Source organism: Citrobacter sp. Igbk 17 (assembly GCF_028069775.1).
In the GTDB taxonomy this organism is placed as follows: domain Bacteria; phylum Pseudomonadota; class Gammaproteobacteria; order Enterobacterales; family Enterobacteriaceae; genus Citrobacter.
In genome coordinates this window covers 57,672-115,342 of record NZ_JANEWI010000006.1, presented here as the reverse complement: position 1 = coordinate 115,342, position 57,671 = coordinate 57,672, and the positions used below count along the sequence as shown (strand labels likewise).

Annotated in this window: 52 protein-coding genes and 1 riboswitch (2 of these 53 cut by a window edge); of the genes, 19 read left to right on the top strand and 33 right to left on the bottom strand. The window is 52.5% G+C overall.

Annotation, left to right across the window (positions count from 1 at the left end; genetic code table 11):
* From NNO08_RS05725 to NNO08_RS05645, 17 genes are all read right to left on the bottom strand, one after another.
* Positions 1-692, bottom strand: partial view of a TonB-dependent receptor plug domain-containing protein gene (locus tag NNO08_RS05725; RefSeq protein ID WP_271456331.1) — the 5' portion only. It extends 1,279 nt beyond the left edge of the window; the window shows 692 of its 1,971 coding nt (coding positions 1-692); the start codon lies at positions 690-692; the stop codon falls past the left edge of the window.
* A gap of 23 nt (positions 693-715) precedes the next feature.
* Positions 716-1,573, bottom strand: coding sequence for a ModD protein (gene modD, locus NNO08_RS05720; RefSeq protein WP_271456330.1), 858 nt, complete (start codon positions 1,571-1,573; stop codon positions 716-718).
* On the bottom strand, positions 1,570-2,382 hold the full coding sequence (locus NNO08_RS05715; RefSeq protein WP_137381655.1) for a class I SAM-dependent methyltransferase: 813 nt from the start codon (positions 2,380-2,382) through the stop codon (positions 1,570-1,572). The genes modD and NNO08_RS05715 overlap by 4 nt, the downstream gene beginning before the upstream one ends.
* A 9-nt stretch (positions 2,383-2,391) precedes the next feature.
* On the bottom strand, positions 2,392-3,153 hold the full coding sequence (locus NNO08_RS05710; RefSeq protein WP_271456329.1) for an ABC transporter ATP-binding protein: 762 nt from the start codon (positions 3,151-3,153) through the stop codon (positions 2,392-2,394).
* Complete coding sequence (locus NNO08_RS05705) at positions 3,150-4,136, bottom strand: FecCD family ABC transporter permease (RefSeq protein WP_271456328.1); 987 nt, start codon at positions 4,134-4,136, stop codon at positions 3,150-3,152. The genes NNO08_RS05710 and NNO08_RS05705 overlap by 4 nt, the downstream gene beginning before the upstream one ends.
* Positions 4,136-5,158 (bottom strand): ABC transporter substrate-binding protein, encoded by a 1,023-nt coding sequence (locus tag NNO08_RS05700; RefSeq protein ID WP_271456327.1) that lies wholly within the window; start codon positions 5,156-5,158, stop codon positions 4,136-4,138. The genes NNO08_RS05705 and NNO08_RS05700 overlap by 1 nt, the downstream gene beginning before the upstream one ends.
* 207 nt (positions 5,159-5,365) lie before the next feature.
* Entirely contained in the window at positions 5,366-7,078 is a 1,713-nt protein-coding gene (locus NNO08_RS05695) for an alpha,alpha-trehalase (RefSeq protein ID WP_271449233.1), read from the bottom strand.
* 172 nt (positions 7,079-7,250) lie between these two features.
* Complete coding sequence (gene dhaM / locus NNO08_RS05690) at positions 7,251-8,681, bottom strand: dihydroxyacetone kinase phosphoryl donor subunit DhaM (RefSeq protein WP_271456326.1); 1,431 nt, start codon at positions 8,679-8,681, stop codon at positions 7,251-7,253.
* Positions 8,682-8,691: 10 nt separating this feature from the next.
* Positions 8,692-9,324 (bottom strand): dihydroxyacetone kinase subunit DhaL, encoded by a 633-nt coding sequence (dhaL, locus tag NNO08_RS05685; RefSeq protein WP_271449265.1) that lies wholly within the window; start codon positions 9,322-9,324, stop codon positions 8,692-8,694.
* A gap of 11 nt (positions 9,325-9,335) precedes the next feature.
* Positions 9,336-10,406, bottom strand: coding sequence for a dihydroxyacetone kinase subunit DhaK (gene dhaK, locus NNO08_RS05680; protein WP_137381659.1), 1,071 nt, complete (start codon positions 10,404-10,406; stop codon positions 9,336-9,338).
* Between the two features lie 276 nt (positions 10,407-10,682).
* Positions 10,683-12,794 carry a hypothetical protein gene (locus tag NNO08_RS05675; protein ID WP_271456325.1) on the bottom strand — a complete coding sequence of 704 codons (2,112 nt, stop codon included), beginning with the start codon at positions 12,792-12,794 and terminating at the stop codon, positions 10,683-10,685.
* A 38-nt stretch (positions 12,795-12,832) separates the two neighbouring features.
* Complete coding sequence (locus tag NNO08_RS05670; protein ID WP_271456324.1) at positions 12,833-14,695, bottom strand: STY4199 family HEPN domain-containing protein; 1,863 nt, start codon at positions 14,693-14,695, stop codon at positions 12,833-12,835.
* A 396-nt stretch (positions 14,696-15,091) separates the two neighbouring features.
* Positions 15,092-16,366, bottom strand: coding sequence for a Glu/Leu/Phe/Val family dehydrogenase (locus NNO08_RS05665; protein WP_005122303.1), 1,275 nt, complete (start codon positions 16,364-16,366; stop codon positions 15,092-15,094).
* Between the two features lie 322 nt (positions 16,367-16,688).
* Positions 16,689-17,657 carry a Csu type fimbrial protein gene (locus NNO08_RS05660; RefSeq protein WP_271456323.1) on the bottom strand — a complete coding sequence of 323 codons (969 nt, stop codon included), beginning with the start codon at positions 17,655-17,657 and terminating at the stop codon, positions 16,689-16,691.
* A 13-nt stretch (positions 17,658-17,670) separates the two neighbouring features.
* On the bottom strand, positions 17,671-19,956 hold the full coding sequence (locus NNO08_RS05655) for a fimbria/pilus outer membrane usher protein (RefSeq protein ID WP_271456322.1): 2,286 nt from the start codon (positions 19,954-19,956) through the stop codon (positions 17,671-17,673).
* 55 nt (positions 19,957-20,011) lie between these two features.
* Complete coding sequence (locus NNO08_RS05650; protein ID WP_271441494.1) at positions 20,012-20,734, bottom strand: fimbrial biogenesis chaperone; 723 nt, start codon at positions 20,732-20,734, stop codon at positions 20,012-20,014.
* A 14-nt stretch (positions 20,735-20,748) separates the two neighbouring features.
* Entirely contained in the window at positions 20,749-21,279 is a 531-nt protein-coding gene (locus tag NNO08_RS05645; RefSeq protein ID WP_271441493.1) for a Csu type fimbrial protein, read from the bottom strand.
* A 330-nt stretch (positions 21,280-21,609) separates the two neighbouring features.
* Between NNO08_RS05645 and hutC the strand changes: the two genes are divergently transcribed.
* The 9 genes from hutC to NNO08_RS05600 all read left to right on the top strand — a co-directional run bounded on the left by hutC (position 21,610) and on the right by NNO08_RS05600 (position 32,414).
* The gene (hutC, locus tag NNO08_RS05640; RefSeq protein ID WP_416348263.1) at positions 21,610-22,341 is read left to right on the top strand and encodes a histidine utilization repressor; all 732 of its coding nucleotides are present in this window, start codon (positions 21,610-21,612) and stop codon (positions 22,339-22,341) included.
* Positions 22,338-22,937, top strand: coding sequence for a HutD/Ves family protein (locus tag NNO08_RS05635; RefSeq protein WP_271456321.1), 600 nt, complete (start codon positions 22,338-22,340; stop codon positions 22,935-22,937). The genes hutC and NNO08_RS05635 overlap by 4 nt, the downstream gene beginning before the upstream one ends.
* A 358-nt stretch (positions 22,938-23,295) precedes the next feature.
* Entirely contained in the window at positions 23,296-24,966 is a 1,671-nt protein-coding gene (gene hutU / locus NNO08_RS05630; RefSeq protein WP_271456320.1) for a urocanate hydratase, read from the top strand.
* A 74-nt stretch (positions 24,967-25,040) separates the two neighbouring features.
* Positions 25,041-26,219, top strand: coding sequence for a CaiB/BaiF CoA transferase family protein (locus NNO08_RS05625; protein ID WP_271456319.1), 1,179 nt, complete (start codon positions 25,041-25,043; stop codon positions 26,217-26,219).
* On the top strand, positions 26,209-27,348 hold the full coding sequence (locus NNO08_RS05620) for an acyl-CoA dehydrogenase family protein (RefSeq protein WP_137381670.1): 1,140 nt from the start codon (positions 26,209-26,211) through the stop codon (positions 27,346-27,348). The genes NNO08_RS05625 and NNO08_RS05620 overlap by 11 nt, the downstream gene beginning before the upstream one ends.
* Before the next feature lie 124 nt (positions 27,349-27,472).
* Positions 27,473-28,909, top strand: coding sequence for a purine-cytosine permease family protein (locus NNO08_RS05615; protein WP_271455595.1), 1,437 nt, complete (start codon positions 27,473-27,475; stop codon positions 28,907-28,909).
* Positions 28,910-28,943: 34 nt separating this feature from the next.
* On the top strand, positions 28,944-29,702 hold the full coding sequence (locus NNO08_RS05610) for an electron transfer flavoprotein subunit beta/FixA family protein (RefSeq protein WP_271456318.1): 759 nt from the start codon (positions 28,944-28,946) through the stop codon (positions 29,700-29,702).
* 18 nt (positions 29,703-29,720) lie between these two features.
* Positions 29,721-30,674, top strand: coding sequence for an electron transfer flavoprotein subunit alpha/FixB family protein (locus NNO08_RS05605; RefSeq protein ID WP_271456317.1), 954 nt, complete (start codon positions 29,721-29,723; stop codon positions 30,672-30,674).
* A gap of 42 nt (positions 30,675-30,716) precedes the next feature.
* Complete coding sequence (locus tag NNO08_RS05600; RefSeq protein ID WP_271456316.1) at positions 30,717-32,414, top strand: electron transfer flavoprotein-ubiquinone oxidoreductase; 1,698 nt, start codon at positions 30,717-30,719, stop codon at positions 32,412-32,414.
* Positions 32,415-32,524: 110 nt separating this feature from the next.
* Here NNO08_RS05600 and ychF read toward each other — a convergent pair whose 3' ends face one another.
* Positions 32,525-33,619: a redox-regulated ATPase YchF gene (gene ychF / locus NNO08_RS05595; RefSeq protein WP_005122324.1), complete on the bottom strand. Its 1,095-nt coding sequence runs from the start codon at positions 33,617-33,619 to the stop codon at positions 32,525-32,527.
* 115 nt (positions 33,620-33,734) lie between these two features.
* Positions 33,735-34,319 (bottom strand): aminoacyl-tRNA hydrolase, encoded by a 585-nt coding sequence (gene pth, locus NNO08_RS05590; protein WP_137381674.1) that lies wholly within the window; start codon positions 34,317-34,319, stop codon positions 33,735-33,737.
* Between the two features lie 274 nt (positions 34,320-34,593).
* On the opposite strand from pth, the gene ychH reads away from it, so the two are divergent.
* Complete coding sequence (gene ychH, locus NNO08_RS05585; protein WP_048211449.1) at positions 34,594-34,872, top strand: stress-induced protein YchH; 279 nt, start codon at positions 34,594-34,596, stop codon at positions 34,870-34,872.
* Positions 34,873-34,918: 46 nt separating this feature from the next.
* Here the strand turns inward: ychH and NNO08_RS05580 are convergent, their stop codons facing one another.
* From NNO08_RS05580 to lolB, 12 genes are all read right to left on the bottom strand, one after another.
* Positions 34,919-35,728, bottom strand: a complete 810-nt coding sequence (locus tag NNO08_RS05580; RefSeq protein WP_271440905.1) for a cytochrome c1 — start codon at positions 35,726-35,728, stop codon at positions 34,919-34,921.
* Positions 35,729-35,732: 4 nt separating this feature from the next.
* The gene (locus tag NNO08_RS05575; RefSeq protein WP_271440906.1) at positions 35,733-36,905 is read right to left on the bottom strand and encodes a cytochrome b; all 1,173 of its coding nucleotides are present in this window, start codon (positions 36,903-36,905) and stop codon (positions 35,733-35,735) included.
* Between the two features lies 1 nt (position 36,906).
* Positions 36,907-37,458, bottom strand: coding sequence for a ubiquinol-cytochrome c reductase iron-sulfur subunit (gene petA, locus NNO08_RS05570; RefSeq protein ID WP_005122337.1), 552 nt, complete (start codon positions 37,456-37,458; stop codon positions 36,907-36,909).
* A gap of 24 nt (positions 37,459-37,482) precedes the next feature.
* Complete coding sequence (locus NNO08_RS05565) at positions 37,483-37,923, bottom strand: pseudoazurin (RefSeq protein ID WP_202038479.1); 441 nt, start codon at positions 37,921-37,923, stop codon at positions 37,483-37,485.
* Between the two features lie 18 nt (positions 37,924-37,941).
* Positions 37,942-38,721 carry an ABC transporter ATP-binding protein gene (locus NNO08_RS05560; protein ID WP_271440908.1) on the bottom strand — a complete coding sequence of 260 codons (780 nt, stop codon included), beginning with the start codon at positions 38,719-38,721 and terminating at the stop codon, positions 37,942-37,944.
* Positions 38,718-39,782 carry a FecCD family ABC transporter permease gene (locus NNO08_RS05555; RefSeq protein ID WP_271440909.1) on the bottom strand — a complete coding sequence of 355 codons (1,065 nt, stop codon included), beginning with the start codon at positions 39,780-39,782 and terminating at the stop codon, positions 38,718-38,720. Before NNO08_RS05555 ends, NNO08_RS05560 begins: the two co-directional genes overlap by 4 nt.
* Before the next feature lie 65 nt (positions 39,783-39,847).
* Complete coding sequence (locus NNO08_RS05550; protein ID WP_271456315.1) at positions 39,848-40,900, bottom strand: ABC transporter substrate-binding protein; 1,053 nt, start codon at positions 40,898-40,900, stop codon at positions 39,848-39,850.
* Positions 40,901-41,111: 211 nt separating this feature from the next.
* A riboswitch (cobalamin riboswitch) is annotated at positions 41,112-41,341 on the bottom strand.
* A gap of 242 nt (positions 41,342-41,583) precedes the next feature.
* Positions 41,584-42,099, bottom strand: coding sequence for a GNAT family N-acetyltransferase (locus NNO08_RS05545; protein WP_271440911.1), 516 nt, complete (start codon positions 42,097-42,099; stop codon positions 41,584-41,586).
* Between the two features lie 108 nt (positions 42,100-42,207).
* Positions 42,208-43,887 (bottom strand): C4-dicarboxylic acid transporter DauA, encoded by a 1,680-nt coding sequence (dauA, locus tag NNO08_RS05540; protein ID WP_137381682.1) that lies wholly within the window; start codon positions 43,885-43,887, stop codon positions 42,208-42,210.
* 124 nt (positions 43,888-44,011) lie between these two features.
* Positions 44,012-44,959, bottom strand: a complete 948-nt coding sequence (gene prs / locus NNO08_RS05535) for a ribose-phosphate diphosphokinase (RefSeq protein WP_001518537.1) — start codon at positions 44,957-44,959, stop codon at positions 44,012-44,014.
* Between the two features lie 266 nt (positions 44,960-45,225).
* Positions 45,226-46,077 (bottom strand): 4-(cytidine 5'-diphospho)-2-C-methyl-D-erythritol kinase, encoded by an 852-nt coding sequence (gene ispE, locus NNO08_RS05530; protein WP_271456314.1) that lies wholly within the window; start codon positions 46,075-46,077, stop codon positions 45,226-45,228.
* A complete protein-coding gene (lolB, locus tag NNO08_RS05525) occupies positions 46,074-46,697 on the bottom strand; it encodes a lipoprotein insertase outer membrane protein LolB (protein ID WP_271456313.1) in 624 nt (207 codons plus the stop codon). Before lolB ends, ispE begins: the two co-directional genes overlap by 4 nt.
* Positions 46,698-47,001: 304 nt before the next feature.
* Here lolB and hemA point away from each other — a divergent pair, with 304 nt between their 5' ends.
* Genes hemA through kdsA form a run of 6 tightly spaced genes read left to right on the top strand, consistent with a single transcriptional unit; the run spans position 47,002 to position 52,307 of the window.
* The gene (gene hemA / locus NNO08_RS05520; protein WP_040233235.1) at positions 47,002-48,258 is read left to right on the top strand and encodes a glutamyl-tRNA reductase; all 1,257 of its coding nucleotides are present in this window, start codon (positions 47,002-47,004) and stop codon (positions 48,256-48,258) included.
* A gap of 41 nt (positions 48,259-48,299) precedes the next feature.
* Positions 48,300-49,382, top strand: a complete 1,083-nt coding sequence (prfA, locus tag NNO08_RS05515) for a peptide chain release factor 1 (RefSeq protein ID WP_271440914.1) — start codon at positions 48,300-48,302, stop codon at positions 49,380-49,382.
* On the top strand, positions 49,382-50,215 hold the full coding sequence (gene prmC / locus NNO08_RS05510; RefSeq protein WP_271456312.1) for a peptide chain release factor N(5)-glutamine methyltransferase: 834 nt from the start codon (positions 49,382-49,384) through the stop codon (positions 50,213-50,215). Before prfA ends, prmC begins: the two co-directional genes overlap by 1 nt.
* Positions 50,212-50,604, top strand: coding sequence for an invasion regulator SirB2 (gene sirB2 / locus NNO08_RS05505; protein WP_271440916.1), 393 nt, complete (start codon positions 50,212-50,214; stop codon positions 50,602-50,604). Before prmC ends, sirB2 begins: the two co-directional genes overlap by 4 nt.
* A 3-nt stretch (positions 50,605-50,607) precedes the next feature.
* The gene (gene sirB1 / locus NNO08_RS05500) at positions 50,608-51,417 is read left to right on the top strand and encodes an invasion regulator SirB1 (protein ID WP_202038490.1); all 810 of its coding nucleotides are present in this window, start codon (positions 50,608-50,610) and stop codon (positions 51,415-51,417) included.
* 35 nt (positions 51,418-51,452) lie between these two features.
* Entirely contained in the window at positions 51,453-52,307 is an 855-nt protein-coding gene (gene kdsA, locus NNO08_RS05495; RefSeq protein ID WP_048211463.1) for a 3-deoxy-8-phosphooctulonate synthase, read from the top strand.
* A gap of 46 nt (positions 52,308-52,353) precedes the next feature.
* Here the strand turns inward: kdsA and bdcA are convergent, their stop codons facing one another.
* Complete coding sequence (gene bdcA / locus NNO08_RS05490) at positions 52,354-53,067, bottom strand: SDR family oxidoreductase (RefSeq protein WP_271456311.1); 714 nt, start codon at positions 53,065-53,067, stop codon at positions 52,354-52,356.
* A gap of 72 nt (positions 53,068-53,139) precedes the next feature.
* Here bdcA and NNO08_RS05485 point away from each other — a divergent pair, with 72 nt between their 5' ends.
* Together NNO08_RS05485 and NNO08_RS05480 are read left to right on the top strand one after the other, a co-directional pair.
* Complete coding sequence (locus NNO08_RS05485; RefSeq protein ID WP_271440917.1) at positions 53,140-53,733, top strand: TetR/AcrR family transcriptional regulator; 594 nt, start codon at positions 53,140-53,142, stop codon at positions 53,731-53,733.
* 25 nt (positions 53,734-53,758) lie between these two features.
* On the top strand, positions 53,759-55,450 hold the full coding sequence (locus NNO08_RS05480; protein ID WP_271456310.1) for an amidohydrolase: 1,692 nt from the start codon (positions 53,759-53,761) through the stop codon (positions 55,448-55,450).
* Between the two features lie 54 nt (positions 55,451-55,504).
* Here NNO08_RS05480 and chaA read toward each other — a convergent pair whose 3' ends face one another.
* A complete protein-coding gene (chaA, locus tag NNO08_RS05475) occupies positions 55,505-56,605 on the bottom strand; it encodes a sodium-potassium/proton antiporter ChaA (protein ID WP_271456309.1) in 1,101 nt (366 codons plus the stop codon).
* Positions 56,606-57,008: 403 nt separating this feature from the next.
* Between chaA and NNO08_RS05470 the strand changes: the two genes are divergently transcribed.
* Positions 57,009-57,671, top strand: the 5' portion of a protein-coding gene (locus NNO08_RS05470; protein ID WP_101743259.1) for a gamma-glutamylcyclotransferase. 33 nt of this gene lie beyond the right edge of the window; only the first 663 of its 696 coding nucleotides appear in the window; it begins with the start codon at positions 57,009-57,011; the stop codon falls past the right edge of the window.

The following is a 57,671-nucleotide window of genomic DNA, read 5'->3' as shown; positions in this document are numbered from 1 at the left end:
GGCGTGAAACCCAGTTTCACGATGCCGCGTTTATCATCGGCTGATGAGTTAATCATCTTGCCATTGCTGCCCGCTACCGGGTTATCAACACCATGAGGTAATCCGAGGAAATCCTGTTTTAGCTGGCTACCACTGAGCTGGATATAGCCGAGATCGTTGCTGGCACCGAACGACGCGTGCATATCATGGGCATTGTCTTTGCTCCGGCTCCAGCCCTGACGATACCCCAGAGAGCCCTCAATCGGCATGGTGGGCTTTTTGGTCGTGATGTTGATAGCGCCGCCCATCTGGTTCGGCCCCTGTAGCAAAGATGAGTAGCCTTTAGAGACTTCGACAGACGCGATATCGGATGTCAGAAAACGACCTAAATCAAGGTTGCCATCGTAGGGAATGTACACCGGAACACCGTCGAAAAAGACCGGGACCTGACGGCTGTCAAAACCGCGGACTTTCACTTGTTGCTCATTACGGTTACCGGATTTTTGTAGCATGACGCCGGGAACGACACTTAGCGCCTGCGCCACGTTTTGTTTATCCAGTTGCTGCATCGTCTCCTGGCCCAAAACCGTCGTGGTTGCGGCGGAGGCCGGACTAGACCAGACGGTCATGGTTTCGCTTTCCTGCCCAGCAAAAGCACCTTGCGCGAAAGCAAACGACAGGGCTGTGTAAAGACAACTTTTGTTGAAATTCATTATTTATAGTCCATTTATAAATGTTATATGCCACGTGCGTCCGGGCTCAGGCTGACTTTGATATCCGCCGGTGGGGCGTAGTAAGGCGCGGAGGTGATAAAGAGTCTGATGCCACAGTCGAGATAACTCGCCAGTGAGGCGAGGGTAATGCCGCCAGTCAGCGCCAGCGTGCAATGGGGGGCCAGAGAAGGAGCCAGGCGAGCGATGTCTGCTGCCTGCTCAGGGGTAAACTTATCGAGTTGCAGCACATCAGGCGCAGCATGTAGCGCGGCCAGTGCCTCATCGGGGGTATCGGCTTCGACCACAATCTTTTTTTCTGGCGCATGGGCGCGTAGTTGCGTGATTGCCGCAGTCCAGTCGTTCGGATCGGCAAGAAAGCGGCGATGATTCGCAAACAGCAGAACGGTTTCGGCGCACCCGCCCCGGTGGATAATGCCTCCGGCGGCAAGGATCGCCTGAGTCGCCAACAAACGCGTGCCGGGAATGGCTTTGCGGGTACAGGCAATCTGGCCATCAGGATAGCGTTGGCGTAGGATGCTCAGCATATTGTCGAGATAGCGTGAGACACCGCAACTCCACTCCAGCACGTTCTGTACCGCTTTCCAGCCCTGGTGTAGTGCCGCCGCGTTACCGTGCGCGCGCAGAAGTAACTGTCCGCTGTTCGCCCGTTCGCCATCTACCACAAGGTCGGTAACGGTCAAACCCAGTGATGTCAGCATTTGTCTGGCAACAGCGGTTCCGCCCACGCACCCGCCCTGGCGGTGATAAAAACTCATACTTCCTGGCTGTGCGCCGATACCCAACGCGCGGGTTGTTAAATCGCCGCCCTGAATATCCTCCAGCAGCAGCGCATCGACTTGTGCCTGTGAGAAGTAGATCATTGCAGCGCCTCCCGCGGTACGCTGTCCCACCAGATAAGCGCCCAGTCGCGACTGGCGGGAGCGATGGTGCGAGGGTCCTGCTGATGGTACCAGTGCTCCAGACGCTCAATTTCGTCTGTGCTCAGTTCCCCCATGCTCCAGCGCACGTTTTCCAGAAAACGTGTCCAGGTGCTGTTGTCCTGCTGGCAGTTGGGTCCACGGATAAAATCAACATGTGCGTGAATGCCCATCTGATACAAAACATTCAGTGCATAGATATAGTTGGGAAGCTCAATCACCTCGCGGCCCAACGCACGCTGAATCGTGGGTGATACAAATGAGGAACTGACGAGATGGGTGGTGTAAACCCGTAGCCGTGCCTGATTATTCAGTTTGGTCATGGCCTGGCGCATATCGGCAACCAGCGTCGAACGTGAGGCAACGGCAATATCACATTGGGGTAGGTCGTCCCAGTGCGCTTCCCATGCGCGCTGCACCCACTGTACGTGGCGCGCGCCCATCTGCCCGGCACGGCGAGCGGCAACGCTCAACATTCCCTGGCTGTAGTCTACGCCGTAAACGATCGGCATTTTTTTGGCCAGCGCCAGCGCAACCGTACCGGGTCCGCAACCCATATCAAACAGTGATTCAGCACCTTTCAGGTCAATCTTGCTCAATAACTGGAGCAGGTAGCTGTCGGTTAATGAGGCGCAATTCTCTGCCATTTTTTCCGCGCGTTTGTCCCAGTGCTCTGGTTTTTTCTCGGTTCGCTTCGCCAGAAGTAACTGTTTGCGGTACAGGTCGGCAAAATCAATGTCGTCAATGAGCATCGTGATTCCTTAATCGTGTGAGCCAAAGAGGTGATGGGCTATTTGTGAGGGGGTGACCCGATACAGGGTGGCCAGACGTTCAGCAGCCAGTTGGTGTTCAGGCCCCCCCTGTGACACCAGACCGTCTGGCTCGACGCGCACCACGCTGTCGGCAATGGCACGCGCATGCAACGGATGGTGGGTCGACATCAGCAGCGCCATGCCAGAATCTTTTAGCGTGACCAGTGTGTCGAGCAGTCGGATCTGGTGACCAAAATCGAGGCTGGAAGCGGGTTCATCCAGCAGTAAAAGACGTGGACGTTGTGCCAGCGCACGGGCAATCAACACCAGTTGACGTTCACCACCGCTGAGTGTGTTCCAGCGCCGGGGCGCGAGATGTGGGATTGCCAGCACGTCCAGTTGTTCAAGGGCGATATCGCGCTCTTTGATGCCGGGAACGGCAAATGCCGCCATTTGCGGGGCCAGTCCCATCATCACCATATCCAGAGCCGTGAAGGCAAACGCACCGTCATGTGCCTGAGGAACCCAGGCGATGGCGGCGGCGCGTTCACGGTCGCTGAGATGATTCACCGCGATACCATCAAGCGTAATGTGGCCAGCAAGCGGTTGAAGAACGCCAAGAATGGTACGCATCAGGGTGGTTTTCCCGCTGCCATTGGCGCCAATCAGGCAACAGATTGACCCTGGTGCGACGCTAAACGAGACATCGCGCAATACAGGGTGTCGGGAATGGTAGCCGAGAGACGCATGTTGTACGGTCAGCAGCGTCATTGTCGGCCTCCCCGGAGCAGAAGCAACAGGAAGAAGGGGGCACCAATAAACGCGGTCAGGATCCCCAGCGGGATTTCCGTGCTGGTCAGGGTACGGGCAAGGGTATCTGTCAGCAGCAGTAAAATAGCGCCGATCCCCATTGAAACGGGCAGTAGCCGTTGGTGGTTGTTCCCACAAAGCAGTCTGCCTATGTGTGGCACCACCAGCCCAATCCAGCCAATAATTCCGGCAATCGCCACAGTACAGGCGGTGATAAGCGTGGCGCAGATAATCAGCCAGAGCCGTAGCCGGGATACGTTGATACCCAGAGAACGGGCTTCATCATCCGAGAGGGTGAGCAAATTCATACGCCAGCGTAGCAGCAACAGCGGCACCAAACCGGCCACAATCAGCGGTGCGGACAACCACAGGTCATGGGCGGTGATGGTCGACAAACCACCGAGTAGCCAGAAGGTAATCGACGGTAGCTGGGTATACGGGTCAGCCAGCGTTTTGATGAGCGAAATCCCTGCACCGCACACCGTACCCAACGCAATGCCGACCAGTACAAGGGTGAGTACCGGATCGTGGCGTTTTACCCGCTGGGTAATGAGCCACACGCCCGCTACCACGAACAGGCCGCCGACAAACGCATACAGTTGAATAAACAGGATCGGTAAACCCAGCAGGATGGCGGTACAGGCCCCTAAACCCGCTCCGGCCGCCACGCCGAGAATATCCGGCGACACCAGTGGGTTACGGAACATACCCTGATAAGTGGTCCCTGCGCCCGCCAGTGCCGCGCCCAGCAGCAATGCAGCCAGAATGCGCGGCAATCGAATCTGCCAGAAGACGATTTTGTCCTGGGACGGCACGCCTGGATGGCCAGCAATGAGGTTCATCACCTGCTGGGCATCCAGGCGGTATGCACCTGAAACCGTTGCGACGATGACGCACGCGGCAATGGCTGCGATCATCAGGACACTCAGCGTTGTTATTCTCATCAGCGTGTCACCAGCCTCTGAAACTGTGCATCGCTTAATGAGGTGTGCCAGAACAACTCTGCGTAGCGCTGCATATCGGTCTTAAAGTGGATTTCAATTTTGGGGTCAAGCCAGGCGTGCAGGCGACGTAATCCGAGTAACCGGTTGATGCCCGGCGGGGCGTCCAGCCAGCCAAACGGCAGTCCGCTGAGAAACAGAATACGTTGCTCAGCAACGGCTTTGACCCCTTGCCAGACGGGATCTTCTCGCAGGTACTGTGCGGTAACTGCATCCTGAACCAGAATAATTTCGGGCTGCCAGCTCAACAGATTTTCCATGGATACCTGGGTCAATCCATGTCGTCCCGGGATTTGCGCGACATTGTGTAATCCCAGTAACTCTGGTGCCTCGGTATGTAGTGAACCCTGCAAACCGGTTTCCAGCCCTCTGGCACCGCGTGCGGCATAAAAGCGCAGTTTTGCTGCGGGGGAGTGCGAAAACGCATCTGCGTCATCAATAAACCGACGGGCCAGTGCGGCCTGTGCAGAGGCCCGTGTTGCCATACCCAGCGCGGCCCCTGCGGCTTGCAGTTGTGCCGGGGTTTGTCGGAGCTCGCCGTTAATCAGCAGCCACGGAACGCGCGTTTGCGCGTTGACCTGCCGGGCTTGAGAAAGCCAGGTTTCATCAGCATTGCCGCAGTCCACCACCAGATCGGGTTTCAGTGCTAACAAGGCCTCCAGTGACAGGGTGCTGGCGCGTCCTGCCAGTCTTCCCAACTTCGGTAACGCCAAAATGTCATGATGGAATGGCACTGCGGCCTGGTGAGAAAAATCAAAGGATGAAAATCCCACCAGTTTTTCCGGTGCGACGGCCAGCAATAGCATATCGGCAGGTGCTCCGGCACTGACGACGCGCTGGATTGCGTTGGGTGACGGCGGAGAACCGACCGCAACGGTAAGCGGTGTTTGGGCAAGGGCCGGAAAATGGCGTAACAGCAGCGCAGATGCCACGAGTTGGGCAAACATCCTTCTTGTCAGTGGCATTATGTTGATCCTGAACAGTGATAAAATCGCTATATATTTACATATACAGCGAATAAAAACATGTTCAGAATCAATTTCACACGGATGAAAACAGGGGCTACCCCATAAGGGCTAGATGCAATGGATACACCTGAAATGGAGATTTATGGCACCAAAAAATCCGCGACCAGGCGCGGATTTAGAGGACGCTTAAGACACCCGAGAAGATTAGGACGTCGGTTGAGTCTGCTTTTTGGCCTCGGAAGGCGTGTTACTGGCGGGGGCGGGGCGCGTTGCCGGTACGCTGTCGCAGGGTTTATCTTTCGCACATATCAGGTCGAGCATTTTTAACGTTACGCCGTTGGTCCAGCCGAAACCATCCTGTAGCGGGTATTCGCCACCACCGCCACCGGTTCCTGTGCTGCTCACGTCATACTTCTCAACCAGTTTTTTCTCACGATCGTAAGTGTGTTGCACATTGGTGAGGAATCGCCAGGTGACATCCATGGCGACATCATTTTGGCCATAGTTCTGTAATCCCGATGCGGCGACCCACTGTAATGGGGCCCAGCCGTTAGGGGCATCCCACTGCTGGCCGCTTTTCACCGACGTGGTGGCGAGTCCGCCAGGTTGCAACAGATGCGCCTGAGTTGCTGCTGCCACCTTGCTGGCGCGATCTTTCGCTGCCGCATTCACAAATAAGGGGAACAGCGCGGCGGCAGTTAACTGATTACGGACTTTGTGGCTCTTCAGATCATAGTCGGCATACCAGCCTTCTTTGTCATTCCACAACCAGGTTTCAATCCCTTTTTGGCGGGCATTGGCAAAGCCCTCGTACTGCGCTGCTTTGGCATCGTCACCTGCGGCTTTGCTGGCGAGAGCGATCATTTTCTCCATCTTGTATAACAATGCATTGAGATCGACAGGCACGATGCTGGTGGTGCGCAGGGTACTGAGCTGGTTGGGGTTATCCATCCAGCGCGAACTAAAGTCCCAGCCAGATGCGGCGGCTGAGCGCAGGTCGCGATAAATTTCAGTGGCAGGGCGGTTCGGGTTGCTCTTCGCGGTGGCAATATCTTCAACCCAGGATTCAGGTCTTGGCGTATCGCGGTCATCCCAGTAGCGGTTTAAAAGGGTGCCATCAGCCAGCTTGACCACACGTTTATGCTGTTGACCGGGCTGAAGTGCTTCGCTTCCTTCCATCCAGTAGCTGTATTCTTTTTGCATCTGCGGGAGATATTTTTTCAGCGCGTCGTTACCGTCATGCTGCGCCAGCAGTTCAACCATAAAGGCAAAGAACGGCGGCTGCGAACGACTCAGGTAGTAGCTTCGGTTGCCGTTAGGAATGTGCCCCCACGAATCAATCTCATAAGCGAAGTTGGCCACCATATCAGAGACCTTGTCCCAGCGATCGCTCTCGGCCAGCCCCAGCATGGTAAAATAGCTATCCCAGTAATAAATCTCACGAAAACGCCCACCCGGCACTACATAGGGTTCTGGTAGCGGCAGCAGAGAGTCCCATTTTTCGACATCGGTGGTTGAGCGAGTGAGTACCGGCCACAGTCCGTCAATGTGCTCGCGGAGTGATTGCCCGGCCGGGGGTACGTATTTCTCACCCTCTTTTGGCAACGTGAAATTCACTTCCACAAAATGGCGTAAATCAAAGCCGGACTGATTTTTCTGCATCCGATAATCGGCAAGGATCATCAGCGGATCGCTGTTGGGCACTGCGTCGGCAAAGGTTTTCTGATCGGGAAATAGCTTTGCTGTCTGTACATCATTGAACAACGGACCAAGCAGAATATCAGGAGGAGAAGGCGTAGCGGCAGGTGAATCCTCAGCGTGCGCAGTAAAAGAGGCCAGAGCAAAAAAGGTGCTTGCGAGCGTCAGTTTTATCGCCACTGACAGCAGGCCTGGATGGCGAATGGCGGGCGTTATCATTGGTTAATCTCCTTAGCGGCGTGCCGAAGCTGCGGCATTTACCATGAGAAAACCTTAGTTCAGGATCGACCGTTGCGCGTGATCCGCCCCCCATTTTGCGATTAAACAGACATTTCCTGACGGAGGAAGTGAAATAGCCCACCTTTTACAGATAACGGGTGGGCTGTGGGTATCAGACTGCGAGGATCACCCGATTTGCTGCACCGTCCAGAGTCAGAGCGTCACCCATCTTGATAGCATCGAGGGTTTCGCCTTGTTGGCATACCCAGCACAAGCCCATCTCGCGGGCGATAATCGCCGAGTGGGAGGCTTCACTACCGGCTCGCAGGCAGATCCCTTTAATCGTGAGCGGGTCGAGTTGCAGCACGGTAGACGGATAGATGACATCGGCGACCAGGATGGTCGGTCGAATAAACGCGGGGATATGTGCACTTTCGCCGGATAAATGTTGCAGCGTACGGGACAGCAAATCCTCAATATCAATGTATCGCGCCTGTAAATAAGGATCATCGAGTTGCAGATACTGCTGACTCAGATCGCTCAGTACGTTATGCCAGGCATAGGCTGCGCTACACTGTTCTTCGCGCATCAAATCACAGGCCATATCGAAAAGCTCAGGATCGTCGAGCAGCGTGTGATGACCAGAGAAAATGGCGGCGATATCAGCGGAATATTTCTCCTCTGCCAGCGCGGTTAAATCACTCAGGTCGTCGAGTGTGCGTTGAATGGCCGCTTTTAGCCGCTGCTGCTCGTCCTGCACATTCGTAGCGGGGCGATGAGTGACTTCCGGTGAGAACGGCGTATAGCAAAAGGCCGTGCCCGTTGCCAGCGCAGGCACCGGTACTGAGATACTTTCAGTGCATGCTTCTTCGACGGACTCGCCAAAATTCTCAGCCGCCAGTTTTTTAAACGCAGCCAGCGCCGCGTCTGCCTGTTCACCTTTGGCAATCAGGCGCAGCGTGTCATTACAACGCACCTGCAGCAGCGCTATCTGATTCAGGCTGTCAGGGACGACGCACTTGCCGTTTTTTTCCAGCCACATGTCGGCATTAAAGCCAGACAATGTGGAGACCAGCCGTGATGCCGGGCGAACATGTATACCGTTGGGGTTTTTTACGGTCACGGCAACCGAATGGGCATCAGCGTCGGGTGACAATTCAGCAGGTGCGGTCTTCGCGACAGGCGACGAAGGTAAACCCAGTTGCTCACGCTTGGCGTCGAGGGCATTCATGGCATCATTGATGACCCGATCGATATCAGCGCCCGCCGCAGCACTGACGGTTGCCGCCAGCGTACCTTCAACCAGCGGGGCTGCGCACAGACGCACCTTGGCGGCGATTGTCGGGTCGAGCAGATCCAACGCGGTTTCCGCACTCAGTAGCGCGCTGCCGATATCCATCATCACCAGCACGTGATCCGTGTCTGCCACTGACTCAATGGCCTCCATCACTTTGATGGGGTCGGTGCCAATGGGGTTCTCAGGATCGTCAATGCCTGCGGCAATAGCGAGTTTACAACCATCACCCATTAACATCTGTCGGGCTAACGCACCGACGCCTTCGCCCAGTTGGGCGCTGTGAGACACAATAACCAGGTTTACCATCGTTTTATCCTTACTCTCTGGAAGCCTGCGCCAACATTTGCATCATAAACATAACGGACGTTGCGCCGGGGTCCTGATGCCCAATGCTGCGCTCACCAAGGTAACTGGCGCGGCCTTTGCGCGCCTGCATCGTGATGGTACTTTGCGCCGCAGTTTCTGCCTGGGCGCTTGCCTCCTCCAGTGCGGCCTGTACGCTCAGCTTTTGTTCGCTGGACTGGCGCAAAGATTCGACGACGGGTACCCAAACGTCGCACATAGTTTTGTCACCCGGTTCGGCTTTACCACGACTAATGACACCTTCCGCGCCATCACGCATCATTTGATACAACTCGTCAACCGTCAGGCTTTGATGGGCCTGAGTGACCTGCGCCGCGCGGATGAAAAAGGTGCCGAACAGCGGGCCACTGGCACCACCGACGCTTGAGAGCAGCACCATCCCGGTATTTTTCAGAATAAAACCGATGTCTTTATCCGCAATAGACGGGAGCTTTTCGACCACTTTACTGAAGCCGCGGTGCATATTCAGACCGTGGTCGGCATCGCCGATTTCCCGGTCAAGGCCGGTAAGAAAATCGCTTTCGGTGGTGAATATTTCGCCGCAGCGATAGAGCCAGTTAACAATTTGTGTTCTGGTGAGGGACATCATGAATCTCCTTATTTACCCCAGTTGAGTGCAGGGGTGTGAACCGGTGCATCCCATAAGCTCAGCGTTTCGTCATCCACTTGTAGCAGGGTGATTGAGAAACCGGTCATATCCAGAGAGGTGCAGTAAGAGCCAATCAGGTTACGCTCGATGACAATACCGGCATCCTGACAACGGCTTTCAAGGCGGTTATACACGCCGAAGAGTTCAGACAGCGGTGTCGCACCGAGATTATTGACCAGCGCAATCACGCGATCGCCGCTCTGTAGCGCGCGTTTGCTTTCTTTCCCTTCCTGCCAGGCGCCCTGAAGGTGATCCCAGTGACGCAGCGTACGACTGTAGTGGCCGTTTTCCAGCAGGGTGTCAAACATTTCATCCACCGTTTGATCAAGCGAAGAGAATGGACGGCGGTCAATGCCGGGTTCGCCGTGGATACCGACGCCAAACTCCATTTCGTTGTCCTGCAGGGTGAATGACGGTTGACCGGCCGCCGGCACGGTACAGGCGCCAATGGCAATCCCGATGGAATGACCCTGGTTGTTTAACTGGCGTCCCAGCGCTGCGCAGGCATCCAGTGAGTCTCCACGTTCTGCGGCCGCACCGACCAGTTTTTCAATCAATACCGTATTTGCCACACCGCGACGACCGGCTGTGTACAGACTGTCTTTCACCGCCACGTCATCATCCACGACCATCGTGGTGACTTTGACGCCGCTTTCATGCAGCAACTCGGTTGCCGTTTCGAAGTTAAGAATGTCGCCGGTGTAATTTTTGATTATCAGCAGTACACCTTCGCCGCCGTCAATTTGCATGGCGCATTCAAACATTTTATCCGGCGTTGGCGAGGTGAAAATTTCACCTGGACAGGCGCCGGAGAGCATACCCTGGCCAATGTAGCCGCAGTGCATTGGTTCATGGCCGCTACCGCCACCGGAAAGCAGTGCCACTTTGCCCATCACTGGCGCATCCGCGCGAGTGACATACACCGGGTCCTGATGCAGTGCCAGAGAAGGGTAGGCTTTTGCCAGCCCGGCGAGTTGTTCGTTCAGTACGTCTTCAACACGGTTGATCAATTTTTTCATTGTTTATGCTCCGCAGACAGTCCTGAGATGGCTGCACATATCAGGCAGACATCTGATGTAGGGTATCGGTTTGTACAGCGCCACGGCGACCTCTCGCTGCCGATAAGGTAATTTTGCACACGGGTAGTCAAAAGAAAATTGATGTGATTGGCGTTTCAATACGGAACGTTAGCATCTGGTGATGTTCCGTATTGAAACGTATTGGTGCATAAAACAGCGGAAGTGAGAGATGCGGCAAGGTTTATGCTAACGGCATCGTGAATAAAACGTTATTCCTTACTCTTCTTTGCCATTAAAATCGAAAAACCAGAACAAGATAAAACCAATAAAACCAAAAATGAGCAGAATAGCCAGGGTATAGACTTCATATCGTGCGGCATCTGCAGCAATCGCCTGTAATTTATCCATTGCCGGGGCTGGCTGCTCTTTGAATAGCATGAGTTGCCATTCATAAAGGTTTGTTGTTTTTATCTCTTTAATCGGTTCCCAAATATGGTTAGCCGCCGCGCCGAGTGCTAAAGCGGAAAACAGGGCGCCGTAAATACGTTGACGTTTTTCCTGACGCTGACTAATCGCCTGGCGCATGAGCTGATCCAATTGCTCTATCTGCGCCATGAGCTCCTGGCGTTGCTCAGACAATCCCCACTGCCGCGAGAGATCGTCACTCAGCTGGTTATGTAGGGCATCGTTGCCGACTAAAGCACCTTTATTCATGGCTTTTAGCGCCCGGGCCTTGGTTTCCAGCATCATTTCGGACCAGTCAGATAGACGACGAATTTTTCCCTTTCGGTTGTGCATTTGCTGCGATTCGAGCAGATCCTTGAGCCACTGTTCAATCTGTTGGCCAGAGTTCGCCAGAAAATCTTCATACTCATGGCTGACATCCGCGACGGAACTGGCCGCTTTAATCAGTATCGCCAGATGTTTATCCTCTTCTTCGCGACAGAAGAACGTGACGCCATGACGGTGAGCGACGACCAGAATATTGCTGTACCACTGGCTGCTGTACTCACTGGTGGGGGGCAGATCCGCAGGACTCCGGACGACGCGCGTGCTATCGCTCTGTGCTGCCAGCCAGGCATGGAAGGTGGGGGTATCGATCATACGCATCAGCGGCACTATCGTAATATCACCGCCCTCCGGGATGCGATGTTGATAGACACGAATGCATTTACCCTTTGTGCGGCAATCCAGTTCGGGTAAAGCTATTGGCACAATGGCGTTATCAAGGTAACGGGTAAAATAATTTTCCCAGATTGCGGGCAAAACGTCTTGTTGCCAGGTCAGTTTCGAGCCGGGTTCTCCGGGCGCAAGCTGCTTCGGTGCCGCAATGAGCGTCATTCTGCCTTGATCGTCGTACCAGGGTTGGTTCGGTGCTCCTGGGATTAATTTATCGCTTCCGGCCAGGCGATAGCTTTCGAGAAAACGCGGCGTATCGTGCGGGCGTAACCCTTGCCATGCCGCCTCTTCACGTTGTTCCAGAGCGGACCACAGGACATCAAGGCGCGTCCCCTGAATGGGGTTGAGCGAAATAACGATATCATTGCCTGTGCCCACTTCTCGCGGGCGATAAATGGCCAGCAACCCAAATCCATTGTGCGTCCAACTGCGTTCTTTATCGCAGCGCGCGAGAATTTTCAGCATCCCGGAAGGGAGCGTTTCGGTGATAAACAGTGCATCAACCACCGTTTGCCGCCGGCCTGTGCCGAGGTCCAGCAGGAGCTGGCAGGTCACCGAACGCTTGAGAACGTGTTGGTAAATCTGTTGCTCATACGCCAGACTTGCGACCGCACTTGCATAACATTGCGTGTGCATGGGCATAATGCCTGCGGTGGGGTCGGGGTTGGCTATTATCATATAGCTCAACAGGCGCAGGCAGGCCAACATGTTGTGGCGAACAACGGCAGTATCATTCATGGGTTGTTCGCACAGGCTGCTATGCGCGAGTGCGGATAACAAGCACGCGGCAGAACGCGTCGTATCATCACCGTCCAGGTAAATACCGCTTTCCCATGCGGTGACGTATTCCAGCCACGGATGTGTTGATAGCGACAGCGAACCAGCGGCATCGAGATGGTTCAAAAACAGCAATAGCGTAAAACAGGTATCCAGAGAGAAATCTTCGATAACGATTCGTTGTATTCCCTGGACACTTGAGAGTTTGCTGCGCCATATAGTCCATTGACGATCGTCGGCATTTGCCACCAGTTCACTCACCGAATTGTAGTGACCTGCACGGTATCCTTTATTATTGAGCGCGACACCCTTATGGCTTTCCGTATCATTGCCGTCGCCCAATCCGATCAGCAGGCTGCCTGCCGGTGCATCACGCTGCGACGGATTGAGCTCGAAAGTAAACTGCGGCCATGCATTGTTGAATGCGAACATATAATTCTCTGTCGATGAATGTGTTGGTGTATCGCTCATTATTTGACTACGTTATAAATGACCCGTTGTGAGCGACTCCAGTTATCGTCAATCGCAATATTGGGTTCATGGTTTTCTTGTTTTACGCAGTAGTTCTTAACCAGGCTTTTTAACTCAGCCCCGTTGAGCGTGCCGAACATCAGACGCGTATTCAGTTCTTTCAATAACACATCGTGGAGTGAATAGGTGGTAGGTCTTTGCAGTGAAAACTGCGCCGCGTCAGCCAGTAAGTCACGCGCATTATCGGCCATCAAACGGCGTTCACAGCGACCCGCAGGTTCATTTTTGGCCATTTCTTCATCGTAAGCTTTCTTCTGGGCTTTCTCAAAATTAAGCGCGCTGTCCAGTTCTGCTTTAATACCCTGAACATCCCTGGCAGAAGAACAGAATGTTTTTAAATAACGAATCTGTATGGGGGTCAGCGTGCCATTGTTGTGGTTCGCATGCTGACGTAATTTACCGGCCATTCTGAGACAACCGTTTTTTTCATCCATCAACGATGCTGATTGTAATAGGGCATTCAACGTTTCCTGGCGATCTTCCTGTAATGCGGCTTCGGCATAATACAGTTTCCAGCGCATGCCTCCGGCAAGAAACAAATTGACAACCTGGGTATCACCGCGGTCGATAGCGGCGCGAAGATTTTTTTCATCCCAGGCAATGCCGATATTCGCCAGTTCTTTACGCGGATCGTTACTGGTTTCTTTTTTCGCACCGGCAACCGTTTTACCCACTTCCCCGAGATCGCTACGGATGGACTCCGTATTCACCAGCGTCTTGGTTGAAGTTCCAAAAGTCAGTACCGAGCCAACAATAAGGACAGCGATACCGCCCAGCACCCAGACTACATACTTGCGAATGATGTCCGTACGCGTTTTGATTACCTCAAGATCTTGAGCCTGAGCCACCAGATTATCTTTTATTTCCTGAACGTCACCGCCGAGATCTTCAATCTTTTGGCTGGTCCGTTCGAAATAGCGAGCAACCTCAGCATTGCTGTCATCAAAAAAGCGATCAGGGTTAACTTTTACGCGGCCTTCATCGAAGGCCTCCTGTACCGGCTCAGTAATTTCTCGGTAATAGTAATTCACCAATGTTGTTTGGACGGAGGTTACCCGCTTATGATGTGCAAGACGGTTGCGAATTACGCGAATATCGTCAAGAAAGGTGTTCAGTGTTGTACGTTTATCATTAACAAAGCTGAGCAACGGGGTATATTGATAAAGTGGAGAATAGTGGATGGGATATTCGTTTTTATCAATAAACAGTGAGGCGAGTTCACTGAAAAGGGTCCCACTCAATACGTCATCACGATCGGCAACGTTCAGCCATTTGTTTACCCGTTCCTGACCAAATAATTTGTTTAGGTGCTCAAGTAGAGCTTGTTGGTTATTGTACGCTTCATTAATTAAACTACGAATGGTCAACTCTAATGCCCGTACCTGCTGCAAACTACGTAACTGCTTTTCTTCGCCTTCGTTATGCAGCGTCGTTGAATAAGTTAATTGAGGTTGTTTTTCTCGCAAATATTCGAGCTGCCACAAAAGACGCAACGCGGCAATGGTCAGATTTCTGTCCGCGGGCTGGCCATCTGTATTTCTGACGAGCCATTTTTTCAAGGTTCTAAGTGCCGCAAGAAAGCTCGCCATTTCCTGCTCGTTATAGTTAAATCGAGCCGCTACACTGTTCCAGTTGCCCAATTTCTCTCGGGCTTTATCAAGTGAATAATAAAACGTATCAGGCGAGAGCTGCGTGGGGACTGGCATACCCAGCAGGGATAAGATTTGTGGAAATGCGCTGTCGAAAAGAGACAGGCAACGAGTAAAATCGTTGTGCTCAGAAGCAGATGAATGATCGACCATTATATTCTCACGTGGTTATTCGCTGAGTTTTCCCGGCCCGATCTAATCGCACTGTGTCAGGCAACTTTCCCTGCAGCCAGAATGCCATAATTCGACGATTATTCGGGATTTTTAATCAGTTCGTCAATATATATGCGGGGCGTAATATTGGTAGTAGACATTGCGGCCAATAATGCATCGCTATGCGTTCTTAACGCAAATTATGGTTGCTGCGACGGAATTTAATGTTTATTGGCTAACAAAATACGCAGATATTGGGTAAGTAAAACGCAGAAAGCGGGGCGGGTGAATCAGGCGACTACACGCCAATAATGCCACAAATAATGCCGCATTATTGGCGTAACTCACGACTGGCGTTTATCGTCGGTCAAAAACGTTGGCGTATTGGCCTTCGTATTATCCCGGATAAATACCACGGTCTTTACGTGCCAGCAGGATACGCTCGCAGGCCACAATATAGGCGGCAGTGCGCAATGAGCAGGATTTCTCCGCCGCTTTCTCCCACACATGAACCATCGCATCGGTCATGATTTTATCCATGCGATTGTTGATCTCTTCTTCGCTCCAGAAGAAGCTGGCCATGTCCTGAACCCATTCGAAGTAGCTGACGGTGACGCCGCCTGCGTTACATACGACGTCAGGTACCACGATGATACCGCGGCTTGCCAGCATATCATCGGCATCCGGGTAAGTTGGGCCGTTAGCGCCCTCAAGCACCAGTTTGCAGGTCAGTATTTCTGCACGCTGACGGGTAATCTGTCCTTCCAGCGCGGCAGGGATCAGGATATCCATCTCCACGCTCCAGAAGGCTTCGCTGGCGATCGTTTCCGCCCCCGGGAAACCGGCAATCTGTTTGTGCTCCAACTGCCAGGCGGTCAACGCGGTCATGTCGATCCCGGTGGTGTTAAACAGGGTGGCAGTGTGATCCTGAATGGCAACGACGCGTGCGCCAGCACTGGCGAACAGGCGAGCCGCTTCACTGCCGACATTACCAAAGCCTTGTACCGCTACGCGTGCGCCTTCGACGTCGATGTTGGCACGACGAGCCACTTCCAGACCGCTGACGAACACGCCACGACCCGTTGCTTTATCACGACCCAACGAACCGCCAAGGTGGATAGGTTTACCGGTGACCACGCTGGTTACGGTGGTGCCGTGGTTCATGGAGTAGGTATCCATCATCCATGCCATCACTTTGCCGTTGGTGCCGACATCCGGCGCAGGAATATCTTTTTGCGGCCCAATGATAATGCCGATTTCGCTGGTATAGCGGCGGGTCAAACGCTCCAGTTCACCTTCAGACAGCGAGAATGGGTCGACGCGAACGCCACCTTTGGCACCGCCGTACGGCAGGTTCAGTGCGGCACATTTGATGGTCATCCAGGCGGAAAGGGCCATCACTTCATTAAGATCAACATCAGGATGATAACGCACACCGCCTTTTCCCGGGCCGCGGGAGAGGTTGTGCTGTACACGATATCCTTCGAAATGGCGAATAGTGCCGTCATCCATCTGCACCGGAATATCGACAATTAGCGCGCGTTTCGGGTGGCGCAGGGTATCCACCCAATGGGAAAGTTCGCCCAGGTAAGGGGCCACACGCTCGATTTGTTGCAGGTAGGTATTCCAGGCAGATGTGCTGCTATCTGAAGCGTAAGATAACTTATCCATGATAAACCTTAGTTATAAAAGTAATATGTTCTTAATTTGGCCGTGGTATACAGTGGATCTCACCATATAAACTTAAATTTAACATTTTTTTCAAGAAACGGCCTGTCCTCCACCCTCCCAATAGCCATGTAAAAAGCATGTGAATTAAGCGTTAAGTGAATAATTATCTATTGATTTTGCGAATGTTTGCGATCAAATAGCGATTCGGGCATTTAATATGCATGGCACATGAGAATGACTATTTGTCAGATTTATGATGTACCTCTAAAAGTAAACAATATGATAATTATTTGTGTTTTCTTGATTGCATTTTAGCGGCGCGTCAGTAAGTCACTGAGATGGTGACGGTGTCCGCATAGTTGTCGGGCGTATAGTTTGCACTGGGAACGGTGGCATACACTGAATACGGCGTAGCAGAACCGGTGCCAGTGCCTGTAACGGTATTGAGCGAGGTGTTGCCCCACACGGTACCGGAAGGTCCTGGCGTTGAGCTGAGTTGATAAGGGACTTTATCGCTGTTAGCCCCCGTTCCGCTCATCACACCGCTGCCTGCAGTATTGCCGTTGGAGGGTTGTAGCCCAATGGTATAAGGGGTGTTATTGGTGCATGCCACCCCGATGGTATTTGATGCTGTCGCATTGCGCTGAGTTGCCTTCACCGGGGTAAAACTAATGTTAGTGGCCGATGTGATATTGCACTGTTTGCTGACAGTGGCTGATACGGTGAAGGGGAGTCTGGCGGCAACGGTATCACCACACGTGGAAGGCGGAATAACTAATCCAGGGTTGAGGGTGATAAGCGCCGTGGCTGCCGTATAGCTGTCCTGATAACTTCCGGGGACCGCAGAGGTTTGCGGAGTGACGAGCTGAGCGGATACGGTCAGCGAACCGGTCACTGGGATCAAATTGAGCAAGTTAAGTTGTACCATGGGAAACGTGGTGCCGCTCTGATACTGACTCCCCCAGATCTTACTGTGCCCGGCGTCCTGATATAGCTGATAGCTTAACGTTCTGGCAGGTGTTCCGCTTAACGACATATTCCGTGTTGCCACCTGACCGCTGACGGCCGATGCGCCAATATTAAAACAGAGGTTAATCCCCGCCAGTACGTCGGTCACTTCTTTTGCACAAGTCCAGGTAAAGGTCATTGAGGTCGTTGCGCCTGATGATGACAACGGGTCCACTGCACCAAAACTAATGGGTTGGACGTTACTTACGGAGCAGGTTACCGCATGGCTTATCCCTGGACAGAGTAGGAGTGCTGCGATAAACAGTAACTGTCTTAATCTCATGAATGAACTCCTGCTATTGTGACCGACATTCCAGCGGGCCTATCTGTACGATCCCCTTTGCATTGGCGGGATAATCGAATTGTGCGCCACAGCTACCGGTATCTGTGTCAACGCGTAATCTGTTGTGCTGTTCCAGGGTGTCGAACCAGGCCATACCATCGAATCCGACCACGGATGACTGGCCGGTGCCGTTAGTGATATATGCCATGCTGCCTTCAGAAATGGCCTTACCCTGTTCGTTAACGAGAGTAACCTGCGCGGCGCGTACGGGAGTGATACCAAAACTGACCAGGGTTCCGGAACGATCCGCCGGTGTTGCATTGGCTTCAACACGGGCGATCCGCATATTGGCGGGTAGATCCATAGGGTCAATACTGATTTGATTGTTTTGATAGCTGTTGAGTGATGTGACCAGCAGCAGACCCTGATCGTCGGTGCGACCGACAAGGTTATTTTGTAGCTTGACGGGCACGTCCGGAATGCCGTCTGTAGATACGACGGCAAAACCATTGTTGATTTCCCGAGCCGCGAACAAACCTCCCCCCATCGCAACAAGGGCGCCGGTCGCGCCAGCATAACCGTAGTGGTTGTCGGGTAGGCGACTAAATCCGGTGTAGGCTTTTCCGAAACGGCCCAAATATCCAACTTCCCCCTGGCCGCTTTGCCGGGAAGCTTGCTGGCTGGCTGCAACGTTCCATCCCCAGCCGCCGTCACCCGGTGGCGTTTGGCTGGCATTGATCTGGTAGCCGGTTTCATTATTGGTACGTTGTACGGTGCTGCTGGCGCTCAGATTACCGCTGGTGGTGACCGTCACCATCAGGTAAACGCTGCGATCGCGGGTGTCGTCAATATTCTGGTTAAAGCCGGCATTGAGTGAGACGTTATCGGTGACGGAGTTGAACCAACTGGCGTTGGCGTAGCGCACCGCGCTATCGTGCGGATAGCGAAACTGCAGGTAGCTCAGGCTGACGTTGCCGGCAGACGGCATTGCATAACCTATCACCGTATTGCTGCTCAGCGAGGGCGGCGGCTCACCATAATGGGTTGCGACATCACGGTAGTCACCCGACGTCGCCGTTGTGCTGGTGCTGAAATTAAACTGTTCACCTGACCAACGGTAACCGACACTGTACAAAAATCCGCTTTTCCCTGAGTCCGTACTGGCTGCCAATGCGGTGGACACTGTGCCGCTGCGCGGACCGGGAACCCAGTCATTGCTGAAACCTGCGTTGATCAGCCCATCGCTGGTTTCCGCGTGCGTACCTGCAGTAAAGGTGTTACTGAATCCCCGACGCCAGGTCCCGCTAAACACAGGGGCGCTGGCATAATCAAATGAGGCGTAACCGTAATTCTCTCTTACTGCACCGAATTCCGCTGACCAGGCTGTTAGCCCCTCTCGCAGGAGTTGCTGATCGTTGTAAAACGAGAAGTTTTGTACTGTCGTTCTGCCCAGCGCGTCGGTCATCATCACCTGGCCGGTCCCTGCGCCACTGATATTCGGCATGGTGTTGATTTGAAAACTTCCGGCCGGCACCTCCCCGTTGTAGTACTTAACGCCATTGACGTACAACTCAACGTTTGAAGGAAGCGTGGCAGAACCAAGATAGGAGGGAAGCGGGGTGGTTGGCATATACGGCTGTAAACCAAAATCGGTTCCTATCTGGATGCCGCCAATACGGGTCGGTCGGGACCAGGTGAGCGAGCTTGTCAGGGTATCGCCAACGTTTATTGCCAACATATTATCCGGAAATGACGTGCGCCAACGGGTGTCCATACGGTAGAAGGCATTATCTGCGTTGGGCGCGGTGGAATATTGCGTCAGTTGGGTTGTGCTGAACACCCCTAAGCCATTAAACGCGCGAAACTCGCTAAATGTGTTGGCGCTGCTTTCATCTCCCTGCTGAGCATAGACATCGTAATTGAGTAACGCCCCACGTGAGTTTGATGCTATTGGTGTTGCCTCTCCGGTCGGGTCCACCTGTGTGGTGACAAGATCAAGGGAACTGAGCGGCATAGTGAGTGCCAGAGTTTGTTGTTCGACGTTGTAGTCAATGCTCAGTTGGGCAATATCGTTCAGACCGACGGTTGCAGCTGTATTTTGCGGTAAGCGAAAACCCAATTGTCGTAGGGTATTTGCGCCAGCATAGAGTTTTTCATTCTCATAGCCAAAATGAACCAATCCGACAGGGTTTCCATTCAGGGTCACGTCGAGATATAAATCGATGCCCGCAAGAGGTGTTGCGTCACCAATAATTCCACTGTTTGTCTGGTTATTATTGTCCGCGTAAGCTGAAACCATTCCAGATAATAATGCTCCATTGAGTAAGCAACAATTTACCAGAAGCCAGGATCTCTTAGAGATCTTGTACTGTTTTTTGGCCATTAATTGTTACTTCAACTTTACCGCCATAATGGGTATCACTGGCGGACGGGGATAATATCCACCGCATTGTTGAGCCCGGAAGAACGTAGCCTAATAGTCCCGGCGTAATGACTTTTTTCGCGCCATTATGGTTTATAAAGGTTGCCGCTGATAATTGCGCATGACCATTTCCCTGATTTCTGACTTCAAGAAATTTTTTGCCGTCAAGTTGCTGTAATGTCCATTGCAATTTTGCCTGGGTTTCAGCCTGTGCCGTTGGTTGAATAAAAACAGGTATGGAATAATGCAGTACAAACTGAAGTTTATTTTTTTGTAATTTTGCTGGCGGTAATTCGTCAATGGATAACCGATAGGCATCTTCAGTATGTGCCGAGGGCGGGCCGGTGCGAATAACACGAATCAACTGGCGTTCACCAGGGGCTAGCGCCAGCATTGGCGGACTGATAACCAGCCCCTGAGAGGGAGACAGCTTGTCGCCGTAAGCGCTTTGGCTCCAGCGAAAGACCCGGACCTGGGCATTCAGCACGTTTTCTCCGGCATTGCTTAGCCAGATCCCATCGGCATTTTGCGATGCTTGCAGCGTTAATGTGACTGGGGCAACCTGCAATCCGCTGGCTGTCGCCGGATTTACGCTCACAGCCGCTCCTAACAGGCATGCGCAGGCATACTGCTGTACAGGCAGTTTTACTGTCATCGGTGTTCCTGAATTTAGTAGTTAACGTTTACCGTTACGGTGTCGGCATAGTCGTCAGGTGTGAAGTTCGCGCTTGGCGCGGTGGCATAAACGGTAAAACTCTGCTGAAGCCCTGTTCCCTGAGATGCAACACCATTTCCTACCGTGGTGGTGGTGGCCGTATTCCCCCAGACCGGTCCTGTTGCTGATGTTTGGTTCAATTGATAAGGCACTTTATCGGTATTGTTTGCTGCATTTGCGACAGAGGACATGGCGCCGGACCCCGTGGGTGTCCCGCCGTTGGCCGTTGAAGGTGCCAGACCAATAAAGTAGGGGGTGGTTTTTGAGCAATTAATTGAAATTGTGTTGCTTGCGCTGGTATTTGTCGCTGTGGTATTCACGGGACCGAGAGTAATATTTGAAGCCGACCCCGCAGTGACAGTACACGCTTTTTGGATCGTCATCAGTACCTGAAATGTCCCGTTGGTGGACGCTGCATTTGCCGCCGGAATAATGGAAAAGGCGCAGCAAAAAAGAATTAAGCGTTTGTCGAAGACTAGAGCCATATCCTTCACCTTTTTCAAATAACCACATTTTTTGCTTTAAAAAAACAATAATGTGACACAAGAAGACATGATTTAACCCTAGAATAAGTATTAGACGTACGCCAGTTGATCTCATGAATTTTACTTAGGGAAAAGGTGATGCCGTCGACAAAAAAATAATACCAACGGGTGAGTATGCCGTTTCTTTTTTGTGCTACTCAAAAGTATGCCCAGGGGCTTCAGGACGGAATTAAAAACGACGTGGGCTATACAGTGTGCATAACTCTCTCTAAGATTGAGGGTAAGTCGCTCTCTTTTTGCCAGATAAAGGAAATTCAGGTAATGACGTTGATGTCGCATAAACTTGCAGTTGAGCACTCCGTTCCGCTCCCACTGTATGCCAAAGTCAAGGCGATGGTCGCGGATAGAATCAACAGCGGTGAGTGGCGGCCCAATGATCGTGTTCCTTCGGAATCTGAACTGGTTCAATTGCTCGGCTTTAGTCGAATGACGATTAATCGCGCCCTGCGGGAACTGACAGCAGAAGGGTTATTGGTCAGACTGCAGGGGGTCGGAACATTTGTGGCTGAACCGAAAAGACAGTCAGCGCTGTTCGAGATCCAGAATATTGCCGATGAGATACAGGCGAGAAATCATCAGCATCGTAGCTCTGTGATGCTGTTGCAGACAGTGAGTGCCACGAGAGAGCAGGCTATGGCACTGAATATGCAGCCCGGAAGTGAAATCTTTCACTCTTCGATCATTCACTATGAAAATGATATCCCTATTCAGATTGAAGATCGTTTTGTTAATCCGGACGTAGCGCCGGAGTACCTTCAGCAGGATTTTACCCAGTTAACACCGAATATTTACCTGAACAGGCTGGCACCGCTTACTGAAGGGGAGCATGTTGTTGAAGCTGTTTCGGCCACTGCGCTGCAAAGCAAGTGGCTTCAGCTTGCGCCTCATGAGCCTTGCCTGCTTATTTGCCGCCGGACCTGGTCACAACAGGTTAATGTCAGCTATGCCCGACTGCTGTATCCGGGAACTCGCCATCGTTTAAAAGGACATTTCACGTCATGAATGGATGGCACGTGCTGCGTTACGACGATTACAGGCTGATGCCGTGGAAAAACGGGGCCGGAATGACCCGGGAAATTCAGCGTTTTCCGCCAGAAGATGACAATTTTCAGTGGCGACTTTCAATGGCGGAGGTGGCACAGGCCGGTGAGTTTTCACGCTATCAGGGATACCAGCGGCTGCTGTCGGTACTGCGCGGTAATGGGATGACATTGCACATTGATTCGGCCTCCGGCGTGACGCTTTATGCTTTCGATACCGGGGCATTCTCCGGTAATAGCCGCGTGGACAGCGAACTGGTGGATGGACCGATTCTGGATTTTAATCTTATTTATCAGCCAGAACGCTTTGATGCTACGTTGAATTGGCAGACGGTCGACACGCAAGCGCAATACCCACTCAGCCCCGGCGTTACGACACTCATTTTCTGTGCCGCGTCGAATTTGATCCTCTCTTCAACCGCCATGCCGCCATTACAACTGCATTGTTATGATTGCGCAGTACTTCCACCTCAACCTCAACACTCTGACGTTCTGGACCTTGGCATTCATGGTTCCGGTTACTGGGCATTCATCGAGTTGCGCAGTATCGAAGAGTGATCTTCATCCTGTTTCACCCCTGAAAGTGTTAATTAATTGTGTCTTTTGTTTGTGACTGATGCCGCAAATTTAATCAGTATTTTGTGGCTATTTTGTGAACAAGATCAATGCCATTCATCTCCCCATCATTTTTGTCTTCAGCTTAATTCATTGTATTTATTAATCTAAAGTGCAATTTTGTTGTTTTTCGTTTTGCAAATCCATCTTGATTTTGTGAATAAATATTTTATTGAGTGTACATGTATATACAAGTATATATTGATTACATGTTACTCATGTTGCGTAAATGTTGAGCGATATGGGTTGAGCCAACCTGATGTTGATGACCTTACTCATCCGAACACTTAAGGATATCGCTATGACCGCTGAAAACCGTATTCGTCATGTTGATGTACGCGCCCCCCGGGGGACTAAACTCACGGCAAAGAGCTGGCTAACCGAGGCTCCGCTACGGATGCTGATGAATAACCTCGACCCGGAGGTGGCTGAAAATCCTCATGAACTCGTGGTATATGGCGGAATTGGGCGTGCGGCACGTAACTGGGAGTGCTACGACAAAATCGTAGAAACCCTGACTCAGCTAAACGATGATGAGACACTGCTGGTCCAGTCCGGTAAGCCCGTTGGTGTGTTTAAAACCCACAGCCATGCGCCACGTGTCCTGATCGCTAACTCTAACATTGTTCCTCATTGGGCGAACTGGGAATACTTTAACGAACTTGATGCGAAGGGCCTGGCGATGTACGGCCAGATGACTGCGGGTAGTTGGATCTACATCGGTAGTCAGGGCATCGTTCAGGGTACCTATGAAACCTTCGTTGAAGCCGCTCGCCAACATTACAACGGTAGCCTTAAGGGGCGCTGGATCCTCACCGCGGGCCTGGGGGGAATGGGGGGAGCACAACCGCTGGCGGCAACGCTTGCGGGTGCTTGTTCTCTGAACATTGAGTGCCAGCAAAGCCGTATCGATTTCCGCCTTAAGACACGCTATGTCGATGAGCAGGCGACCTCGCTTGACGATGCGTTGGCACGCATCAAACGTTACACCGAACAGGGCAAAGCAATTTCTATCGCGCTGTGTGCTAACGCCGCCGATATTCTTCCTGAACTGGTTCGTCGTAACGTGCGTCCGGATTTAGTCACCGACCAGACCAGCGCGCATGACCCATTGAATGGCTATTTACCACAGGGTTGGCAGTGGTCCGATTATGTAGCACGTGCGAAAACTGAACCTTCTGTTGTTGTTCAGGCAGCCAAACGCTCAATGGCCGAACATGTCAATGCGATGCTGGCGTTCCAGAAACAAGGGATTCCTGTTTTTGACTATGGCAACAACATCCGCCAGATGGCGCTGGAGATGGGGGTGAATAACGCGTTTGATTTCCCTGGATTTGTCCCTGCCTATATTCGTCCGCTGTTCTGCCGCGGAATTGGTCCCTTCCGCTGGGTGGCGCTCTCCGGCGACCCGGAAGACATTTACAAAACCGACGCCATGGTCAAAGAACTCATCCCGGATGACGAGCATCTGCACCGGTGGCTGGATATGGCTCGCGAACGTATCAGCTTCCAGGGCTTACCGTCACGTATCTGCTGGGTTGGCCTCGGACAGCGCGCCAAATTAGGTCTGGCATTCAATGAAATGGTCCGCAGCGGTGCGCTTTCTGCGCCTATCGTCATCGGCCGCGATCACCTGGACTCAGGTTCTGTTGCCAGCCCAAACCGTGAAACGGAAGCAATGAAGGATGGTTCTGATGCGGTATCCGACTGGCCGCTACTCAACGCGCTGCTGAATACGGCGAGTGGAGCTACCTGGGTTTCGTTGCATCATGGCGGCGGTGTCGGCATGGGCTTCTCACAACATTCAGGCATGGTGATTGTGTGTGACGGTACAGATGAGGCGGCTGAACGTATTGCGCGGGTTCTGCACAACGATCCGGCTACGGGCGTGATGCGCCATGCTGATGCAGGCTACGAAATAGCGCAACGCTGTGCCCGTGAACAGGGGCTGAACCTGCCAATGGAAAAATAGTGACGTATTTCCCGGTCTGGGCGGAAGTATAAAACGTCCGCTGGAAGCCTCTAACCCACAGGATGCACAGCGATATGAGCAAACAAACACATTATCAGCCGTTATGCGGTGTTCGTGTTCTCGACCTGAGTCGGGTACTGGCTGGCCCTTATTGTACGGCGATGCTGGCCGATCTCGGCGCTGAGGTGATTAAAATTGAAGCACCTGGACACGGTGACGATAGCCGCCACCTTGGTCCCTTTGTGAAGGGTGAAAGCGTCTATTACGGCCTGATTAACCGCGGCAAGCGCAGTATTGAGCTGGATTTTAAATGTCCGGAGCACCGGCAGCATTTCTATCAATTGGTCGAAGAAGCGGACGTGGTGGTGGAGAACTTTCGCCCGAGCGTGACGCAGCGCCTTGGGATCGATTTTGACACGCTTAAAAAGTATAACGACCGGCTGATCTACGCCAGTATTTCAGGTTTTGGCCAGCACAGCCCGTTGGCCAAACATCCTGCTTACGACATTGTCGCCCAGGCGATGTCCGGCTTGATGAGCGTGACGGGGTTTGTGCAAAGCGGCCCCACACGCAGTGGTGAATCTCTCGGTGATGTCTGTGCCGGGATCTACGCCGCCTGGGCTGTCAGCAGTGCGTTATTTGCCCGCGAACGACATCATCCCGAGGCGCAATATATCGATGTTGCCATGCTGGACGTGTTGGTCAGCATGCAGGTAACAGGGCTATCGAATTTGTTTGCCCACGGGAAAGCGCCGGGATTGATTGGCAATCGCCATCCTGTTTCCACGCCGTTTGATACCTACCGGGCCGCAGATGGGCTGGTGGTGATCGCGGTAGCCAGTCAGCGTCTTTATGCGCGGTTGTGCGAATGCATGGGGCAACCCGCGTTGGCAACGGATAGCCGCTTCATTGATGACATTAGCCGTACGCGAAACGAGCAGCAATTAAAAGCAGCCATTGAGCGCTGGAGCATGACATTTAGCGTGGACGATCTTTGCGAGCTCCTGCTGGAGGCAGGTGTTCCGGCTTCGCCGATTCATAACCTGGAGCAGGTGACACAAAGCGAACATGCACAGGCTCGCCAGTTACTGATTCAGCCATCTGATGAGAGCAACCCTTTAGTTGTACAACCGGTGTTCTTCAATGGCCATAAACCCCATGCGATCGAGAGGGCTCCGGCACTAGGAGAAGCCAACGCGCTCTATGGTGTAGATACCCACTCATTACCAACAGGAGCAGTGCATGAGCTTTGAAATTAATGAAACTGAGCGCGCGATTGTCGACGCTGTGACAAGCGTCGCCCGGGATGTCCTGCAACCACGCGCCCAGCACTATGATGAAACGGAGACTTTCTGCCAGGAGAGTCTTACTGCACTGGGCGAACTCGGCTGCATGGGCATTAACTTACCCGAAGCCTATGGGGGCTTCGGGGTGGGCAGCGTCGCCATGAGTCAGGCGGTTGAAGCGATTGCAGGCGCTTGTGCCTCCACCGCTTCTGCGTTGACCGCCCATTTCCTGGCCACCGACTCTATTCTGATTGGCGGGACAGAAGAGCAAAAGCTGCACTGGCTCCCGCGGGCAGCCAGTGGGGAATTGTTGGGGGCGTTTGCGCTAACGGAACCTGCCGCTGGCTCAAACCCCGCGGATATGCGAACGGTTGCAAAGCGTGAGGCTGATGGATGGCGAATCCAGGGCAATAAACACTACATCACGAATGCCCGGGAAGCAGACTTCATTGTGCTGTATGCGAAAACGGCTCCGGCAGAGGGGCATAACGGTATCAGCGCGTTCATTATCCCGAAAGACACCGGCGGCGTCGTGTTCTCCAGTCCGGAAAAAACCATGGGGCTACGTGGCAGCACTATTTATGAACTGTCCTTAGATTGTTGGCTTCCTCAGTCCGCGCTGCTGGGTAAAGAAGGCCAGGGATTCGCAACGGCGATGGAAGTGCTTGATCGTGGGCGTGTTGAAGTCGCTGCAATGTCACTGGGTATTGCCAGCGCGGCAATGGAGAGTTGTTTGCAGTGGGTGCATGACAGACAGATCGGTCCAAAACCATTGATGGCCTATCAGGGAACGCAATGGCGACTGGCGGATATGCATACTCAGTTACAGGCCGCACGGCTGCTGACCTGGCAAGCGGCGGAAAAGCGCGATAGCGGGCAACGTTTTAGCCTTGATTCAGCGACCGCCAAATTGTTTGCCGCTGAATGCGCCGGTTTTGTCACGGATGCCGCACTTCAGTTACACGGTGGCTATGGTTACATCCGCGATCTTCCCCTTGAACGCTATGTCCGGGATGCCCGCATCCTGCGCATCTTTGAAGGCACGTCGGAAATACAAAAAATCATTATCTCAAGAAGCTTGCTGAACAACCGTTAGGCATGACCAAACGGCAGGGCAAAGTGCGTGCGGGATTGCATGCTCCAGGCTGTTCCGGCCTGGAAATTCGATGGGTAAAAGCACCATTTCCAGGTTCGTTCTATAACGTGAGGAAGCATGCATCATGAACATTGACGACAGTACACAACAACATGTAAAGCCTGCAGCCGTGGCTCCGCTAATTGAGTCACGCTCCATTGACTACATTCCTGAGGCTGAACGACACGGCAGTTTGTTCAGTCAGTTTACGCTGTGGTTTGGCGCAAACCTGCAAATTACAGCAATTGTTACCGGCGCATTGGCCGTGGTGTTGGGCGGTGATGTGTTCTGGTCGCTGATTGGATTATTCGTCGGGCAGGTACTCGGTGGCGCAGTGATGGCGCTCCATGCTGCGCAGGGACCGAAACTGGGTCTTCCACAGATGATATCGAGCCGGGTGCAGTTTGGCGTATACGGTGCAGTGTTGCCGATAATCCTGGTCTGCATGATGTACGTGGGTTTTTCCGCGGGGGGGACAGTACTCGCCGGCCAGGCCATTGCGCAGCTCGTCAATGTGAGTGACTGGTTTGGTATTCTGATTTTTGGTGTCGTGATTATCACCATTACGGTTTGCGGTTACCGCGTGATCCACGGGCTGGGGAAACTGGCGAGTGTGGTGGGTATCGTCATCTTCTTTTACCTCTTTTTTAAAATTCTCTATGGCTATGATGTCCAGACATTGCTGGAAAATCGTCACTTTACACTGACCAATTTCTTGCTGGCTATGTCCCTTTCAGCATCATGGCAGATAGCGTTTGGCCCCTACGTTGCCGACTATTCGCGCTATTTACCGAGCAACACGTCTACAGTAAAAGCATTTTTCGCTGTCGGACTGGGTAGCGTCGTGGGGACTCAGGCATCCATGGTGCTGGGGGTTTTTGCTGCCGCGATAGCAGGGAAACAGTTTGCGGGTCATGAAGTTGCGTACATCGTCGGCCTGGGCAGTACAGGGGTTATTGCCGGTCTGTTATTCCTCGGCATCTTCTTTGGTAAGGTCACCATTACTGCACTGAATGCCTATGGCAGTTTTATGTCACTCGCCACTATTGTCAGCGGCTTCCGTGGAAAACATAACGTATCACCCGGTATGCGTCTGTTTTTCATCATTCTCATGGTGGGGTTCTCTACGCTGATCGGTTTGTTAGGACAGCATGAATTTCTGAAGTTGTTTACCGCATTCTTGTTGTTTTTATTGGCCTTCTTCACCCCGTGGAGTGCGATTAACCTGGTGGATTACTACCTTGTCACCAAAGGGCGCTATGACTTGCCCGCACTCTCTGATCCTAACGGACGCTATGGTCGCTGGAACATGACCGGCATCCTCACTTATCTGTTCGGTATTGTCGTCCAGTTACCGTTTATCGCGACCAGCTTTTATACCGGCTCACTCGTTGAAAGCCTGGGCGGGACTGATATCTCCTGGATTGTTGGCCTGCTGGCAACCGGGGTGGTCTATTTTGTGGCTACGCGGTTCTGGCCGCCCTCTATCGCACCGGCACTGATTTTGCCTGAAGAGCGCTAGTTTTCTCGCTCATACAAAACAGAAGGAATATGAAATGAAAATCTTAGTGGGCGTGAAACGTGTTATCGACCATAACGTCAAAATACGCATCAAAGCTGATGGAACCGGCGCTGAGCTGGAAAACGTCAAAATGTCGATGAACCCTTTTGACGAAATTGCGCTGGAAGAGGCGGTTCGTCTGAAAGAAGCCGGCGTAGCAAGTGAAGTTGTTGTTGTTTCAGTCGGGGATCTTTCTTCTCAGGAAACGCTACGCAATGCGCTGGCCCGAGGTGCTGACAAGGCGCTGTTAGTTGAAACCGAGCAGGGAGCAACATTCGGGTCATTGGACATCGCGAAAATACTCCAGCGACTTGTCGCGCAGCTAGAACCTCAGCTCATCCTGCTGGGCAAGCAAGCGATTGATAATGACGCCAACCAGACCGGGCAAATGCTGGCCGGATTACTGGCGTGCAGTCAGGCAACCTTTGCATCGGCGCTGGATGTGACCGACGACGGACGCATTACTGTCACCCGGGAAATTGACGGCGGTTTAGAGGTGCTCTCCCTGGCATTACCTGCGGTGGTAACTGCCGATTTGCGCCTGAATCAACCTCGTTACCCGAGCCTGCCGAATATTATGAAAGCGAAGAATAAACCTCTGGAGATTATCCCATTGGCATCCATGGGTTTTGTACCCTCGAAGCAGTTAACCACCCTCAATATCACCGAGCCGAAAAAACGCAATAGCCGCTGTCAATGGCTGGAAAATGCGGCCCAACTGGTTGCGGTGCTAAAAGAACACAAAGCCATTTAACTCTTAGAGGATGCCGAAATGAGTCAGACATCAATTCTTGTTATTGCCGAACACGATAATCAGACGCTCAAAAGCAGCACCCTGACAACGCTCACTGCGGCGCAGCACATTGCGGCCGGCGGCGAGGGGAGGGTTCACTTGCTGATTGTGGGCCATCAGTGCCAAAACGTTGTGGATGCCGCGCGAACCCTCGGTGGGATCACGGAAATACTGGTTTGTGACGCACCTCATTACGCCAGCCTTCTGGCGGAAGAGGTGTGCGCAGCGGTTGTCCCCCTGGTGACTGATTTCACCCATGTACTTTTACCGGCGACCGGATACGGAAAAAATATCGCACCGCGGTTAGCGGCAATGCTGGATGTCGCACAAATTTCTGATATCACCGAAGTCTGCGATGCAAATACGTTTGTGCGTCCAGTTTATGCAGGTAATGCCCTGGAAACGGTGCGCAATAATGGCGGACAACTGGTCATTACCGTGCGCGGTTCAGCCTTCACGCCATCGCAACATGCCGGGAATGACGTACGGGTAACGCCGGTTCAACCAACCGCCGCGCTGGCATTGTCACGCCATGTGAGCCAATCACTTACGCCGTTTTCTCGTCCGGAACTGAGTACTTCAAAAATCGTCATTTCGGGGGGGCGCGGACTGAGTGCGAAAGAGAATTTTCAACTTATTGAGACCATTGCCGACAAGCTTGGTGCAGCAATTGGCGCATCCCGTGCCGCCGTTGACGCCGGTTTTGTGCCTAATGATTATCAGGTAGGGCAGACTGGTAAAATTATTGCCCCCGACCTCTATATCGCCGTAGGTATTTCCGGTGCGATACAACATTTGGCGGGCATGAAAGAAAGCAAATTAATTGTCGCCATTAATAAAGATAAAGAGGCGCCGATTTTCCAGATTGCAGATTACGGTATCGAAGGCGATCTGTTCCAGATTTTACCCGAGCTGGAGAAAGCGCTGGCGTAACCCGCCATGCCCCATCACGTTTTTTCTTTCTCAGGAGGAATTATGCATCCAGACAGGTCAGCGCTCGACACCCAAAAGATCCGTGAGGCAATGGAGTTTGATGTCCTGATTGTGGGGGGCGGTCCATCGGGGCTGGCGGCGGCGATTCATCTGAAGCAACTGGCGGCACAGCGCCAGCAAACGCTTTCCGTTTGCCTGATCGACAAAGGAGCCAGCATTGGTGCACATATATTGTCCGGAGCGGTCATTGATCCTGTTGGATTGAATGAACTGCTGCCGGGCTGGCAACAAAAGCTGTCATTACCGCTAACGCCAGTGACGGAAGATCGTTTTTTGTTTTTGGGTGCCCAAAAGCAGATTCGTGTACCGCAAATATTTTTACCTGAATGCTTTAAAAATCATGGCAATGTGATTGGGAGCCTTGGTCTTGTGTGCCAGACCCTTGCCCAGCAGGCGGAACAACTGGGCGTCGAAGTCTTTGCCGGATTTACGGGGTCTGAGGTGCTTTATGATGAACAGGGTGCAGTAATCGGTGTCGCTACCGGTGATATGGGGCTGGATAAATCAGGTCAGCCGACTGCGCAGTATCAGCAAGGGATCAACCTGCTCGCCAGAACCACGCTTTTTGCTGAAGGATGCCGTGGACAGCTAGGAAAAACAGTAATTGAGACGTTCGCACTAGACCGGGATTGCGCCCCCCAGACCTACGGACTGGGGTTGAAAGAAGTGTGGCAAGTTCCCCCGGAGCAGCATCAACCGGGGCTGGTGGTGCATTGTGCCGGTTGGCCGTTGGGTGCAGCAACCTACGGCGGTGGCTTTGTCTACCATTATGGCGATAACCTGGTCGCGGTGGGATTGGTTGTTGGGCTGAATTACAGTAATCCGTGGTTGTCACCGTTTGAAGAGTTTCAACGTTTGAAAACGCATCCGGCCATTTCTGCGCATCTGCAGCAGGGGAAGCGCCTCAGTTATGGTGCCAGAACGATGGTTGCGGGAGGATTGTCTTCACTGCCGATACTGAGCTTTAAAGGGGGGGCACTTCTTGGCGATAACGCTGGATTTTTAAACGCCGCACGAATCAAAGGCAGCCACTGCGCCATTAAAAGTGGAATGTTGGCCGCCCGGGCGACTCTCGAGGCTTTAGACATCGCACAGGCTCAGGGGCAATATCTGGCAGATGAAGCGACTCTGGCCGCGGTTTATCAGCAGGGCTTCCAGGACAGTTGGCTGTACCGCGAACTATACCAAACGCGTAACTTTAAACCCTATATGAAGAAGGGGCTGTATACAGGCTCTCTCTTATTTGGTGCGGAACAACTGTTTTTGAAAGGCCATACACCGTGGACGTTAGCACTGAAACAAAGCGATCATCAGGCACTCAAACCCGCTTCCAGCGAGGCGAAGATTAACTATCCAAAGCCTGACGGCGTGCTGACATTCGACCGCTCTTCATCGGTGTTTTTGTCGAATACTAACCATGAAGAAGATCAGCCTTGTCATCTGAGGTTGAAAGATGAGCGTATCCCGCTCACGGTCAATCTGCCGTTGTACGCGGCCCCGGAGACACGTTACTGTCCGGCGGGTGTCTATGAAATTGTCGAGCTGGAGCAGCAACCTCATCTGCAAATTAATGCGCAGAACTGCCTGCACTGTAAGGCTTGTGATATTAAAGACCCAACGCAAAATATCACCTGGACGGCTCCTCAGGGAGGCGAAGGTCCTTTGTATCAGGGAATGTAATACGGCTGTTCTGAGTAAACCAGAGAGACAAAAAACCACGCAATCGCGTGGTTTTTTGTCTCTCTGGACTGATGAGGTTCGATGGAACCTCATCAGTCAGCAGAAATGATTTAGACGTTGAACAGGAAGTTCATCACATCGCCATCTTTAACGATGTAATCTTTACCTTCTGCACGCATCTTGCCGGCTTCTTTCGCACCTTGCTCACCTTTATAGGTGATGAAGTCTTCAAATGCGATGGTTTGTGCGCGGATAAAGCCTTTCTCGAAGTCGGTGTGGATCTTACCGGCTGCCTGCGGGGCAGTTGCGCCGACAGGGATGGTCCACGCACGGACTTCTTTCACGCCAGCGGTGAAGTAGGTCTGCAGGTTCAGCAGTTCGTAGCCTGCGCGGATAACGCGGTTCAGGCCAGGCTCTTCCAGACCCAGTTCAGCCATAAATTCGTCACGGTCAGCATCGTCGAGTTCAGCGATGTCAGCTTCAACAGCGGCACAAACGGCGACCACGACGGAGCCTTCAGCGTCGGCGATTTCGCGAACTTTATCGAGGTACGGGTTGTTTTCAAAACCGTCTTCGTTCACGTTGGCGATATACATGGTTGGCTTCAGCGTCAGGAAGCTCAGGTACTTGATTGCTGCCTTGTCTTCGTCAGTCAGGTTTTTCAGCGCACGCAGCATACCCGCGTTTTCCAACTGCGGCAGGCATTTTTCCAGCGCGGCCAGTTCAGCTTTAGCGTCTTTATCACCGCCTTTGGCTTTCTTCTGTACGCGGTGGATAGCACGTTCGCAGGTGTCGAGGTCGGACAGCGCCAGTTCGGTGTTGATAACATCGATATCGTCAGCCGGATCCACTTTGTTGTTAACGTGGATAATGTTGTCGTTTTCGAAGCAGCGAACAACGTGACCGATAGCTTCGGTTTCACGGATGTTGGTCAGGAACTGGTTACCCAGGCCTTCACCTTTGGATGCGCCTTTTACCAGACCCGCGATATCCACAAATTCCATTGTGGTTGGCAGGATACGCTGCGGTTTGACGATTTCGGCCAGTTGATCCAGACGAGGATCGGGCATCGGGACAACACCCGTGTTCGGCTCGATAGTACAGAACGGGAAGTTTGCCGCTTCAATACCCGCTTTTGTGAGCGCGTTGAACAGGGTGGATTTGCCTACGTTTGGCAAACCGACGATACCGCATTTGAATCCCATGTTTAAATCACCTTAATCTTTTGATATTCAACCTGTTATGGAAAACAGATTGTAGAAATGGAAATAACTCCGCCTATTATACACAGCACGCGAGAAAAATGCCGCACATCGCTGCTTATTGCGCTTTAAAGGTGTGTAACCGGCTCGTTGCTTTGGTCAGTCCATCTTTGAATAAAATCTCGGTACAACGTGCCGCTTCGTCAATGGCGTCATCAATTAACTTCTGTTCTGAAACAGGCGGTTTGCCTAAAACAAAACCGACAACTTTATTTTTATCGCCCGGATGGCCGATTCCAATGCGTAAACGATGAAAGTTAGGGTTATTGCCTAACTTGCTGATGATGTCTTTCAGGCCATTATGTCCGCCATGACCCCCGCCCAGCTTAAATTTGGCGACGCCAGGTGGCAGATCTAATTCATCGTGGGCGACCAGAATTTCATCAGGGTTAATGCGATAAAAGCTGGCCATCGCGCCAACGGCTTTGCCGCTCAGATTCATAAATGTGGTCGGTACCAGCAGGCGGACATCTTCACCTTCAAGCGTGACTCTGGAGGTGTAACCGAAGAACTTCGGCTCATCGCGCAGGGGCGCACGGAGTCTCTCTGCCAGTAAATCGACGTACCATGCGCCTGCATTATGTCGCGTTGCCGCATACTCTGCGCCGGGGTTCGCCAGGCCGACAATCAATTTAATCGCCACGTAATTTGTCCTGAGTGTGTCTATAACCGGCGTGTAGTTTACTGTTTGCCGACGCGCTTGACAAAAAACTACGTGGGTCGTGCCGAAAACTGAATAATTGCAGAAATGGACTATTAGAAATTGAGGGTGTTCAGTAGCTTATTTGTAAAGTTTTGTTGCGTTGGTGTTTGTATTTGTGATCACAGGCGCACTTGCGAATGGCAGTGTTGTCTATACTTTACACATAAGGATTAGGGGTATTCCCTGTAACAACCCAAAGTTCCGGAGGTGACACATGAAACGCAAAAACGCTTCGTTACTCGGTAACGTGCTCATGGCTTTAGGGTTGGTGGTGATGGTCGGCGGTGTTGGTTACTCTATTTTAAACCAGTTACCGCAATTTAATCTGCCACAGTTTTTCGCACATGGTGCCGTGCTTAGTATTTTTGTTGGCGGTGTTCTCTGGCTGGCGGGTGCCCGCGTCGGGGGACATGAACAAATCAGCGATCGTTATTGGTGGGTTCGCCATTACGACAAACGCTGCCGTCGTAATGATAGCCAACGCCACAGCTAAGAGCTGACATAACCTGCAGACCAGCCAGCGTTTCGCTGACTGGTCGTTAGTTTTTCTCGTTGCTGCGCGAGCGGGATCGCCTGCGCTGTAACAGTGCTAATAACGCCAGCATACTCGCCAGATATCCCATAACGACCGCTCCCTGATGTTTTCTACTTTCAAGCTGCGGGTCAGCGGCCCACGCCAGAAACGCGGTGACATCTCGTGCGTACTGTTCTTCCGTTTGGGGAACATGCGTTTGCATAGCCCAGGTGATGTCATTGTCAGCCAACGGTTTGGGCATATTAATCATCCCGCCAGGGAAAAAACGGTTGGTTTTCATCTCAGGGTCATCGGTTGCATACCCGGTCAGCAGCGCATAAACGTAATCAGCGCCTTGCTCGGTGTAGGGGGTGAACGCATCCAGTAAAAATCGCGGAAACCCGCGGTCGTAGGTCCGTGCTCGAACGATATAGCTCAGGTCAACCGGCAGCGCGCCATTATTAAGGTATTTTGCTTCCTGTTCATTCAGATAAGGTGACGCGAAAACATCGTTCAGATTGCCTTCCCGTTCGCCGGGTTGACCGTCGTCTTCAATTGTCGCAAAGACGTAGCCGCTGGCCAGTGTTTTGGCCTCCGCCTCACTGAGTTGTGGCCCTCCAGCTTTAGTTAACGTTTTGAAAGTGAGATATTTCATACCGTGGCAGGCCCGGCATTTCTCTTCATAGACCTGCAGCCCGCGTCGCAGTTGTTCGCTATCGTGTTTACCGTTCATGCCGCTAAACGACCATGTCTGCGCGGTGGGTAGCTGTGCGCAAATCGCGTTGCTCAAGAAAAGAGCCAGAGTCAGAGTTACAGTGGTTAGAAATCGCGCCATGATGTCAGTCCTGTCGTTCCAGTAAACGTCGGCACGGCAGCACAAGCAGAAACCATGCAAAATAAATAACTGTTGAAAGCTGAGACGCCGCGCGTGTCCAGCCATCGTCATTGCTAAAACCCTCAACTAAGTCCGGCCCAACCAATGCTTTTGAACCCAACCAACCCAAAAAGAGCGCATTGGCGACCCAAAGCCAAAAAAAGGTTTTAACCAGCCGACTGTTATTGCGAAACCGCGCGTGTGACGTATCCAGCCAGGGGAGAAAATAGAAAATCAGTACCGCAGCGCACATCGCAGTGATGCCTGCCAGTTCATTGGGGAAGCAGCGCAAAATGGAGAAGAAAGGCAGGAAGTACCATTCAGGTGCGACGATAGCCGGTGTGAGTGTCGGGTCTGCTGGAATAAAGTTATCGGCGCTGCTGAGATAGTGCGGCGCGAAAAACAGAAACCAGGCGAACAGCATTAAAAAGAGGGTGAGTTTGATAGCATCGCTTTCGGTGATGCGAAAATCGAACAACAAACGCTGAGACTCTTTGGGCGAAAATGTTTTCTTCCGCGCGTGGGCAAACGCCGACTGGACGGTACGGATGTGCCATATCGTGACCACGACAATGGCGAAGGGAATGATAAAGTGAAGGACATAAAAACGGCCTAATGTCGGCGTGCCGGGCATATAGCCACCGACTAAAAAGGTATATAGCGTATCGCCAATAAACGGTATCGCCCGGGCGAAACTGGTGATGACCGTAGCGGCCCAGTAGCTTTTTTGCCCCCAAATCAGGCTATAGCCGAGAAATGCAGTGATCATCAACAGCACATACAGCGTCACGCTGATTGCCCACATCTTCAGATAGGGTTTGCGGTAAACGTTGTAATACATTGCCCGGAAAATATGCAGATAACAGGCGAAGAAAAAAAGCGACGCGCCAATAGCATGCAGATTGCGCACCAGCTCACCGTGTCTGACCGCGCGCAGAATATGAACAATAGAGTCAAAAGCGGATCCCGCTGTAGGCACATAGAACATAGCCAGCACGATTCCGGAGAGCATTTGCACGCCCAGCATGACCAGCAATATGAGACCGATAGCAAAGATCCACACTCCAGCGACTGAGCGGGGGACGGGAAGACGAAACTGCAGGTGATACCAGGGGGCTGACGGATAAGCGGATTTCATCTCAGGCATCCTTCGTACCAATTCGCAGACTCAGGCCGTCAGCTGACACGCTAAAGTCAGGGATGGCCAGATTCGCCGTCGCCGGGCCTCGCGTTACGCGCCCGGAGGTATCGAACTCGGAACCATGACACGGGCAGACCCAGCCTTGGCCGTTGGGGTTGGCATTGGGTACACAACCAGCGTGGGGGCAGTAACCTTGTACTACCAGCCACTGGGGATGTGCCGCTGCCACCCGCTCGCTATCCGCCTGTGGATCGGCCAGTAGACGCAGGTCAGCTTGCCGCGCCGCGGCGATCTCCTCCGCCGTGCGGTGGCGAATCAGGATCAGTTTTCCCTGCCAGATACGCTTCACCGTCTGGCCTGCTGTTACGCCAGCGAGGGAGACATCAACAGGTTCATTTTCCGCCACCGTTTTATCATCCGGACCCAGCGCGGAAATGAGTGGCCAGACGGCGGCGGTCACGCCCGCTGCGCCGACAAATTTCGTCAGCTTGCACAGGCAATCGCGTCGCTGAGTTTGGATTGTTTCGCTAAGCGTTTTTTTATCCACCACCGTTATTCTCCCTTTATGACCGCGTTACTGTTTATCGAGGCGGGTATAAATTTCCTGAAAACGCTTATCGGCAAGACCAGGGGCTTTGAACGCGCGGTAGCTGTCGGGTAACACGGCGTCGCCGACTTTAATCAGCATGATCATGCCCTGCGCGTAGTGCGGTGAACATTTGATGCCGTAGAAACCTGCATTGTCGTATTTCACTTCAATCTCTTCATCGATTTTTCCGATAAAACCGGGGTATCCGGCGGGAGAGAGTTCGGCAATCGACGCGGCATTGTGGCTCTTATGTTTGCGGATAAACTTCACGCTATCACCAGGCTGGATCGCCAGATAGTCCGGCTCATAAACCATCGGGCCGCCTGTACCGCGGTTTTTCATCAGCACTTCGTAGGTTTGTGCAAAAGCCGTCGAGGTGAAGGCTAACAGGCATAAGATTTGCAAACTTTGCTTAACACGTTTCATTGTGGTTCCTTTCAGTGTTTACGCGGGGCGTTGGTAACGGATAAAACAGCTCATGTCGTCGGGGGCGTGTTCGACAATCGCGTCGATGCCAAACCAGCTGTTAAGATTTTCACGGGTAAAAATGGCGGCAGGATGCCCCTGCATCGCCAGTTGTCCAGCCTTCATCACCATGATGCGATCGCAGAACATCGCCGCATGATTCAGGTCGTGTAGGGCGGCGATGACGGTGAGTTTTTCACGTTTAACCAGATTGAGCAGGCCAATCTGATGCTGGATATCAAGATGGTTTGTCGGCTCATCCATCAGCAGTACCTGCGGCTGCTGTGCCAGCGCTCTGGCGATGTGCAGACGTTGACGCTCTCCGCCGGAGAAGGTATGCCAGCAGCGATGCTGCATGTTTTGTAGGGAGACTTTTTCCAGCATCGTCTGCACAATATCGTCGTCTTTCCTCGACCACGGCGACAGCAGGCTCAGCCATGGCGTGCGACCAAGCGAAACCGCCTGAATAGCGGTAAGACGCTCGCTGGTTTCAGCCTGTTGTTCAACCAGTGCCACCTTTTGCGCCAGATGGCGGCGTGAATAGCGACGAATATCCTGGTGATTTAGCGTAACGTGCCCGGAAGACGGTTTCAGTAATCCCGCCAGGAGCGAAATCAGCGACGTTTTCCCGGAACCATTGGGGCCGATAATACCGACAAACTCACCGTGCGAGACCTGAAAAGAGACATCATTGACGATGGCTTTGCCTTTAACCTCCCAGTACAGATGCTGGGCGTTTACCACAGGATTAGCGGTCATTTCCCCGGATTCCCTCGTATCAAAATGATGGCAAATGCAGGTGCGCCGACCAGTGCGGTAATCACGCCGATCGGCAAGACCTGTCCTGGAAGCAAGGTGCGTGAAATAACATCCGCGACGATAAGGAAAATGGCGCCAATAAGAGCGCTGACGGGCAATAGGCGATGGTGCTGATTTCCCACCAGTAACCGCGCAGCATGGGGAATGACCAGCCCGACAAAGCCAATGGCGCCGACGATTGACACCATGATGGCCGTCATCCCTGTCACGGCGGCAATCAGTACGCCACGGGTGCGTTTGACGGGAATGCCCAGCGATGCCGCCGATTCCGCGCCAAATGAGAATGCATCCAGATGGCGGGCGTAGCAAAAGCAAACGACGATGCCAATCAGCGCAGTAGGGATGGCCAGCACGACATCTGGCCAGCGTACCCCGCTGAGATTGCCCAGCAGCCAGAACATGATGCCCCGAGCCTGTTCGGCATTGGCTGAACGCGTAATGATGAGTGAGGTAATGGCATTGAATAGCTGCGAACTGGCAATCCCGGCGAGAATGATTTGCGTGGTGGCCGAGCCGCTTTTGCCCCTTGCCGCCATGGCTAATAGCGCGACAAACAAAAATGCCGTCAGCGCGCCAATAAACGCGCCAAGCGACATGGAAATGATCCCTGCGCCAAGTCCGGTCAGAGCAATGAGCACCGCGCCCGTTGAGGCTCCGGCAGAAATCCCCAGCAGGTAAGGTTCGGCCAGCGCATTGCGCAGCAGCGATTGGAGAACCACGCCTGAGACCGCCAGACAGGCTCCACAGCAGGCGGAAACCAGCGCACGGGTCAGGCGGTAGTTCCAGATAATCCCGGCATCAAGCGCATCCACCGTATACTGTGTATCAAACAAGCGGTTTGCCAGCGTATGGCTGACATGCCGCCACGGGATAACCGTCTCACCGATTGAAATGCCCGCCAGAAGGACGCCGCACATCACCATGCTGACCCATAGCGCGTGGAACAGCGTCCGGCCAGCAAGCTGGCTCATGGCATGGCGCGTCCTGCGTAATTCGCTCATTATTTACGACTTCCCGGGATACGAAAGGGCGCTATGCCCGCATAAGGCATAACGCGCGACGAGAGTTAGTGAGTCGTCTGAGGGTGCGCCAGGCCATATTGCACCAGCGCATCGGCGAGTTTTTCCAGCCCGTCAATGGTTCTGATACCCGCGTTCATGGTCTGCACGTCGATCACCGGCAGGTGGTTTTCTTTCACTGCCGGGATCAGCCGGGTAACAGGATCGGATGTGAGGTATTCCATTTTGACTTTCCAGTCATCGGCCGGGAAGCGGCGACGGCCCATCTCGCCGAGGAGGATGACCGATGGGTTGGCTTTGGCAATGGTTTCCCAACCTACCGTTGGCCACTCCTCAGCGGAATCAATGACATTTTTCACCCCAAGAGATTGCGCTATCCACGCCGCGGGGCCAAATTTCCCGGCGACATAGGGGTCAAGCTGCAGGTCGGCGCTGGAGAACCAAAAGACGGCAGATACGTGGTTGTCCATACCGGCAATCTTCGCTTTCGCGGCGGCTTCACGTGCTTTCAGGCTGGCAATCAGCTCATTGCCTTTATCCTGTACATCAAAAATTTTCGCCAGGTCGGCAATTTCCTGATAGACCATGGCGATATCAAACATGCTCTTACGCACGCCGTCACCGCCGTCTTCGTTGTCTTTGGCGCAATCGGCTGGGGCGGTATAAACCGGAACGTGTAATTCGCTAAATTGTTCGTAAGAGGCAACTGTGCCCGCAGGGCCAATCTGCCATTCAAACTGACTGGCCACCAGATCCGGTTTTTTCGCAATAATCCCTTCGAAACTCGGGATGTTTTGTGCAATGACCGCAATCTTGTCATTCGCCGCTTTGTACTGTTCAGGTACCGGACCAAACCACAGTGATGTCCCAACAACACGATCGGCAAGACCCAGGGAATAGAGGATTTCAGTACTGTTTTGTCCAACGGTAGTCACGCGTTTTGGCGCATGATTAAACGTAATATCCCTACCACAGTTTTTGATCGTCAGTGGATATTCTGTTTTAGCCGCAGAAGCCATATTGCTGGTCAGGAAGAGTGCTGCGCCAGTCAGTGCCAGAAGTGAAAGTTTGCAATAAGCAGAAGTTATTTTTGCGTGCATTAGTGTTGTCCCGTTCATGCCAGAATCTGAACGTCTGGTCATGGTTCATTTCGTTCCATAAATTCGGGACAGGCACATGACGATAGATGACATCTAATCGTGAACTGCGGGCAAGATAATATGAAAATAAAGCATATTGTTGCCAATTTGTTCAGAAATTATATTATACATTCGTCAAATAAATCACCCCATGGACCATCCCGTCCACTCAATGTATACAACCTTGACAGCAGGTCTCCTGGCTCGCGGCAATCTGAATATCGGCCTTCCCATAAATGCGTTCTTTACAGTGACCGGTCGTGGATAATCCACGACACAGTGATATTCAGTTTCCGCTTACAGTTGCGGGGGCAGCTATGGCATAAGATTAAAATAATCCGCACCATATTCCGTTTCAAAATGATCAATAGATTCTGAAATACTGTCGGTGGGGACTTTATCGGTATCGAATAGCCCCGTCAACCGCTTGAATAAGTAGGGTTGATATCACTTTTGGTTTTTAATTCAATAAAATCAATGCGTTGATTTTATGCTTGTGACATTAATTATGTGGAAAGCACAAATGTCGATAAACTAAATGAGAATTGTTTGATGTTGATCAATTAATGTTTTCTTTGCCGAGAAGACTACGATTAATAACGAAATTAATTGTGGTATTTAATTATTTGCGCGGCGTCACATTTTTATTGATGTTTTTCCATGTGCACGATTTGCTGTTCTCCACCTTCATCAAAATAGACGGTAAAGTGATTTCGCAACCAAAATTGATAGCCGCCAGGTAAAAAATGATGGGTGTGCAGATAGCGTGTTTTATATTGTTGTCGGTCGCAAAATTGTTCCGCCAGCAGGACAAGTTGGCTGCCTATGCCTTGCCGACGATATTCCTGTGCGACATAGCAGCGACAAATTTCAGCGGTTGAGGATAATTGATAGCGTCCACGCAGTGCCGGTATTCGGTCATCGTATTGGCAGACCGCCAGCGTAGCGATAAGTTGCTGTCGGTTATTCCATGCACCGATCAACAGATTTCGCGGTTGATGGAGGTAGTGTGAGCGCAGATTTAATACATCTGTATGCGGTTCAGGTGCCGGTCGGTTAGCGTTAAAATAGAGATTTAAATGGTGGATAATAAACGACTGAACGGCCGAAATATCAGCCTCGGTTATCTCACGGAATATAAATGTAGTATCAGCGTTCATCGTTGCAGATATCATCAGAACCAGGGAAACTGGATAATAGCAACTCAGACACGTTTACAGAAGAGAAGTGTTACCGGCAAGCCTGCGCAAGCCGGTAACATAGTATGATTAAATATCTGCCAGCGCGGCATCGCGGTTCGGGAAGAACGTCAGACGACCAGGGATGGGTTGGATACCCGCGCGTGCCATGGTGCGTAGCGGCTGAAACTCCAGGTTACTGATACGCAGCTCACAACCTTCCGGCAGACGTTTAACAAAACGCTGGAAGGCGTCCAGACCGCCTGCATCCAGTACCGGGACCGCGTCCCACTTCAGCACCACAATGCGTTTGCCTGCAATACGCGACTCGAGATCGGTAAATAATCCTTCCGCAGCGGCAAAGAATAGCGGGCCAATAACGCGTAGTACCAGTACGTCGTCTGGTACGTCTACGTTGACCGGAGCCAGACGCGTCATGCGCGCAATACGGCGCATAAACAGCAGCGAAGCGAGAACAATACCGACGCTGATGGCGATAACCATATCGAACAGCACCGTCAAAGACATACACATCAGCATGACGATGATGTCGTCTTTCGGCGCGTGGCGCAGCAGATCCACAACTTTATGCGCTTCGCTCATGTTCCATGCCACCATCAGCAGCAGGGCAGCCATTGCCGAAAGGGGTAGCCAGGAGAGCAGCGGGGCTAGCACCAGCAGTGCAAGGATCACCAGAATCGCGTGAATGACCGCAGAAATTGGCGATGTTGCGCCGGCACGAACGTTAGCTGCTGAACGGGCAATCGCGGCGGTGGCGGTAATACCACCAAAGAACGGGGCGACAATATTACCCAGGCCCTGACCAATCAGTTCACTATTGGCTTTATGCTTCGTCCCTGTCATTCCATCAAGCACGACAGCACACAGCAGGGATTCAATCGCCCCCAGCATCGCCATCGAGAAGGCGGCGGGTAGCAGTGCCTGTAACGAGCTCCAGCTCAGCGTAAAGTTTGATTCTGGCATATTCCACGGCAATACCAGTTGGGGTAGCAACTGCGGAATACCGTTGCCTTGCGAACCATCGGCCAGAATGTAGTGAAACTGGGAACCGATAGTGGCGACATGCCCACCGCTCAGGTTAACAATACCCATTACCGCACAGCCAGCCAGCAGCGCCGGAAGGTGGCCTGGCAGACGTATCCCCAGCCGCGGCCAGAAAATCAGGATCCCCAGCGTGACCACGCCAATGGCGGCGTCGCCGAAGTTAATGGTTGGCAATGCCATAAACAGTGCACCGACCTTCTGCAGGTAGTGCTCCGGGACATGAGCCATCTGTAAACCGAGAAAATCTTTAATCTGCATGGTACCGATGGTAATACCAATACCCGATGTAAAGCCTAACGTGACTGACACGGGAATATATTCGATCAGGCGGCCAAAGCGAGCGAGGCCGAAAAGGATCAGGAATATCCCGGACATTAGCGTGGCGACCAGCAGACCTGCCAGCCCAAACTGTTGCGACACCGGATACAAAATCACCACGAAGGCGGCGGTAGGGCCAGATACGCTAAAGCGTGAGCCCCCGGTGAGGGCGATAACAATCCCAGCCACGGCCGAGGTGTACAGGCCGTACTGTGGTGCAACGCCACTACCGATTGCCAGCGCCATTGCCAGCGGAATCGCAATGATCCCAACGGTAATCCCGGCGATCAGGTCACGAGTAAAACGTGAGGCGGTATACTTTTCTTTCCAACAAGCGTCGATGAGGGCGCGGAAAGGCATCACATGTGAGGAAAATAGTCTGTTCACAATAATGTTTCATCCATGAGCGCATCATCTATCTAAAAAACGATAGTTGAAGTTGGCATAAATCATACAAATAAATAAAACGGATAAAAAAACCCGCCGCAGCGGGTTTTTGAGCCGGGCTCGATTAATGCTCGAACATAGCAGAGATGGATTCTTCGTTGCTGATACGACGAATCGCTTCGGCCAGCATACCCGACAGAGTCAACGTACGCACGTTTGGCAGTGCTTTGATTTCGTCGGTCAGTGGAATGGTGTCACAGACAACGACTTCATCAATTACTGAGTTGCGCAGGTTGTTTGCCGCATTACCTGAGAAGATCGGGTGAGTTGCATAAGCAAATACGCGTTTGGCACCACGTTCTTTCAGCGCTTCAGCTGCTTTACACAGCGTACCGCCAGTATCGATCATGTCATCAACCAGCACGCAGTCACGGCCCGCAACGTCACCAATGATGTGCATCACCTGAGAAACGTTCGCACGTGGGCGACGTTTATCGATGATAGCCATATCGGTATCGTTCAGCAGTTTAGCGATAGCGCGGGCACGCACGACGCCACCGATGTCTGGAGAAACCACAATCGGGTTGTCCAGATTCAGCTGCAGCATGTCTTCTAACAGAATCGGGCTACCGAATACGTTATCAACCGGCACATCAAAGAAGCCCTGGATCTGTTCAGCATGCAGGTCAACGGTGAGGACGCGGTCAACGCCAACGCTGGACAGGAAGTCCGCGACGACTTTAGCGGTAATCGGTACACGAGCAGAACGTACGCGACGATCCTGACGTGCATAGCCGAAGTAAGGGATAACGGCGGTGATACGGCCTGCGGAAGCACGGCGCAGCGCATCAACCATAACGACCAATTCCATCAGGTTGTCGTTAGTAGGGGCACAAGTGGACTGGATGATGAAAATATCACCACCGCGTACATTTTCATTAATTTGTACGCTGACTTCGCCGTCGCTAAAGCGACCTACAGCGGCGTCGCCGAGTGAAGTGTACAGGCGGTTGGCAATACGTTGTGCTAGTTCCGGGGTGGCGTTACCAGCAAAAAGCTTCATATCAGGCACGAGAAGAACCTCAGGCATGCGTCCATTGGTGGAAAGAATCTGCCGAAAACTGTGCGGGCCAGGCAGTATCCTCTCCAGGCGGTGTATTAAAGAGCGCGATGCAACGTCTGGAACAGGGTGACGTTGTCACCGCAACTCAGCTTGCCCGGCTTACTCGGCATCATTCACGTTTCATGTGTGCTGGCATCAATTTCTCACACCAGTCACATACCTTTGTATGTGTCTGGCGATTCGTCATCTCGCCATCTTCCTGAAACCCAAATGATTTAGAGTAGCGCTCTGTGCAATGGGGAGAGGTTTACACCTTTCGCCACAAAGCCTTTGAGCCAATCCGGGGCTTGCTCAAGCACCTGGCGAGCACGGGACTCAGTGTCAAATTCAGCAAAGACACAAGCCCCTGTACCAGTCAGGCGCGACGGCGCGTATTCTAACAGCCAGGAAAGCGCCGCATCAACCTCGCGAAAACGTTTTCTTGCGATAACCTCGCAATCATTGCCGAATTCACATTTTAGTAACGTTTCTATTGACCTTTTTGGCGTGTTACGCGGGAGGTCAGGATCGTTAAAAATCACCGGCGTTGGAATACTGACTCCCGGATGGGCGACCAGGTACCACTTTTCTGCTGGATTGACCGGCGTCAGGATTTCTCCTACGCCTTCAGCAAAGGCTGCATGACCGCGTACGAATACCGGTACGTCGGCACCCAGCGTTAAGCCCATTATCGCCAGTTCATCTACAGACAACCCACACTGCCATAGGTGATTCAGTGCCACGAACACGGTGGCGGCATTCGATGAGCCACCGCCCAGACCACCACCCATCGGCAGCCGCTTGAGAATGCTGATGTCTGCACCACTGCCGGCTGGCAGGCGACCACGTTCCGCGGCGGTTTTCATGAGCAAGCGTGCGGCGCGCACAATCAGGTTGTCTTCATGCTCAACACCATCAACAGGCGTTAACAGGTGAATTTCACCGTCATTGCGTACGTTGATACTGATCTCGTCGCCATAATCGAGAAACTGAAACAGCGTTTGTAGCGTGTGATAACCGTCCGCACGTTGTCCGGTGATGTATAAAAACAGATTCAGTTTCGCCGGAGAGGGCCAGTGGGTCATCATTTCACAATCCAGTTATCCATTTTCAGCTTAATGCGCTGGTCGCCGTCGGACAGCTCCATATTTGCCGGCATCGCCGGCTGCGTTTTGCTGTCGTAGGCGCTGTACACGACTTTCCAGCTTTTACCGTCTTTACTGTAATTCACTTCGCTCAGGCGGTATTGATCGTCGAGTTTGTAATCTGTTGCATCGCCTGGCAAGCCAAGGATCCACTGGCGCAGGCTGTTCAGCGGGATGGGCATCCCGGTCAGTTTGCCGATCATTTCTTCAGCGTCGTCAGCGGTGTAGTGCTTCCCTTTGTTGTCGACGAGTTCCACGTTGCCCGGTTGCGCGTTCAGTTCCAGTTCGGTACTACCCAACGGATTGGTCAGCAGAAGGCGATAGCGATCCTGGCCAGTTTGCTGCCAGAAAAAGCGGGCATACACTTTCTGCTGGTCGGAAATATAGGCAAACGCACCGCGTGTCTGATATTGGTTCAGTGCGCGTACTTCCTGCTGGTGCTGGCGCCACTGTGGAGAGTCGGGGCTTTTGCCGGGGCCTTTCGGCGCGTTGAGCGCACAGGCGGTGAGAACCAGGCTTGCCAGCGGCAACAGACGGATCAGGCGAAAATCAGGCAGGGTCATAATGATGACAAATCCTTGTAATACGGTGCATTAATTGCCTGATGGCGCGGCGCTTATCAGGCCTACAAACTGAATCCGCAGGTCGGGTAAGACGCGTTTTTCGCCATCCAGCAAAATCATGCCAGCGGTTGCAGTTATAACCCTTAATGCTAGCGCCGACCGTGAATATCGTCTACGGTCACGTTATCTTAATTTAAACCGTAAGCTATTACTCCAAAAGGGGGCAGTCTCTTTTATTGGCCGCACGCATCCTGTATGATGCACGCAGTCTAACCTTATCAACGCTGGTACTATTCCCGCACACATGACCCTTTTAGCGCTTGGTATTAACCATAAAACGGCACCTGTATCGCTGCGAGAACGCGTAACGTTTTCGCCGGACACGCTCGATCAGGCGCTGGACAGCCTGCTTGCGCAGCCAATGGTGCAGGGCGGGGTAGTGCTGTCGACGTGTAACCGCACAGAGCTGTATCTCAGCGTAGAAGAGCAGGATAACCTGCAGGAAGCGCTGATTCGCTGGCTGTGTGAGTACCACAATCTGAACGAAGAAGATCTGCGCAGTAGCCTCTACTGGCACCAGGACAACGATGCTGTCAGCCATCTGATGCGCGTTGCCAGTGGTCTGGATTCACTGGTGCTCGGTGAACCACAGATTCTCGGTCAGGTGAAAAAAGCGTTTGCGGATTCGCAAAAAGGCCACCTGAACGCCAGTGCGCTGGAACGTATGTTCCAGAAATCATTCTCCGTCGCGAAACGTGTACGCACAGAAACAGATATCGGTGCCAGCGCGGTGTCAGTCGCCTTTGCTGCCTGTACGCTGGCGCGTCAGATCTTTGAATCCCTTTCCACGGTAACGGTGTTGTTAGTGGGTGCCGGCGAGACCATCGAACTGGTGGCGCGACATCTGCGTGAGCACAAAGTGAAGAAGATGATCATCGCTAACCGCACACGTGAGCGTGCGCAGGTGCTGGCCGATGAAGTCGGCGCCGAGGTGATTTCTCTGAGCGATATTGATGCCCGCTTACAGGATGCCGATATTATTATCAGTTCTACCGCCAGCCCGCTGCCGATAATCGGCAAGGGGATGGTCGAACGTGCGCTAAAAAATCGCCGTAATCAGCCTATGCTGCTGGTTGATATTGCGGTACCGCGCGACGTTGAACCGGAAGTGGGCAAACTGTCCAACGCCTATTTGTACAGTGTTGACGACCTGCAAAGCATCATTTCGCATAACCTGGCGCAGCGCAAAGCGGCCGCCGTGGAAGCGGAAACCATCGTGGCGCAGGAAACCAGCGAGTTTATGGCCTGGCTGCGAGCACAAAGCGCAAGCGAGACCATCCGCGATTATCGCAGCCAGTCTGAACAAATCCGTGATGAACTGACCGCCAAAGCGTTGGCAGCTCTGGAACAGGGCGGTGATGCGCAAGCCATTATGCAGGACCTGGCGTGGAAGCTGACTAACCGCCTGATCCACGCACCAACTAAATCACTTCAACAGGCCGCCCGTGACGGGGACAGTGAACGCCTGAATATTCTGCGCGACAGCCTCGGGCTGGAGTAGCAGTACACCAATCTCATTTTTTACAGGGTGCATTTACGCCTATGAAGCCTTCTATCGTTGCCAAACTGGAAGCCCTGCATGAACGCCATGAAGAAGTTCAGGCGCTGCTCGGTGATGCGGGAACCATCGCAGACCAGGAACGTTTTCGTGCATTGTCGCGCGAATATGCGCAATTAAGTGATGTTTCCCGTTGTTTTACGGACTGGCAACAGGTTCAGGAAGATATCGAAACGGCACAGATGATGCTCGACGATCCTGAAATGCGTGAAATGGCGCAGGATGAACTGCGCGAAGCAAAAGAAAAATGTGAACAACTGGAACAGCATCTGCAGGTTCTGCTGTTGCCAACCGATCCTGATGATGAACGTAACGCCTTCCTTGAAGTGCGTGCGGGAACCGGTGGTGATGAAGCGGCACTGTTTGCGGGTGATTTGTTCCGCATGTACAGCCGTTATGCTGAATCGCGTCGCTGGCGGGTAGAGATCATGAGCGCCAACGAAGGCGAACATGGTGGCTACAAAGAAATTATTGCTAAAGTCAGCGGCGACGGTGTCTACGGTCGACTGAAATTTGAGTCCGGTGGTCATCGCGTACAGCGCGTTCCGGCGACCGAATCTCAGGGACGTATCCATACTTCTGCCTGTACAGTAGCGGTGATGCCGGAACTGCCGGACGCAGAGTTGCCGGATATCAATCCAGCCGATCTGCGAATTGATACTTTCCGGTCATCGGGGGCGGGTGGTCAGCACGTTAACACCACCGACTCAGCAATCCGTATTACTCACTTGCCAACTGGTATCGTGGTGGAGTGTCAGGACGAACGTTCGCAGCATAAAAACAAAGCGAAAGCGATGTCGGTGTTGGGGGCGCGTATTCGTGCCGCCGAAGTGGCCAGACGTCAACAGGCGGAAGCCTCTGAGCGGCGTAACCTGTTGGGCAGCGGCGATCGTAGCGATCGCAATCGTACCTATAACTTCCCGCAGGGGCGTGTGACCGATCACCGCATCAACCTGACGCTGTACCGTCTGGATGAAGCGATGGAAGGTAAACTGGATATGCTTATTGAGCCGATTGTCCAGGAATATCAGGCCGATCAGTTGGCGGCGTTGTCCGAGCAAGATTAATGGATTATCAGCAATGGTTGCGTGAAGCAATCAGCCAGTTACAGACCAGTGAAAGTCCACGCCGTGATGCCGAGATCATACTTGAGTTCGTCACAGGCAAAGGGCGAACCTATATTCTGGCTTTTGGCGAAACGCAATTAACCGAAGCGCAGTGTGAACAGCTGAACGCGCTGGTGGCGCGCCGTCAGCGGGGGGAACCCGTCGCGCACTTAACCGGTGTTCGTGAATTCTGGTCGCTGCCGCTGTTTGTTTCACCCGCCACGCTCATTCCGCGTCCGGATACCGAGTGTCTGGTTGAACAGGCATTGGCGCGTTTGCCTGCCTCGCCGTGCCGTATTCTTGATCTGGGCACTGGTACTGGTGCCATCGCGCTGGCGCTGGCGTCTGAGCGTCCGGATTGCACGGTGACAGCAGTTGACCGCATGCAGGATGCCGTAGAACTGGCAAACCGCAATCGACTGAATCTGGCCATCGACAATGTGCGTGTGTTGCAAAGCGACTGGTTCAGCGCCTTGTCGGGACAACAGTTTGAGATGATCGTCAGTAACCCGCCATACATCGATGAGCAGGATCCGCATCTGGCACAGGGCGATGTGCGCTTTGAGCCACTGTCGGCGCTGGTCGCAGGCGCGAGCGGTCTGGCGGATATCATGCTTATCATCGACCAGTCCCGCCGTGTGTTGACCACGGGTGGTTATCTGTTGCTGGAACATGGCTGGCAGCAGGGTGAGGCGGTACGCGATGCGTTTACCCGCGCAGGTTACCAGGCGGTTGAAACCTGTCGTGACTATGGCGGCAACGAGCGGATTACGCTCGGGCGCATCCCATCATGAATTCGTTCAGCACGCTACTCACTGTTCATCTCGTTAGCATCGTGCTTTCTGTCGGGCTACTCACGTTGCGTTTTTGGTGGCGTTCTACCAATACACGCCTGGCATCAGCGCGCTGGACGCGTATTCTGCCACCGATCATTGATACCGTTTTACTTCTCAGCGGCGTGGCGTTGATCGCTAAAACGCACATCCTGCCATTCACCGAACAGGGGACATGGCTGACTGAAAAGCTGTTTGGGGTTATCATTTACATCGTTTTGGGTTTTATTGCGCTCGATTACCGTCGGGCGCGCAGCCAGCAGGCGCGATTAATCGCATTTCCGCTGGCGCTGGTGGTGCTGTACATCATCATTAAACTCGCCACCACAAAAATACCGTTACTGGGGTAAGTCATGAGGTCGTTAGCTGATTTCGAATTTAATAAAGCGCCGTTATGTGATGGGATGATCCTGGCGTCGGAGTCAATCCGTCTGGATTTTCCAACACAAACTGTCTACGACGAACTGGAACGTCTGGTTAGTCAGGCGCAAGAAGAAATTAGCCAGCTCCTGTCTCAGGATGAGCAACTGGAAAAACTGCTGGCACTTTTTTATGGCGAATGGGGGTTTACGGACACCCACGGCGTCTACCGTCTTTCTGATGCACTATGGCTCGACCAGGTCCTGAAAAATCGTCAGGGCAGTGCGGTTTCACTCGGTGCCATCTTATTGTGGATTGCTAACCGACTGGATCTGCCGTTGGTTCCGGTGATTTTCCCGACGCAGCTGATCCTGCGTATTGAATCGCTGGAAGGTGAGATGTGGTTGATCAACCCGTTCAATGGCGAAACGTTAAATGAACACACGTTGGAAGTGTGGCTGAAGGGTAACATTAGCCCGGTTGCTGAACTGTTCAACGAGGACCTTGACGAAGCGGATAACGCGGAAGTGATCCGCAAACTGCTCGACACGCTGAAATCTTCGCTAATGGAAGAGAGGCAAATGGAACTGGCGCTGCGAGCCAGCGAAGCATTACTGCAGTTTAATCCTGAGGATCCGTATGAAATACGCGATCGCGGATTGATTTACGCGCAGCTGGAATGTGAACATGTTGCGCTGACAGATTTAAGTTATTTCGTTGAGCAATGTCCGGAAGACCCGATCAGCGAAATGATCCGTGCGCAGATTAATACTATTTCGCACAAGCAAATTGTATTGCATTGATTAATAACACTTTACCTACCGTTTAAGGCGATCCTATGAAACAAAAAGTGGTTAGCATTGGCGACATCAACGTGGCAAATGACCTGCCGTTCGTGCTGTTTGGCGGAATGAACGTGCTGGAATCCCGCGATCTGGCGATGCGCATTTGTGAGCACTACGTAACCGTTACTCAAAAGCTGGGTATCCCTTACGTGTTCAAAGCCTCCTTTGATAAAGCCAACCGTTCTTCCATCCACTCTTACCGTGGGCCAGGCCTTGAAGAAGGGATGAAAATCTTCCAGGAACTGAAGCAGACGTTTGGCGTAAAAGTGATCACCGACGTTCATGAAGCCAGCCAGGCACAGCCTGTTGCTGATGTGGTGGATGTGATTCAGCTTCCGGCATTCCTCGCACGTCAGACCGATCTGGTAGAAGCGATGGCGAAAACGGGCGCTGTTATTAACGTGAAAAAACCGCAATTCGTGAGCCCGGGCCAGATGGGCAATATCGTGGATAAATTCCATGAAGGCGGTAACGACAAGGTTATCCTGTGCGACCGTGGTGCGAACTTTGGTTATGACAACCTGGTTGTCGATATGCTGGGCTTTAGCGTGATGAAGAAAGTTTCCGGTAACTCTCCGGTGATTTTTGACGTCACCCACGCGCTGCAGTGCCGCGATCCGTTTGGCGCAGCAAGCGGCGGCCGTCGCGCACAGGTTACCGAACTGGCTCGTGCCGGTATGGCGGTAGGCCTGGCGGGTCTGTTTATTGAAGCGCACCCGGATCCAGCCCATGCCAAATGCGACGGTCCGTCCGCGCTGCCGTTGGCGAAACTGGAACAGTTCCTCACGCAGATTAAAGCAATCGACGATCTGGTGAAAAGCTTCGATGAGCTGGACACTGAAAACTAAGAGCGTTGAACAGGCCGGGGGATATTCCTCCGGCCTGTTATTCCCATCAGGCGCCAAACGCGCCGTCAATAGTATGCATTGCGCCTGTCACAAACCCTGCTTCAGGGCCAGAAAGCCAGGCAACCATTCCGGCAACTTCTTCCGGTCGCCCATGCCGTTTTAGCGCCATAAAGCTGTGCATCAGCTCTTTCAACGGACCTTCTGCCGGATTGGCATCGGTATCAATCGGGCCGGGTTGCACAACGTTCACCGTAATACCACGTGGACCAAAATCACGAGCCAACCCTCTTGCCATTCCTTGTAGTGCCGACTTGCTTAACGCATAAGAAGCCATACCGGCAATGGGCATACGGTCACCGTTTACTGAACCGATAATGATGATTCGTCCACCCTCAGGCATCTGGCGTGCAGCCTCCACCGCGGCGTAGTAGGGGGCGTGAATATTAATGCGGAAAAGACGCTCAACTTCATCAGGATCCTGATCCAGCGCGTCGCCGAACAGGATAATCCCGGCGTTAACGACCAACACATCTAACGGGCCGCTTTCCCGCACCCGTGCGATAACGTCCTCGCGTCTGGCGCTGTCGGTTTGCGCCGTGCGGGTGCCAGTCTCATCGGCCAGCGCTTTGGCGGCGTCAGGAGAGCCGGAATACGTGAAGGTGACGGATGCCCCCTCCGCGGCAAAGCGGCGTACAATTGCCGCGCCGATCCCACGACTACCACCAAGAACCAGCACCGATTTACCCTTGAATGAAGACATCAGATACTCCTTGAACAATTATGTAGTGATCGATATATAATGGCCGCATGGTTTTCTGTCAATGGATTTATAATGATCACTACAAAATGTTCGCGTGCGCCGGGGCGACCGCGTAATTTTGACCCGGAACAGGCGGTTGCGACGGTACAACGTTTATTTCACGCCCACGGCTACGATACTGTTAGCGTGGCGGATGTCACTCAGGTTCTGGGTATCAAACCCCCCAGTTTCTACGCGGCTTTCGGGAATAAGCTCGGCCTCTATCAGCGAGTATTGAGCCGTTACGTGCAAACCGATGCGATCCCTTTTGACGATATTTTACGTGCGGACAGGCCCGTTGCTGACTGTCTGGCAACGCTGCTTGAGGAAGCGGCACGTCATTACGCTGCTGATCCTGATGCGGCAGGATGTTTAGTGCTGGAGGGAACACATTGCAATGATCCTGAGGCGCGCAATGCCGCCCGCGCGTTCTACTCGATTGCTGAAAATAAGATCCATAACTTTATTGCCCAGCGTTACCCCGCAGAGGCGAAAAGTATGACCGATTATGTCTGTACCACGATGTTGGGTTTGTCGGGAAAAGCGCGTTGCGGACACTCGCTTGAACAACTGGTATCCAGCGCGCAACTTGCCAGCCTTGCGTTTCGGCACAGGTTTCCTGATTAGCTATGCACAAAAAAGGAAGATAAACATGATGAGTAAAATGGGCCTTTGCTTCAAAACGCCTCCTCCTGCTATTCGTAATATGGCGTTGGCTGCAATGCTGATGGGAACATCCTCTTTGGCTTCTGCACAGGATAAGGCTGATGTTATTTTGTATAACGGCCAGCTTATTACCATGGACGAACAACAGCCAAATGCGCAGGCTCTGGCGGTAAAAGGGCAACACATTATTGCTGTCGGAAATAATGACGAGATTAAAAAATGGTCAGGACAGAATACGCGAGAAATTAACCTGGCGGGTAAAACGGTTATCCCTGGATTAATTGATGCGCATCTGCACGGTATTCGCGGAGGAAGGACGTTCTTATTCGAAACCTACTGGTTTGATGCCAAAACGTTACCTGATGCTCTGCGCAAACTGTCGCAATCGGCAGAAGAGAAAAATACGGCGCAGTGGGTGGCCGTGGTGGGATCATGGATACCTGAACAATTTGCCGAAAAGCGAGACCCAACCCTACAGGAACTTAATCAGGCGCTGCCTGCAAATCCTGCGTATGTTCAGAGCCTTTATGACTATGCGTTGTTAAATCAACACGCTATTGATGTTCTCAAGCTTAACAGCCCTACGCCAGCTATCCCCGCTGGGATAGTTATAGAGCGCAACGATAAAGGTTTTGCCACGGGGAAATTACGCGGCACCATTGGCAGTTTTAACCAACTTTTCGCTCAGATCAGTCAGGATAATAATGTAGGAGAAAACCTCAATGCCTTTATTCACTATTTAAATAAACGGGGTGTAGTGGGTTTTATTGACCCTTCAGCTGGGCAAGAACAGGCTTATCGCGATTTCTTTAGATTTCAGCAACAGCCGCCAATGAGGATGCGTGTTGGATATCGCTTATCTGCACCGCCCGGTAATGAGACCGAGTGGTTTAAACAGCGTCTGGCGTTTCGTCCGGCAGTGCATGATGATGGGAAAATATCCTTCTTAGGTTTTGGTGAAAGCCTGGTGCTGGAAATGAATGATGGCGTGCGGATGTCATCCGGATTTAGTTCATCGCCAGATGCCAAAAATGAACAATATAAGGTGTTACAGCTGGCGGCGCAGGAAGGTGTCCCCGTTGAAATACATGCTTATACCGATGATAGCGCAGACGCAATTTTGGATGTCATTAGCGAGGTGGCGAAATCACATGATATTTCCCAGCTTCGCTGGTCAATTGCCCATTTAAATACCGGTACGGCAGAGACGATAGCCCGGATGAAGCAATTAGGTTTAGCCTATTCTGTACAGATGGGGCCGTATTTTGAATCTCCCGCCATTGAACGCGCTAATGGCAACGCCGTTGCAGCACAGTCATCCCCCATTCAACCCGCACTTGAGCAAGGCGTGATCGTTGCCGGGGGGACGGATGCGACAAGAATAGGCGTTGCGGGTGTGTGGCATGCCATTGAATACCATGTGACGGGGAAAGCGCTCGATGGCTCTGTGCGTGACGAGAAACGCCGGGTCAGCCGGGAAGATGCGTTAAAAATGTATACGCTAAACGCCGCCTGGCTGGCATTTGCCGAACAGCAGAGAGGGAGTTTACGCGCAGGCAAGCTCGCTGATTTTGCCGTTCTGGATCAGGATATTCTGGCCGTTGCGGCAGATAAACTGCACCAGACACAAGCGCTATTCACGTTTGTGGATGGCCAGCAGGTTTATCCAGAGCAATAAGCATGGATAAAAAACGGCCCTGTAAAGGGCCGTGGGTTGCACCTGAATCGATTATCAGGCGAATATCGTCATCAGGTAGGCGATAAACAGTGCCAGATGCGCTGTACCGTTGAGCACATTGGTGCGTCCGGTGGAGAAGGAGATATGGCACAGCACCAGCGAAGAAACCATGACAATCATCTCTGGGGCGCCCAGCGCGAACACCAGGTCATTCCCCGTTGCCCACGCAATCAGTGTGACGACAGGTACGGTCAGTGAGATGGTGGCAAGTACCGAGCCGAAGAATAAATTCATCGCTCGCTGCACCTGGTTGTTCAGGACCGCTTTCAGCGCACCTAAACCCTCTGGGGAGAGAATAAGCAACGCCACCAGGAAACCGGTAAATGCCACGGGTGCATTCAACTCAGTGAGTAATGTTTCCAGCGGATTGGCATTCATTTTTGTAACGGCAATAACGGCAATCAAATGGATGACAAGCCAGGCGGCGTGCCATAGATTGCTGTGCGCTGAAGGTTTACCGTGATGTGGGTCGTCGTCGTCGCCCTCATCTTCATGCTCGTAAATAAACAGGCTCTGGTGTGTTTTGGTCTGGATCAACAAAAATACGCCGTACATTGCTGCTGAAATTAACGCCACCAGCAGTGCCTGTGCAGTGGTGAAATTCGCTCCCGGTAATGCCATCGGGAATACCAGCACGATAATGGCCAGCGGGAATAAAGCGATTAAATACTGCTTAATACCGAACAGGTTCATATACTGGGTAGCAAATTTTCGGCCGCCCAACAGTAATGAAAACCCGACCAGCCCACCGGTTACGATCATAATGATGGAATAGAGCGTATCGCGCATTAGCGTGGGCGCGGCGTCACCGGTTGCCATTAATGCGGAAATTAAACTGACTTCGAGAATAACCACCGAAAGGCTGAGAATCAGCGAGCCATAGGGCTCACCAAGTCGGTGAGCTAATACGTCTGCATGACGGACAACGCTGAATGCGCTACTTAATATACCAACAAGGGCTAGTGCGTTAATGCCGATGACCACTGGTAGTGACTGACTGCTCCCCCAAAAGAACAGTACTACCAGCGCCAAGATCGGAAAGGCGAGTGAGGTCTCCTTGTGGCGGGTTTTTACCGCCTCATGTGCATGTGTCATGTAATTCATTCTCCATCTCTGCAGGTGCTTATAATTATAAATGTATTAAAGAATGTAAAAAATAACAGATCTTTCGGTATTTCCGATCTGATTTTACGTAATTTTACGGCATGGACCATTTTTTGCATCAAAGCGAACAAAATGATGTGTCTTGTTTAGAGAGTATTTAAATAACAAGATGTTAGGTTTCTGAATCAATCAAAATATCACACGATGATATGCTAACAGTCGCGCCATACCGGGACATAAAAAGAGGATATAAAGTGCCGTTGAGCCTTTGTTGCCTTGCATGCAGTCGGTGAATTGCCTATTGTCCTGGTATTGGTTTCAAAATGAGCAGTAAAAAAGCCTGGAAGGCGTCAAAAAAGTTGTCGCAGGGAAGTCGCAGTGGCGGAGGTGTAAGGTGTTAACGCGTGATTTTTTATTGAATGCTGACTGTAAGACGGCATTTGGTGATATTGAAGAATCACTACTCTGGTCGGCGGAACAACGGGCAGCCTCACTGGCCGCCACGCTTGCCTGCCGTCCAGATGATGGACCGGTGTGGATCTTTGGTTATGGATCGTTGATGTGGAACCCGGCGTTAGAGTTTGAAGAGTCCTGTACCGGGACGTTAGTCGGCTGGCATCGCGCATTTTGTTTGCGCCTGACGGCAGGGCGAGGAACGGCGTGTCAGCCGGGACGGATGTTGGCCCTGAAAGAGGGGGGGCGCACTACGGGTGTGGCTTACCGTTTACCGGATGCCTCGCTGGAGCAAGAGTTGTCCCTGCTGTGGAAGCGTGAAATGATCACCGGATGTTATCTTCCAACCTGGTGTCAGCTCACGCTGGATGATGGCCGAACGGTGAGTGCGCTGGTCTTTATTATGGATCCGCGACATCCATTGTTTGAGTCCGATACCCGTGCTCAGGTTATCGCGCCGCTTATTGCTTCTGCCAGTGGGCCATTGGGAACCAACGCGCAATATCTGTTCTCGCTGGAACAGGAATTGGTGAAGTTGGGGATGCAGGATGACTGTCTTAACGATCTGGTGATTACGGTCAAAAGATTGTTGGGAGAGAACCTG

Excerpts from the sequence above, each read along its gene's own strand:
- modD (WP_271456330.1), bottom strand. The coding sequence starts at position 1,573 with ATGATCTACTTCTCACAGGCACAAGTCGATGCGCTGCTGCTGGAGGAT.
- NNO08_RS05715 (WP_137381655.1), bottom strand. The coding sequence starts at position 2,382 with ATGCTCATTGACGACATTGATTTTGCCGACCTGTACCGCAAACAGTTA.
- NNO08_RS05710 (WP_271456329.1), bottom strand. The coding sequence starts at position 3,153 with ATGACGCTGCTGACCGTACAACATGCGTCTCTCGGCTACCATTCCCGA.
- NNO08_RS05705 (WP_271456328.1), bottom strand. The coding sequence starts at position 4,136 with ATGAGAATAACAACGCTGAGTGTCCTGATGATCGCAGCCATTGCCGCG.
- NNO08_RS05700 (WP_271456327.1), bottom strand. The coding sequence starts at position 5,158 with ATGCCACTGACAAGAAGGATGTTTGCCCAACTCGTGGCATCTGCGCTG.
- NNO08_RS05695 (WP_271449233.1), bottom strand. The coding sequence starts at position 7,078 with ATGATAACGCCCGCCATTCGCCATCCAGGCCTGCTGTCAGTGGCGATA.
- dhaM (WP_271456326.1), bottom strand. The coding sequence starts at position 8,681 with ATGGTAAACCTGGTTATTGTGTCTCACAGCGCCCAACTGGGCGAAGGC.
- dhaL (WP_271449265.1), bottom strand. The coding sequence starts at position 9,324 with ATGTCCCTCACCAGAACACAAATTGTTAACTGGCTCTATCGCTGCGGC.
- dhaK (WP_137381659.1), bottom strand. The coding sequence starts at position 10,406 with ATGAAAAAATTGATCAACCGTGTTGAAGACGTACTGAACGAACAACTC.
- NNO08_RS05675 (WP_271456325.1), bottom strand. The coding sequence starts at position 12,794 with ATGTTCGCATTCAACAATGCATGGCCGCAGTTTACTTTCGAGCTCAAT.
- NNO08_RS05670 (WP_271456324.1), bottom strand. The coding sequence starts at position 14,695 with ATGGTCGATCATTCATCTGCTTCTGAGCACAACGATTTTACTCGTTGC.
- NNO08_RS05665 (WP_005122303.1), bottom strand. The coding sequence starts at position 16,366 with ATGGATAAGTTATCTTACGCTTCAGATAGCAGCACATCTGCCTGGAAT.
- NNO08_RS05660 (WP_271456323.1), bottom strand. The coding sequence starts at position 17,657 with ATGAGATTAAGACAGTTACTGTTTATCGCAGCACTCCTACTCTGTCCA.
- NNO08_RS05655 (WP_271456322.1), bottom strand. The coding sequence starts at position 19,956 with ATGGTTTCAGCTTACGCGGACAATAATAACCAGACAAACAGTGGAATT.
- NNO08_RS05650 (WP_271441494.1), bottom strand. The coding sequence starts at position 20,734 with ATGACAGTAAAACTGCCTGTACAGCAGTATGCCTGCGCATGCCTGTTA.
- NNO08_RS05645 (WP_271441493.1), bottom strand. The coding sequence starts at position 21,279 with ATGGCTCTAGTCTTCGACAAACGCTTAATTCTTTTTTGCTGCGCCTTT.
- hutC (WP_416348263.1), top strand. The coding sequence starts at position 21,610 with ATGTCGCATAAACTTGCAGTTGAGCACTCCGTTCCGCTCCCACTGTAT.
- NNO08_RS05635 (WP_271456321.1), top strand. The coding sequence starts at position 22,338 with ATGAATGGATGGCACGTGCTGCGTTACGACGATTACAGGCTGATGCCG.
- hutU (WP_271456320.1), top strand. The coding sequence starts at position 23,296 with ATGACCGCTGAAAACCGTATTCGTCATGTTGATGTACGCGCCCCCCGG.
- NNO08_RS05625 (WP_271456319.1), top strand. The coding sequence starts at position 25,041 with ATGAGCAAACAAACACATTATCAGCCGTTATGCGGTGTTCGTGTTCTC.
- NNO08_RS05620 (WP_137381670.1), top strand. The coding sequence starts at position 26,209 with ATGAGCTTTGAAATTAATGAAACTGAGCGCGCGATTGTCGACGCTGTG.
- NNO08_RS05615 (WP_271455595.1), top strand. The coding sequence starts at position 27,473 with ATGAACATTGACGACAGTACACAACAACATGTAAAGCCTGCAGCCGTG.
- NNO08_RS05610 (WP_271456318.1), top strand. The coding sequence starts at position 28,944 with ATGAAAATCTTAGTGGGCGTGAAACGTGTTATCGACCATAACGTCAAA.
- NNO08_RS05605 (WP_271456317.1), top strand. The coding sequence starts at position 29,721 with ATGAGTCAGACATCAATTCTTGTTATTGCCGAACACGATAATCAGACG.
- NNO08_RS05600 (WP_271456316.1), top strand. The coding sequence starts at position 30,717 with ATGCATCCAGACAGGTCAGCGCTCGACACCCAAAAGATCCGTGAGGCA.
- ychF (WP_005122324.1), bottom strand. The coding sequence starts at position 33,619 with ATGGGATTCAAATGCGGTATCGTCGGTTTGCCAAACGTAGGCAAATCC.
- ychH (WP_048211449.1), top strand. The coding sequence starts at position 34,594 with ATGAAACGCAAAAACGCTTCGTTACTCGGTAACGTGCTCATGGCTTTA.
- NNO08_RS05580 (WP_271440905.1), bottom strand. The coding sequence starts at position 35,728 with ATGGCGCGATTTCTAACCACTGTAACTCTGACTCTGGCTCTTTTCTTG.
- NNO08_RS05575 (WP_271440906.1), bottom strand. The coding sequence starts at position 36,905 with ATGAAATCCGCTTATCCGTCAGCCCCCTGGTATCACCTGCAGTTTCGT.
- NNO08_RS05565 (WP_202038479.1), bottom strand. The coding sequence starts at position 37,923 with ATGAAACGTGTTAAGCAAAGTTTGCAAATCTTATGCCTGTTAGCCTTC.
- NNO08_RS05560 (WP_271440908.1), bottom strand. The coding sequence starts at position 38,721 with ATGACCGCTAATCCTGTGGTAAACGCCCAGCATCTGTACTGGGAGGTT.
- NNO08_RS05555 (WP_271440909.1), bottom strand. The coding sequence starts at position 39,782 with ATGAGCGAATTACGCAGGACGCGCCATGCCATGAGCCAGCTTGCTGGC.
- NNO08_RS05550 (WP_271456315.1), bottom strand. The coding sequence starts at position 40,900 with ATGCACGCAAAAATAACTTCTGCTTATTGCAAACTTTCACTTCTGGCA.
- NNO08_RS05545 (WP_271440911.1), bottom strand. The coding sequence starts at position 42,099 with ATGAACGCTGATACTACATTTATATTCCGTGAGATAACCGAGGCTGAT.
- ispE (WP_271456314.1), bottom strand. The coding sequence starts at position 46,077 with ATGATGACCCACTGGCCCTCTCCGGCGAAACTGAATCTGTTTTTATAC.
- lolB (WP_271456313.1), bottom strand. The coding sequence starts at position 46,697 with ATGACCCTGCCTGATTTTCGCCTGATCCGTCTGTTGCCGCTGGCAAGC.
- hemA (WP_040233235.1), top strand. The coding sequence starts at position 47,002 with ATGACCCTTTTAGCGCTTGGTATTAACCATAAAACGGCACCTGTATCG.
- prfA (WP_271440914.1), top strand. The coding sequence starts at position 48,300 with ATGAAGCCTTCTATCGTTGCCAAACTGGAAGCCCTGCATGAACGCCAT.
- prmC (WP_271456312.1), top strand. The coding sequence starts at position 49,382 with ATGGATTATCAGCAATGGTTGCGTGAAGCAATCAGCCAGTTACAGACC.
- sirB2 (WP_271440916.1), top strand. The coding sequence starts at position 50,212 with ATGAATTCGTTCAGCACGCTACTCACTGTTCATCTCGTTAGCATCGTG.
- sirB1 (WP_202038490.1), top strand. The coding sequence starts at position 50,608 with ATGAGGTCGTTAGCTGATTTCGAATTTAATAAAGCGCCGTTATGTGAT.
- kdsA (WP_048211463.1), top strand. The coding sequence starts at position 51,453 with ATGAAACAAAAAGTGGTTAGCATTGGCGACATCAACGTGGCAAATGAC.
- bdcA (WP_271456311.1), bottom strand. The coding sequence starts at position 53,067 with ATGTCTTCATTCAAGGGTAAATCGGTGCTGGTTCTTGGTGGTAGTCGT.
- NNO08_RS05485 (WP_271440917.1), top strand. The coding sequence starts at position 53,140 with ATGATCACTACAAAATGTTCGCGTGCGCCGGGGCGACCGCGTAATTTT.
- NNO08_RS05480 (WP_271456310.1), top strand. The coding sequence starts at position 53,759 with ATGATGAGTAAAATGGGCCTTTGCTTCAAAACGCCTCCTCCTGCTATT.
- chaA (WP_271456309.1), bottom strand. The coding sequence starts at position 56,605 with ATGACACATGCACATGAGGCGGTAAAAACCCGCCACAAGGAGACCTCA.